Origin of the sequence: Streptomyces asoensis, from assembly GCF_016860545.1 — a bacterium.
Classification (GTDB): domain Bacteria; phylum Actinomycetota; class Actinomycetes; order Streptomycetales; family Streptomycetaceae; genus Streptomyces; species Streptomyces asoensis.
The window spans coordinates 2,994,045-3,051,715 of sequence record NZ_BNEB01000005.1 but is presented as its reverse complement, the minus strand read 5'-3'; the positions used below and the strand labels follow the sequence as shown (position 1 = coordinate 3,051,715).

At 71.1% G+C, this 57,671-nt stretch carries 46 protein-coding genes and 1 pseudogene (2 of these 47 cut by a window edge); 31 read left to right on the top strand and 16 right to left on the bottom strand.

Annotated elements, in window-relative coordinates; translation table 11 throughout:
• Positions 1–214, top strand: the final stretch of a protein-coding gene (gene ppgK, locus Saso_RS35980; protein WP_189920155.1) for a polyphosphate--glucose phosphotransferase. It extends 533 nt beyond the left edge of the window; only the last 214 of its 747 coding nucleotides appear in the window; its start codon lies beyond the left edge, outside the window; it ends in the stop codon at positions 212–214.
• 210 nt (positions 215–424) lie between these two features.
• Here ppgK and Saso_RS35975 read toward each other — a convergent pair whose 3' ends face one another.
• Positions 425–1,066 carry a DUF6542 domain-containing protein gene (locus Saso_RS35975; protein WP_189920153.1) on the bottom strand — a complete coding sequence of 214 codons (642 nt, stop codon included), beginning with the start codon at positions 1,064–1,066 and terminating at the stop codon, positions 425–427.
• 197 nt (positions 1,067–1,263) lie between these two features.
• Between Saso_RS35975 and ychF the strand changes: the two genes are divergently transcribed.
• From ychF to Saso_RS35940, 7 genes and pseudogenes are all read left to right on the top strand, one after another.
• Positions 1,264–2,352 carry a redox-regulated ATPase YchF gene (gene ychF, locus Saso_RS35970; protein ID WP_189920151.1) on the top strand — a complete coding sequence of 363 codons (1,089 nt, stop codon included), beginning with the start codon at positions 1,264–1,266 and terminating at the stop codon, positions 2,350–2,352.
• A 305-nt stretch (positions 2,353–2,657) separates the two neighbouring features.
• On the top strand, positions 2,658–3,935 hold the full coding sequence (locus Saso_RS35965) for a DUF4190 domain-containing protein (RefSeq protein ID WP_189920149.1): 1,278 nt from the start codon (positions 2,658–2,660) through the stop codon (positions 3,933–3,935).
• Between the two features lie 147 nt (positions 3,936–4,082).
• Entirely contained in the window at positions 4,083–4,835 is a 753-nt protein-coding gene (locus Saso_RS35960; RefSeq protein WP_189920147.1) for a GntR family transcriptional regulator, read from the top strand.
• 426 nt (positions 4,836–5,261) lie between these two features.
• A pseudogene (locus Saso_RS39205) lies at positions 5,262–5,429 on the top strand (SPOR domain-containing protein); the annotation flags it as partial.
• A 138-nt stretch (positions 5,430–5,567) separates the two neighbouring features.
• Positions 5,568–5,978 (top strand): (deoxy)nucleoside triphosphate pyrophosphohydrolase, encoded by a 411-nt coding sequence (locus Saso_RS35950; protein WP_189920143.1) that lies wholly within the window; start codon positions 5,568–5,570, stop codon positions 5,976–5,978.
• Between the two features lie 108 nt (positions 5,979–6,086).
• Positions 6,087–6,515, top strand: a complete 429-nt coding sequence (locus Saso_RS35945) for an ATP-binding protein (RefSeq protein ID WP_189920141.1) — start codon at positions 6,087–6,089, stop codon at positions 6,513–6,515.
• A 270-nt stretch (positions 6,516–6,785) separates the two neighbouring features.
• Positions 6,786–9,434, top strand: coding sequence for a SpoIIE family protein phosphatase (locus Saso_RS35940; RefSeq protein ID WP_189920139.1), 2,649 nt, complete (start codon positions 6,786–6,788; stop codon positions 9,432–9,434).
• A 36-nt stretch (positions 9,435–9,470) separates the two neighbouring features.
• Here Saso_RS35940 and Saso_RS35935 read toward each other — a convergent pair whose 3' ends face one another.
• Entirely contained in the window at positions 9,471–11,138 is a 1,668-nt protein-coding gene (locus tag Saso_RS35935; protein ID WP_229901176.1) for a hypothetical protein, read from the bottom strand.
• 95 nt (positions 11,139–11,233) lie between these two features.
• Between Saso_RS35935 and Saso_RS35930 the strand changes: the two genes are divergently transcribed.
• The gene (locus Saso_RS35930) at positions 11,234–12,490 is read left to right on the top strand and encodes a glycoside hydrolase family 18 protein (RefSeq protein WP_189920137.1); all 1,257 of its coding nucleotides are present in this window, start codon (positions 11,234–11,236) and stop codon (positions 12,488–12,490) included.
• Positions 12,491–12,544: 54 nt separating this feature from the next.
• Positions 12,545–12,877, top strand: a complete 333-nt coding sequence (locus Saso_RS35925; protein ID WP_189920135.1) for a hypothetical protein — start codon at positions 12,545–12,547, stop codon at positions 12,875–12,877.
• Here the strand turns inward: Saso_RS35925 and Saso_RS35920 are convergent.
• The 4 genes from Saso_RS35920 to Saso_RS35905 are packed head-to-tail and all read right to left on the bottom strand — an operon-like array spanning position 12,858 to position 16,776.
• Complete coding sequence (locus Saso_RS35920) at positions 12,858–13,628, bottom strand: succinate dehydrogenase/fumarate reductase iron-sulfur subunit (protein WP_189920134.1); 771 nt, start codon at positions 13,626–13,628, stop codon at positions 12,858–12,860. The two genes, Saso_RS35925 and Saso_RS35920, sit on opposite strands and share 20 nt — an antisense overlap.
• Positions 13,625–15,601 (bottom strand): fumarate reductase/succinate dehydrogenase flavoprotein subunit, encoded by a 1,977-nt coding sequence (locus tag Saso_RS35915; protein ID WP_189920132.1) that lies wholly within the window; start codon positions 15,599–15,601, stop codon positions 13,625–13,627. Before Saso_RS35915 ends, Saso_RS35920 begins: the two co-directional genes overlap by 4 nt.
• A gap of 32 nt (positions 15,602–15,633) precedes the next feature.
• The gene (locus tag Saso_RS35910; protein ID WP_189920130.1) at positions 15,634–16,467 is read right to left on the bottom strand and encodes a hypothetical protein; all 834 of its coding nucleotides are present in this window, start codon (positions 16,465–16,467) and stop codon (positions 15,634–15,636) included.
• A gap of 18 nt (positions 16,468–16,485) precedes the next feature.
• The gene (locus tag Saso_RS35905; protein WP_189920128.1) at positions 16,486–16,776 is read right to left on the bottom strand and encodes a hypothetical protein; all 291 of its coding nucleotides are present in this window, start codon (positions 16,774–16,776) and stop codon (positions 16,486–16,488) included.
• Positions 16,777–17,096: 320 nt separating this feature from the next.
• Between Saso_RS35905 and Saso_RS35900 the strand changes: the two genes are divergently transcribed.
• The 7 genes from Saso_RS35900 (at position 17,097) to Saso_RS35870 (ending at position 28,475) form a co-directional block, all read left to right on the top strand.
• Positions 17,097–19,376 carry an ABC transporter family substrate-binding protein gene (locus tag Saso_RS35900; RefSeq protein WP_189920126.1) on the top strand — a complete coding sequence of 760 codons (2,280 nt, stop codon included), beginning with the start codon at positions 17,097–17,099 and terminating at the stop codon, positions 19,374–19,376.
• A 162-nt stretch (positions 19,377–19,538) separates the two neighbouring features.
• Positions 19,539–21,446, top strand: a complete 1,908-nt coding sequence (gene typA, locus Saso_RS35895) for a translational GTPase TypA (RefSeq protein WP_189920124.1) — start codon at positions 19,539–19,541, stop codon at positions 21,444–21,446.
• Positions 21,447–22,133: 687 nt separating this feature from the next.
• Positions 22,134–23,168, top strand: coding sequence for an ABC transporter permease (locus tag Saso_RS35890; protein ID WP_189920122.1), 1,035 nt, complete (start codon positions 22,134–22,136; stop codon positions 23,166–23,168).
• Positions 23,169–23,271: 103 nt separating this feature from the next.
• On the top strand, positions 23,272–25,077 hold the full coding sequence (locus Saso_RS35885) for an ABC transporter substrate-binding protein (RefSeq protein ID WP_189920120.1): 1,806 nt from the start codon (positions 23,272–23,274) through the stop codon (positions 25,075–25,077).
• Positions 25,078–25,200: 123 nt separating this feature from the next.
• Positions 25,201–26,181: an ABC transporter permease gene (locus Saso_RS35880; protein ID WP_189920118.1), complete on the top strand. Its 981-nt coding sequence runs from the start codon at positions 25,201–25,203 to the stop codon at positions 26,179–26,181.
• Positions 26,182–26,216: 35 nt separating this feature from the next.
• Positions 26,217–27,278 carry an ABC transporter ATP-binding protein gene (locus Saso_RS35875; protein WP_189920115.1) on the top strand — a complete coding sequence of 354 codons (1,062 nt, stop codon included), beginning with the start codon at positions 26,217–26,219 and terminating at the stop codon, positions 27,276–27,278.
• 69 nt (positions 27,279–27,347) lie between these two features.
• Complete coding sequence (locus Saso_RS35870; RefSeq protein ID WP_189920113.1) at positions 27,348–28,475, top strand: ABC transporter ATP-binding protein; 1,128 nt, start codon at positions 27,348–27,350, stop codon at positions 28,473–28,475.
• Between the two features lie 149 nt (positions 28,476–28,624).
• Here Saso_RS35870 and Saso_RS35865 read toward each other — a convergent pair whose 3' ends face one another.
• Entirely contained in the window at positions 28,625–29,365 is a 741-nt protein-coding gene (locus Saso_RS35865; protein ID WP_189920111.1) for a class I SAM-dependent methyltransferase, read from the bottom strand.
• Between the two features lie 98 nt (positions 29,366–29,463).
• On the opposite strand from Saso_RS35865, the gene Saso_RS35860 reads away from it, so the two are divergent.
• On the top strand, positions 29,464–29,970 hold the full coding sequence (locus tag Saso_RS35860; RefSeq protein ID WP_189920109.1) for a DinB family protein: 507 nt from the start codon (positions 29,464–29,466) through the stop codon (positions 29,968–29,970).
• A 295-nt stretch (positions 29,971–30,265) separates the two neighbouring features.
• Positions 30,266–33,619, top strand: coding sequence for an AfsR/SARP family transcriptional regulator (locus Saso_RS35855; protein ID WP_189920107.1), 3,354 nt, complete (start codon positions 30,266–30,268; stop codon positions 33,617–33,619).
• A 27-nt stretch (positions 33,620–33,646) separates the two neighbouring features.
• Here Saso_RS35855 and Saso_RS35850 read toward each other — a convergent pair whose 3' ends face one another.
• From Saso_RS35850 to Saso_RS35825, 6 genes are all read right to left on the bottom strand, one after another.
• A complete protein-coding gene (locus tag Saso_RS35850; RefSeq protein ID WP_189920105.1) occupies positions 33,647–34,450 on the bottom strand; it encodes an AfsR/SARP family transcriptional regulator in 804 nt (267 codons plus the stop codon).
• 276 nt (positions 34,451–34,726) lie between these two features.
• Positions 34,727–35,788, bottom strand: coding sequence for an ABC transporter ATP-binding protein (locus tag Saso_RS35845; protein ID WP_189920103.1), 1,062 nt, complete (start codon positions 35,786–35,788; stop codon positions 34,727–34,729).
• 26 nt (positions 35,789–35,814) lie between these two features.
• Complete coding sequence (locus tag Saso_RS35840) at positions 35,815–36,852, bottom strand: ABC transporter ATP-binding protein (protein WP_189920101.1); 1,038 nt, start codon at positions 36,850–36,852, stop codon at positions 35,815–35,817.
• Between the two features lie 48 nt (positions 36,853–36,900).
• The gene (locus Saso_RS35835) at positions 36,901–37,881 is read right to left on the bottom strand and encodes an ABC transporter permease (RefSeq protein ID WP_189920099.1); all 981 of its coding nucleotides are present in this window, start codon (positions 37,879–37,881) and stop codon (positions 36,901–36,903) included.
• Positions 37,882–37,982: 101 nt separating this feature from the next.
• Positions 37,983–39,785, bottom strand: a complete 1,803-nt coding sequence (locus tag Saso_RS35830) for an ABC transporter substrate-binding protein (RefSeq protein WP_455712494.1) — start codon at positions 39,783–39,785, stop codon at positions 37,983–37,985.
• Positions 39,786–39,822: 37 nt separating this feature from the next.
• Positions 39,823–40,812, bottom strand: a complete 990-nt coding sequence (locus Saso_RS35825) for an ABC transporter permease (protein ID WP_189920097.1) — start codon at positions 40,810–40,812, stop codon at positions 39,823–39,825.
• Between the two features lie 592 nt (positions 40,813–41,404).
• Between Saso_RS35825 and Saso_RS35820 the strand changes: the two genes are divergently transcribed.
• The 5 genes from Saso_RS35820 to Saso_RS35800 are packed head-to-tail and all read left to right on the top strand — an operon-like array spanning position 41,405 to position 47,062.
• Positions 41,405–43,039, top strand: a complete 1,635-nt coding sequence (locus tag Saso_RS35820) for a peptide ABC transporter substrate-binding protein (RefSeq protein ID WP_189920095.1) — start codon at positions 41,405–41,407, stop codon at positions 43,037–43,039.
• A 6-nt stretch (positions 43,040–43,045) separates the two neighbouring features.
• Positions 43,046–43,969 carry an ABC transporter permease gene (locus Saso_RS35815; RefSeq protein ID WP_189920094.1) on the top strand — a complete coding sequence of 308 codons (924 nt, stop codon included), beginning with the start codon at positions 43,046–43,048 and terminating at the stop codon, positions 43,967–43,969.
• Positions 43,962–44,972: an ABC transporter permease gene (locus Saso_RS35810; protein WP_189920092.1), complete on the top strand. Its 1,011-nt coding sequence runs from the start codon at positions 43,962–43,964 to the stop codon at positions 44,970–44,972. The genes Saso_RS35815 and Saso_RS35810 overlap by 8 nt, the downstream gene beginning before the upstream one ends.
• Positions 44,973–44,979: 7 nt before the next feature.
• Positions 44,980–45,972, top strand: coding sequence for an ABC transporter ATP-binding protein (locus Saso_RS35805; RefSeq protein ID WP_189920090.1), 993 nt, complete (start codon positions 44,980–44,982; stop codon positions 45,970–45,972).
• A complete protein-coding gene (locus tag Saso_RS35800; protein WP_189920088.1) occupies positions 45,965–47,062 on the top strand; it encodes an ABC transporter ATP-binding protein in 1,098 nt (365 codons plus the stop codon). The genes Saso_RS35805 and Saso_RS35800 overlap by 8 nt, the downstream gene beginning before the upstream one ends.
• A 155-nt stretch (positions 47,063–47,217) precedes the next feature.
• On the opposite strand, the gene Saso_RS35795 is transcribed toward Saso_RS35800, so the two are convergent.
• Positions 47,218–49,338, bottom strand: coding sequence for a S9 family peptidase (locus tag Saso_RS35795; RefSeq protein WP_189920087.1), 2,121 nt, complete (start codon positions 49,336–49,338; stop codon positions 47,218–47,220).
• 181 nt (positions 49,339–49,519) lie between these two features.
• Between Saso_RS35795 and Saso_RS35790 the strand changes: the two genes are divergently transcribed.
• The gene (locus Saso_RS35790; RefSeq protein ID WP_062641281.1) at positions 49,520–49,714 is read left to right on the top strand and encodes a hypothetical protein; all 195 of its coding nucleotides are present in this window, start codon (positions 49,520–49,522) and stop codon (positions 49,712–49,714) included.
• 238 nt (positions 49,715–49,952) lie between these two features.
• Here Saso_RS35790 and Saso_RS35785 read toward each other — a convergent pair whose 3' ends face one another.
• Both Saso_RS35785 and Saso_RS35780 read right to left on the bottom strand, forming a co-directional pair.
• Positions 49,953–50,162, bottom strand: a complete 210-nt coding sequence (locus tag Saso_RS35785; protein WP_189920085.1) for a DUF397 domain-containing protein — start codon at positions 50,160–50,162, stop codon at positions 49,953–49,955.
• Positions 50,159–51,037 carry a helix-turn-helix domain-containing protein gene (locus tag Saso_RS35780; RefSeq protein ID WP_189920084.1) on the bottom strand — a complete coding sequence of 293 codons (879 nt, stop codon included), beginning with the start codon at positions 51,035–51,037 and terminating at the stop codon, positions 50,159–50,161. The genes Saso_RS35785 and Saso_RS35780 overlap by 4 nt, the downstream gene beginning before the upstream one ends.
• A gap of 121 nt (positions 51,038–51,158) precedes the next feature.
• On the opposite strand from Saso_RS35780, the gene Saso_RS35775 reads away from it, so the two are divergent.
• The 6 genes from Saso_RS35775 to Saso_RS35750 form a co-directional block, all read left to right on the top strand.
• Positions 51,159–51,620 carry an ATP-binding protein gene (locus Saso_RS35775; RefSeq protein WP_189920082.1) on the top strand — a complete coding sequence of 154 codons (462 nt, stop codon included), beginning with the start codon at positions 51,159–51,161 and terminating at the stop codon, positions 51,618–51,620.
• Between the two features lie 336 nt (positions 51,621–51,956).
• The gene (locus Saso_RS35770) at positions 51,957–52,826 is read left to right on the top strand and encodes a helix-turn-helix domain-containing protein (RefSeq protein ID WP_189920080.1); all 870 of its coding nucleotides are present in this window, start codon (positions 51,957–51,959) and stop codon (positions 52,824–52,826) included.
• 515 nt (positions 52,827–53,341) lie between these two features.
• Complete coding sequence (gene mshB / locus Saso_RS35765) at positions 53,342–54,256, top strand: N-acetyl-1-D-myo-inositol-2-amino-2-deoxy-alpha-D-glucopyranoside deacetylase (protein WP_189920078.1); 915 nt, start codon at positions 53,342–53,344, stop codon at positions 54,254–54,256.
• Positions 54,256–54,666: a DUF6113 family protein gene (locus tag Saso_RS35760; RefSeq protein WP_189920076.1), complete on the top strand. Its 411-nt coding sequence runs from the start codon at positions 54,256–54,258 to the stop codon at positions 54,664–54,666. Before mshB ends, Saso_RS35760 begins: the two co-directional genes overlap by 1 nt.
• A gap of 153 nt (positions 54,667–54,819) precedes the next feature.
• A complete protein-coding gene (locus tag Saso_RS35755) occupies positions 54,820–57,291 on the top strand; it encodes a hypothetical protein (RefSeq protein WP_189920074.1) in 2,472 nt (823 codons plus the stop codon).
• Between the two features lie 90 nt (positions 57,292–57,381).
• On the top strand, positions 57,382–57,671 hold the start of the coding sequence (locus Saso_RS35750) for an ABC transporter ATP-binding protein (RefSeq protein ID WP_189920072.1). The gene runs 646 nt beyond the window's last position; only the first 290 of its 936 coding nucleotides appear in the window; its start codon is at positions 57,382–57,384; its stop codon lies beyond the right edge, outside the window.

The following is a 57,671-nucleotide window of genomic DNA, read 5'->3' as shown; positions in this document are numbered from 1 at the left end:
CTGGGAGCACTGGGCCCGCCGGGTCAGCAAGTACCTCGCCCACGTCGAGATGCTCTTCTCGCCGGAGCTGTTCATCGTCGGCGGTGGCGTCAGCCGCAAGTCCGAGAAGTTCCTGCACCTCATCGAGGGCATCCGGGCGGAGATCGTCCCGGCCCAGCTCCAGAACAACGCGGGCATCGTGGGAGCAGCGATGCGGGCGGCCAAGCCGGAGTAGGCACGGCCCGGGGGCCGGCGCACTCGCGGGCACGGCCGGAGCAGTACGGCTGGAGCGGGTGCGGCCGGAGCGGCACGGCCGGATCGGGCGCGGTCGGAGCAACCACGGGCACGGCGCTGTCCGTCGCCCCCCGGGTGCCCCGGATGCCCGCCGGTCGGTGCCCGGAGTCCGGTGCCCGGAACCCGTCGTCCGTGGGTGCCGCCCGCTGCCTCAGGGGCGGCTCGCGGCGCGGCGGCGGGCCACCGCGCGGCGCACTCCGCGGCCCAGGACGACCACCCCCGCCGCGAGTGTCCCGGCGTACAGCCACCCGACCTGGGTGGCCAGCGCCGTCACCAGCCCCATCATCCGCGCGCCGAATCCGTGCCCGCCGTCCGCCACGGGCAGGAGCCCCACGGCGAACGCGATCGGCACCACCACGGGCGCGGACAGCAGGTCGCTCGCGCGCACCCACAGGGCGGTCAGCAGGCACACCGGCAGGAACAGCACGCCGTACACCGTCAGCGAGCCGCCGAACAGCAGCAGGTCCAGGCCGCCGAGGGCGAGCATCAGCACCCCGCTGAAGAGCCCGCCGCCCAGTCCGGTGAGCCGGGGGTTCGGCATCCGGCGCGCGCTGCGGACCGCTCCCGCGGCGGCCGGCGCGGGCCTGCGCCCTGCGGGGACGGGCCGGCCCGTGCCGGGCCGCGGGGCGGCGGGCCGGCCGGCCTGCGGGCGCACGGCGGCCCGGACCGCTCTGTCCCCGGGGCGCGGTGGCCTGCGGTGCGGGTCCCGGCCGGCCTGCGGGGGCAGCGGCGGCGGGGGCGGGGCGTCCCGGCGGGCGCCTCGGGTCCGGGGTCGCGTCCTGTGTTGCTCCACCGCACCAACTTAGGTCGTTTTATGTGCCGAATCGGGTGTCGGACACGCCGTGCGGTGGAGCCTGGCCAAGCGTTCGAGAGGTCCGCCGGGCCGGTGCCCGGCACGCCGTAAACTGGTGGACCGGTCAGCTCTCTGGCCCCTGGCCCTCTCACTCCGGGAACGGGCCCCTCGGCCCTCTCACCACGGGAAGTCGCAACGTGTCGCTCACGATCGGAATCGTCGGTCTGCCGAATGTCGGCAAGTCGACCCTGTTCAACGCCCTGACCAAGAACGACGTGCTGGCCGCCAACTACCCGTTCGCCACGATCGAGCCGAACGTCGGCGTGGTCGGCGTCCCGGACGCCCGTCTGACGAAGCTGGCCGACATCTTCTCCTCGCAGCGGATCCTCCCCGCGACGGTGGACTTCGTCGACATCGCCGGCATCGTGAAGGGCGCCTCCGAGGGCGAGGGCCTCGGCAACAAGTTCCTGGCGAACATCCGCGAGTCCGACGCGATCTGCCAGGTCATCCGCGCCTTCAAGGACGAGAACGTCGTCCACGTCGACGGCAAGGTCTCGCCCAAGGACGACATCGAGACGATCAACACCGAGCTGATCCTCGCGGACCTCCAGACGATCGAGAAGGTCCTGCCCCGCCTCCAGAAGGAGTCGCGGATCAAGAAGGACGTGGTGGCCAAGGTCTCGGCGGTCGAGGCGGCCAAGGAGATCCTGGAGAAGGGCGACACGCTGTTCTCCGCGGGCATCGTCCAGGGCTCCGGCAACGAGGAGCTCCTGCACGACCTGCACCTGCTCACCACCAAGCCCTTCCTCTACGTCTTCAACGTCGACGAGGACGAACTGGTCGACGAGGACTTCAAGGCCGAGCAGCGCGCGCTGGTCGCCCCGGCCGAGGCGATCTTCCTCAACGCCAAGCTGGAGCAGGACCTCGCCGAGCTGGACGACGAGGACGCGATGGAACTGCTGGAGTCGGTCGGCGCCGAGGAGCCCGGCCTCGCCACGCTCGCCCGCGTCGGCTTCGACACCCTCGGCCTCCAGACGTACCTGACGGCGGGCCCCAAGGAGTCCCGCGCCTGGACGATCAAGAAGGGCGCCACCGCCCCCGAGGCCGCCGGCGTCATCCACACGGACTTCCAGAAGGGCTTCATCAAGGCGGAGGTCATCTCCTTCGCCGACCTGGTGGAGACCGGCTCGGTCGCCGAGGCCCGCGCCAAGGGCAAGGCCCGCATGGAGGGCAAGGACTACGTCATGCAGGACGGCGACGTGGTGGAGTTCCGCTTCAACGTGTAGCCGACGGCGTCTTCACGCCGCCGGTCCGGCGAAGGCCAGGTCGCGCAGGGCCCGACTCCTGGGAGTCGGGCCCTTTGTCAGTACCTGGCGGATCGAAGGCTTCCGGCAGGGACCGGCGCGCCCCCGTCGTACGAGCGGGCGCGGCTGGGAGCTGTCCGCGAAGCGTCCGCAGGACACCGGTGAGCGCCTGTCTCGCGGGAAGATCGCCGAGGACGCATTCTCCGTTCCGTCACCGCTGGTGAGGCGCTTACGATGCGCGCAGTCGTACAACTGCCTGAATCGTCCGAACCAGGAGCACGGTACCCGTGTCCATACCCCCGCCCTCCGGGCCGCACCGGCCCCAGGACCCGTACCAGCCTCCGCAGCCGCAGGGCCCGTATCCGCAGGACCCGTACGCCTCGCCCGCGCAGGACCCCTATGCGCAGGGGCCGTACGGTCCGGGGCCGGTGGGCCCCTATCCGCAGGCTCCCTACGGGGCCGCGGCCTACCCGGTCTGGGGCCAGGGATACACGCCCTACGGCCGGCCCTCGCCGGTCAACGGCGTGGCCATCGCGTCGCTGGTGCTCGGCGCGCTCTGCTTCCTGCCGGCCGTCGGCCTGGTCCTCGGGATCGTCGCGCTGGTGCAGATCCGCAAGCGGGGCGAGCGGGGCAAGGGCATGGCGATCGCCGGCTCTGTCCTGTCCGGCGTAGGACTCGCGCTGTGGATCCTGATGCTGGCCACGGGCGGCAGCTCGGACTTCTGGGACGGCTTCAAGGAGGGCGCGCGCGGCAGCTCGAGCTTCGCGCTCGCCAAGGGCGACTGCTTCGACGTCCCGGGCGACACCTTCGAGGAGGACGTCTACGACGTCGACGAGGTCGACTGCTCCGGTGAGCACGACGCCGAGGTGTTCGGCACGGTCCCGCTCACCGGCAGTGACTTCCCGGGCGACGGCCGGGTCACGGACGTGGCCGAGGACAAGTGCTACAAGCTCCAGAACGCCTACGCGATGGACCCCTGGGCGCTGACCGACGAGGTGGACGTCTACTACCTCACCCCCACCGCCGACAGCTGGAGCTGGGGCGACCGTGAGATCACCTGCGTCTTCGCCAACGTGGACGAGTCGGGGACCCTCACCGGCTCGCTGCGCGCGGACGTGACCACGCTCGACGCCGACCAGTTCGCCTTCCTCGCGGCGATGGCCGCCGTGGACGAGGCGCTCTTCGCCGAGCCGGAGGAGTACGCCGACGAGGATCTCGCGGGCAACCGCGCCTGGGCCCGTGAGACGAGCGAGGTGACCGGTGATCAGGCGGACCGGCTGGACGGCCATCTCTGGGAGACGCCGGTCCGCGAGCAGGGTGTGGCGGTCCTGGTGAAGGACATGCGGGACGCGGCCAAGGAGTGGGCGGCGGCGGCGAAGGCCACCGACGCCGACGGCTTCGACGAGCACTACAGCGCGGCCTACGAGTACGTCGACGGGGCCACGACCGTCACCGCCCGCAAGGCTCTGGGTCTGACCACCACCGTGCCCGACCATGACGAGGGCTCCGGCAGCGGTGGCGAGGGTACGGGCGACAGCGGCGGCGACCGGGACCTGGATGTGTGATCGCGCCCCGAGCGGGGAGAAAGTGCCTGGGTAAGGCGTTTCGCGGGCAGACGTCATCACATCGAGTGATTCCCTGGCCTTTGCTTGCACGGTACAACCCACGGTTGCCAGGCTGTAGCTGTCTGTACAACCTGATGGGAGTGGCCAGTGACATTCGGTGACCAGCCGGCGTACCTGCGCGTCGCGGGTGATCTCCGCAAGAAGATCACCGACGGGTCGCTGCCACCGCACACCCGGCTCCCCTCCCAGGCGAGGATCCGCGAGGAGTACGGGGTCTCCGACACCGTCGCCCTGGAGGCGCGCAAGGTGCTGATGGCCGAGGGGCTGGTCGAGGGCCGCTCCGGTTCGGGCACGTACGTGCGCGAGCGGCCGGTGCCGCGCCGGATCGCGCGCTCGGGCTACCGCCCCCTCAGCGGGGCCACGCCGTTCCGGCAGGAGCAGGCCGAGGCGCACGTCCGGGGCACGTGGGAGTCGAGCAGCGAGCAGACCGAGGCGGGGGTCTCCGTCGCCGAGCGGCTCGGCATCGCGTCCGGCGACCGGGTGATGTGCACCAGGTACGTCTTCCGGGAGGCCGGGGAGGCGATGATGCTCTCCACCTCCTGGGAGCCGCTGGCCGTCACCGGCCGCACCCCCGTGATGCTGCCCGAGGAGGGGCCGCTCGGCGGCATGGGCGTCGTGGAGCGGATGCGCGCCATCGACGTCATCGTCGACAACATGACGGAGGAGGTCGGCGCGCGGCCCGGGCTCGCCGAGGAACTCCTTGCCCTGGGCGGGGTCCCGGGGCACGTGGTGCTCGTCGTGCAGCGCACCTACTACGCCTCGGGCCGCCCGGTGGAGACCGCCGACGTGGTGATCCCGGCCGACCGCTACCGGGTCGCCTACCACCTGCCGGTGAAGTAGCCGGCCGCGCGGCCGGCGGGCGGGGGCCGCCGGTGGCCGGGAGGCGGAAGTACCGCCCGGGGCGGTAGCGCACTTGCCGGGGCGGCGCACACCCTTCCGGCAGTTGCCCCCGGTATCCGCCCGCCGGGAGCCCCGCCGGACGCCGTCGGAATCCGGTCGTTTCCGGATGTTCCCGCAGGTCGCCCGCCGGACGCCCCGCACCCCGCCGACCGGAGGCATCGCGGCGCGCGGACGGCGCGTTCGGTCCCGCGCGCCCCCTGCGTCTTGGCTGGTTGCGTACCTCTTTGTGCAAAGTCGTGTTCGCTGCGTAAAGGTAAGGCGTACGCTCGGGCATATGCGGATTGCGGTTTCCTTGGCAGGCGGGGCGTCAGGCGCGCCGCGGACGGGATCCGGGCGGGCAGGGGCGAGAAGGGGGCGTGGGACGCGATGAACGACAGCACCATCTCTCTGCCCTGGCACGTCATAAGGCAGGACGACAACGGCAACCGCTACCGGGTGGGCCGGTACGCGAGCCGGGCCGAGGCCCAGAAGATCGCGGACAGCCTCGACAGCCGAGGCCACAAACAGCTCTACTGGGTCGAGCGCATCGGCCAGGGCCAGCCGCACGAGCAGGCCCAGACGCAGACCCCGGCCCAGGCCCATTCCCAGGCCCACCCTCAGGCGCGGGCGCAGGGGCCGAACGGGGACGGCACCCGGAACTGACGCGCCGCCCGGTCCCGTAGGCTCCGGCCCATGACGGAACGGACCGTGGTGGTGGGAGCAGCCCTGCTCGACGCCGGCCGCCTGCTCGCCGCGCGCCGCAGCGCACCCCCGGCCCTCGCCGGACGCTGGGAACTGCCCGGCGGCAAGGTCGAGGAGGGGGAAGCGCCCGAGGCGGCCCTCGTGCGCGAACTGCGGGAGGAGCTCGGCGTCGACACCGAGACCGTCGAAAGGGTCCCGGGGGAGTGGCCGCTGCGGCCGCCTTACGTCCTCCAGGTGTGGACCGCCCGCCTGTGCCCCGGCTCCGCCGCCCCCGCGCCCCTCCAGGACCACGACGCGCTGCGCTGGCTCGCCCCGGACGAGATCTGGGACGTCGACTGGCTCGACCAGGACGTCCCCGCGGTCCGCGAGGCCCTCACCAGGCTCGCCGCCGAAGCCCCCTGAGCCGGACGCACCCCGCAGCCCCCGTTCGTGTCACCGTGCGTCCCGTCTCGCGGTACTGTCCGCGCAATACCGGGTATGGGCCCATTAACCCCACGAAAACGGACATGGGTGTACTCGCTGGCCCGGGAAGTGATCGGCGTGATCGACACCGACGGTGAGTTCGCCGAGTGGACGTTCCCCGCCGACCCGGGCGCGGTGCGCACCGCCCGCCGTGCCGTCCGCGGCCGCCTGCACGGCTGGGGCCTCGACAGCGTCAGCGACATCGCGGCCCTGCTGGTCAGCGAACTCGTCACCAACGCCCTGCGGCACGCCACGGGCCCCATCGGGGTCCGTCTGGTCCGGCCCGCGGGAGTGAACGGCGTCCTGCTGGTCGAGGTCTCCGACCCGCTGCCCGACCCGCCCCGCGAGCGGGTCGCCCGGCCGGAGGACGAGAGCGGGCGCGGACTGCAACTCGTGGCCTCGTCCGCGCGCCGCTGGGGTACCCGTCCCGGAGGAGCCGGGAAGACGGTCTGGTTCGAACTCGCGGTGCCGGGTTGACAGGCCGTCCGGCGGGGACGATCCGGTGTACAGCGGGGCCGGCGGTGTCGCCCGTTCGGTTCCGGTCGCCGACCGGTCGCGGAAGAGGTGGTTCGATGACGTGTCCGCTGGTTAGAAGACTGGAAGTGTTGTCGCGGCACGGTCCGAAAAACGCCTGGACCGTGCTGTGATCGTGAACACCGTGTCGTGCGGACCCGTAGTGCTGGATACTGCGGGCAGCCGCCGCCGGTGACCGGTGCCGGACGCGGTGAGCTGGAGGGGACGGTTCGCGTGAGCGAGATACCAGCGAAGGCCACGGAGTCCGAGGACCCGTCGGGCGGCGCGAGGGCGAAGGCCGCGAGTGCGCTCGCAGCCGATGCCGCGCACGGGCTCGCCGACGGCCCGGGCGAGTCGGCGACGCACGGTGACGCCATGTGGCAGAGCAGTCCGCCCGGTTCGATCTACGACTACATCCGGGTCGCCTCGTTCTCCATCGGCCCCGACGGTCTCGTCGACCAGTGGAGCCTGCGCGCCGAGCAGATCTTCGGGATCCCCGCCGACCGGGCCGTCGGCATGGACCCCATCGACGCGTTCGTCGACCCCGACCTGCGCGAACGCGGTCAGCGCAAGATGGCCGAGATCCTCGACGGACGGGAGTGGACCGGTGTGGTCCCCTTCCGGATGCCGGACCCGGTACCGGGCGGCGGACGCGGCGAGCAGGGCCTCGCCGAGGTGTACGTCATGCCCACGCGCAGCCTGGACGGCGAGAAGGCCGCGGTGTGCATCGTGGTCGACGTCCGCACGCTCCGTAGCATCGAGACCGACCTCGCGGCCTCGCAGGCAATTTTCGGCCAATCCCCGTTCGGCTTCCTGCTGATCGACCCCGACCTGCGGGTCCGCCGCGCCAACCAGCGGTTCGCGTCCATCTTCGGCGGCAGCCCCGACGACCACCGCGGCAAGGGCGTCCACGACTACCTCCCCCGGTCCGAGGCGGACCGGGTCAGCGCGACCCTGCGCCGGGTCCTCCAGACCGGCGACTCCATCACGGACATGCACGTCACCGGCTTCGTCCCCGGCAGCGACGAACGCCGGCACTGGTCGATCAACCTCTACCGGGTGCACAGCGGAACCGGCCGCCCCATCGGCATCGCCTGGCTGGGTACCGACATCACCGCCCGCCGCGCCGCCGCCCGCGAGGCCGCCGCGGCACGGCGCAATCTCGCCCTGCTGAACGACGCGGGCGCCCGCATAGGGAACTCCCTCGACCTGGAGACGACGGCTCGCGAGCTCCTCGACGTCGTCGTGCCCGGCTTCTGCGATCTGGCCACCGTGGACCTCTACCAGGGCCTGCTGGCCGGCGACGAGACCCCGCCCGGGCTCGCCGACGGCAGCGCCGAACTGCGCAGGGTCGCGTTCTCCTCCGCCGTCTCCGACGCCCCCTTCGCCGGGGCCGGCGCGCCCGTCGCGGTCGGCGCCGTCCACCACTTCCCGTTCAACTCGCCCTGCGCCGACGCCCTGCGCACCGCCCGCCCGCAGACCATCCCCGGCGAGGAGGGCGGCCTCGTGCAGTCCACCCTCGCCGTCCCGATGGTCGCCCACGACACGGTCGTCGGCCTCGCGCAGTTCTCGCGGACGAAGGGCAGCGAGCCGTTCGGCGACCGGGACCGGGACCTGGCCGTGGAGCTGGCGGCGCGCGCCGCCGTCTGTATCGACAACGCGCGCCTGTACCGGCGGGAGCACGAACGGGCCCTGATACTGCAACGGTCGCTGCTGCCGCCCGGCGACCCGGTGGCGTCGGGACTGGACATCGCCTGCCGCTACCTCCCCGGCAACGCCTCCACCGGACGCCCCAGCGAGGTCGGCGGCGACTGGTTCGACGTCATCGAACTCCCCGGCCACCGCACGGCACTGGTGGTGGGCGACGTGATGGGACGCGGCCTGCGGGCGGCGGTCGCCATGGGTGAACTGCGCACCGCGGTCAGGACCCTGGCGCTGCTCGACCTGGAACCGGCCGAGGTCCTCTCCGCCCTGGACGAGATCGCCCGCGGACTCGGCACACCGGGAGGCGTCCAGCAGGCCACCCGGGCCGCCCGCCGCCCCCGCGAGGCCGACCTGTCCGAGGTGTACCTCGCGACGTGCGTCTACGCGGTCTACGACTCGGTGACCCGGCGCTGCACGTTCGCCAACGCCGGGCACCTTCCCCCGGTGCTCGTCGAACCGGGCGAACCGGCGCTGATGCTCGACGTGCCGCCGGGCATGCCGCTCGGCGTCGGCGGCGAGCCCTTCGAAGAGGTGGAGGTCGACCTCCCCGAGGGTGCCCTGCTGGCGCTCTACACGGACGGACTGGTCGAATCGCGCGACCACCCGCTGGACGAGGGCCTCAACGCGTTCGTAGGAGCGCTCACCGACCCCTCGGCCCCCCTGGAGGACGTCTGCGACCACGTCCTCAACACGCTCGACTCGCACCACGGCGAGGACGACATCGCGCTGCTGATGGCGCGGGTGCAGGGCCTGCCCGCCGACTCGGTCGGCGACTGGACCCTGCCGCGCGAGCCGCGCAGCGTGGGCCGGGCGAGGGAGTACGCCCGCGGCCAGTTGCTCTCCTGGGACCTCGAACCCCTCGTCGACACCACGGAGTTGCTGGTCAGCGAGCTGGTCACCAACGCGCTGCGGTACGGCGAGGGCGAGATCAGGCTCCGGCTGCTCCTCGACCGCACGCTGGTGTGCGAGGTCTGGGACGCGGGGCTCGTCCAGCCGCGCCGCCGCCGTGCCCGGGACACCGACGAGGGCGGCCGGGGCCTCCAGCTCGTGGGCCTGCTGTCGGCCGCCTGGGGCTCGCGCCGCACCCCGCGCGGGAAGACGGTCTGGTTCGAACTGCCCCTGCCGGACGGCGACACCGCCCTGGCGGACCCGGCGGAGGCCCTGCTGAGCCTGTTCTGAGCGGACGGCGGGGCCGCCGCCAGGGGCCGAGGGCGCTCAGGCGCCAGGGGCTGTCGGGGCCGCGGCGGGGCGGGCCGTGCCCGCGAAGCCAGCGGGTGTGCCGTTGCCGGGGTCGTCGGCCGGGACGATGCCGCCGAGCACGGCCCCGCCGGTACCGGCCGTGCCCTGCGCGCCGTCCGCCGCCGGGTACGGGTTCCCGTGGGCCCGTGCGTCGCGCTCGGCCAGCTCCCGGGCCTCCAGGGCGAGTACCTCGGCGGGCTCCCGGTCCGCCGGGTCGCCCGTCGCGAGGAGGCGCTGCGCCTCCGCCAGCCGGGTGCGCGCGGTGGCGCCGACCACGCCCCGGTGCGTGGCGGTGAAGTCCTCCGCGGCGCCGACGGCGGAGCGGGCGGTGATCAGGGCGGCGGCCGGCAGCACCCCGGACCGGCCCGGGGCGACCGCAGAGGTCGCCCGCACGATCCGGCGCAGCACGTCGACCGGGTCCCAGGGCCGCCCGCCGGTCAGCTCCTGGCGCACCGACCCGAGCACGGCGTCGGCGTGCGCCAGTGCCGCCGTGCGGTCGGGCGGCGCCCCGGGGCGCGTCGTCTCCGGCGGTGCGCCGGGACGCGGGGACGCCTGCCCTCTGACACGGGCCAGTTCCGCCTCGGCGCCGGTGAGCGCCGCCGGCACGGTCCGCTCGGCCGACCGCAGCTCCGCGGCCAGCCGGTCGACGCCCTCGACGAACACGGCCGCCTGGGCGACGGCCCCCTCGGCCGCGCGCAGATGCCGGGCCGCCCGTTCCGGCCGCCCCGCATCGGCCGACTGACGGGCCTGGTTGAGCCGCATCGTGGCGAACAGCAGCCGGTCCTTGGCCTGTTCGACGCTGCCGACGACGCAGGCGGTGGCGGTCGGCGCGTACCGCCGCGCGAGCCCGGCGAGGACGGCGTCGGCGGCGCCCGTACGCCCGGTCAGTTCCCGGAACCGGCTCTCGGCGGCCGCCAACGCGTCGTCCGCTCCCCGGTCCAGTCCGCGCAGCCGCCCGAACTCACCGGCCACCGCGTCCAGTCGTCGTACGGCCTCCTCGCAGCGCCCCACGATGCCGGCGAGCGCGTGTCCCCGGGCCTCCTCCCCGGCCGGGACCCCCTCGTCGTAGCGCTGCCGCATGCGGAACGCGGCGGCGAGTTCGGCCGCCGCCTCGTCGACCGTCCGGCGGAAGGGTTCCAGCGCCTCCGCCGTGCACAGCGGCCCGGCGAAGGCGAGTTCGGTGCGGGCCGCCCGGACCCGGTCGTCCGCCTCCACCAGGACCGCACCCGCCTGCTCGTCGGGGCCGCCGGGAGCCGCCGGCGGGGAGGAGGACGGCGACGGTGACGACGGACGTGACGGTGACGACGTCGGCGCGGGTGTGCCGCCGGTCCCGCCGGGGGTCGTCCGGGTGCGGGCCCGCCGGACGCGTCGTACGTACCCGTACCCGGCGGCCGCGCCCGCCGCGCCGACCGCCACGAGCGGCAGCACCAGATCGACGGTGGACCTCCCGTCGTCCGCGGTCGCGGCGGCGCTCGCGCCGGGCGTCGGGTTCTTGATCGCAACCGGATCGTCGTCACCGGACGTCATCCCGGGCAACACCAGCCACACGACCCCGATCGCCCCGCCCAGTACGGCATGCGCCACCCGCACGGATATGTGCGACGCCGCACGCCGCGGCCGGCCCCGGAGCATGGAAGAGGTCACATTTGGGAGCGTATGGCCGCGATCACGGGGACGCGACCGGGATGCACCCCAGCCGGGGACGGTGGGACGCGACGACACGCCAGGGGGAAACCGCGATGAACGACTCACAGCACGGCCCGGACCCGCACGAGCCGCGACTTCGGCCGCAGCCGAGGCCGACGGAGCCGACGGAGCCGACGACGACGGCCCCGGCCTCGGTAACCGCCCCGGCCTCCGTACCCGCCCCGGCGTCCGTACCCGCCCCGGCGTCCGAACCCGCGCCCGGTTTTGCAGCCGGAGGCTCCGCGGACGAGGGGTCCGAGGCCGGGGAGGGCGGCGCGGGCGCGGGCGGGCGGGGCTCGCGTCGGCGGTGGGGGCGGGTGGTGCGGCGGGGGGTGCTCGTGGTCGTGCTGCTCGTGCTCGTACCGGTGCTCGCCGTTCAGGCCGCCCTGCGGGTGAACTACCTCGGCGATCCGGCCGACGGCACGTACACCCGCGGCAAGGACGCCATCTGGCTGGGCCACGCCTGGGTCGACGGCCGCAAGACCGACGCCGACGTCCGGGACCTGGCCGGGCGTCTGGAGGACACCGGCATCCGGGACCTGTACGTCCACGCCGGTCCCCTGGAGCACGACGGCACGCTCCCCCCGTCCGCCTACTCCGGCGCGCGGGAGTTCATAGCCGCCGTCCACCGGGAGGCGCCGGAGCTGCGCGTCCAGGCCTGGCTCGGCGACGTCCTCGCGACCGAGAGCCCGGACGGCATGCGGCTGGAGCGGGCCGGGACCCGTGCCGCGGTCGTGCGGTCCACCCGCGAGATCCTCGACGCCGGTTTCCAGGGCGCCCACTTCGACCTCGAACCCCTGCACTCGGGCGACGGCGACTACCTCACCCTCCTGGACTCCCTGCGGGCCGTCACCCGTGCGCGCGGCGCCCAGCTCTCGGTCGCGGCCCATCAGATCGACCCGCTGCCCGGCTTCCACTCCTTCTGGGGCACGACCGCCGGCCACCCCAAGTGGTGGTCGCAGAGGTTCTTCGGCCAGGTCGCCCGCCGCGTCGACCAGATCGCCGTGATGTCGTACGACACGATGCAGCCGTTGGAGAGCACCTACGGCGGCTACGTCGCGCAGCAGACCTCGCTCGCCCTGGAGGTCACCCCGGACTCCACCGACCTGCTGATGGGCCTGCCCTTCTACCACGAGAACAGGTTCGGGCACTGGAATCACGCGGAGACCGTCGAGGCGGCCGTCCGGGGCGTCCGGCTGGGCCTGTCGCGCACCGACGCCGACCGGCGCAACTTCGGCGTCGCCGCGTACGTGGACTTCGCGGCCACCGAGCAGGACTGGACGTCGTACGAGCGCGGCTGGGTCCGGTAGGACCGGTGGGTCACGACCCCTTGCGGGGCGGGGAGTTGCTGGGATCATGAGCGCATGTACTGGCTACTCGTGGGCACGGGCGCCGTCTGTGTGACGGTCATGGGAGCGCTGGGCCTCGCGGGCGTCACCCGCGGGTGGGTGCCGTCGCTCGGCCGCGGCACGGTGCTGCGGCCGAGACTGTGGGGCGCCGGCGCCCTGATGAGCGCAGCGGGCCTCGGCTCGTTCATGTTCCTGGGCCCGCTGGCCTCCGGCGGCCTCGACGTGAACTTCTACGTCCCGCTCGTCGGAATGGCCGTGAACTTCGCCGGGCTGGGCCTCCAGACGCTCGCCCGGCGGCCCGGCCGGACGCCCGGACCGCCGCCGGCGTCTACGACGACCGTCGCCTGATCTTCGATCCCAGCCACACCAGGGGGTCGTACTTGCGGTCGACCGCCCGCTCCTTCAGCGGGATCAGGGCGTTGTCCGTGATCTTGATGCCTTCGGGGCAGACCTCCGTGCAGCACTTGGTGATGTTGCAGTAGCCGAGGCCGTGTTCGTCCTGGGCCGTGCGCGAGCGGTCCAGGCCGCTCTCCCCGGCGGCGTCGAGGGGGTGCATGTCCAGTTCGGCGATGCGCATGAGGAAGCGGGGGCCCGCGAACGCCGTCTTGTTCTCCTCGTGGTCACGGACGACATGGCAGGTGTCCTGGCACAGGAAGCACTCGATGCACTTGCGGAACTCCTGCGACCGGTCCACGTCCTCCTGGAACATCCGGTACTCACCGGGCCCGACGCCCTCGGGCGGCACGAACGCCGGAACCTCGCGCGCCTTGCGGTAGTTGAAGCCGACGTCCGTGACGAGATCGCGGATCACCGGGAAGGCGCGCAGGGGCGTGACGGTGATCGTCTCCTCGCGGCCGAACACCGACATCCGGGTCATGCACATCAGCCGCGGCCGCCCGTTGATCTCGGCGGAGCACGAACCGCACTTGCCCGCCTTGCAGTTCCAGCGCACGGCGAGGTCGGGCGCCTGGGTGGCCTGGAGCCGGTGGATGATGTCCAGCACCACCTCGCCGTCGTTGACCTCGACCTCGAAGTCCTTCAGGCCGCCGCCCTCGACGTCGCCCCGCCAGACCCGGAAGCGGGCCTCGTAGCTGCTCACTCGTACAGCTCCTCTTCGGTGAGGTACTTGACCAGCTCCTCCTTCTCGAAGAGGGCGAGCAGGTCGGGGCGGATGGGTTCGGTGGTCTCGCGGGTGAGGGAGATCCGGCCGGGGACGGGGTCCGTGGTCGCCGGGTCGCCGACGGGGCCGGCCGGTGCGCACAGCAGGTTGATGTTGCGCCAGGCCCGGTCCATCGTCGGGTGGTCCTCACGGGTGTGGCCGCCGCGTGACTCGGTGCGCTCCAGGGCGGCGCGGGCCACGCACTCGCTGACCAGCAGCATGTTCCGCAGGTCGAGCGCGAGGTGCCAGCCGGGGTTGAACTGCCGGTGCCCCTCGACCCCGGCCCGCCAGGCCCGTACGCGCAGTTCGGCCAGCTTCTCCAGGGCGTGTTCCATCTCGCCCTGGCGGCGGATGATGCCGACCAGGTCGTTCATGGTCTGCTGGAGTTCCTGGTGGAGGGTGTACGGGTTCTCGGGCGGCCGGCCGTCCGGGGCGTCGGCGCCCTCCGCGGAGAACGGCCGCAGGGCCTCGGCGGCCGCCGCGTCGATCTGCTCGTCGTCCACCACGGGCCGCCGGCCGGCCAGGTCCGCCGTGTGGCGTGCCGCGTGCAGTCCGGCCCGGCGGCCGAACACCAGCAGGTCGGAGAGGGAGTTGCCGCCCAGCCGGTTGGAGCCGTGCATGCCGCCGGCCACCTCGCCGGCCGCGAAGAGCCCGGGCACCCCGCGGGCGGCGGCGGTGTCGGAGTCGACCGCGATGCCGCCCATCACGTAGTGGCAGGTCGGTCCGACCTCCATGGCCTCCGCGGTGATGTCGACGTCGGCCAGCTCCTTGAACTGGTGGTACATGGACGGCAGCCGGCGCTTGATGACCTCGGCGGGCATCCGCGTCGACACGTCGAGGAAGACCCCGCCGTGCGGGGACCCGCGGCCCGCCTTGACCTCCGAGTTGATCGCGCGGGCCACCTCGTCGCGCGGGAGCAGTTCCGGGGGGCGCCGGTTGTGGTCCGGGTCCTCGTACCAGCGGTCGCCCTCCTCCTCCGACTCGGCGTACTTCTCCTTGAAGACGTCGGGGACGTAGTCGAACATGAAGCGCCTGCCGTCGGAGTTCCTCAGCACCCCGCCGTCGCCCCGGACGGACTCGGTGACGAGGATGCCCTTCACGGAGGGCGGCCAGACCATGCCGGTCGGGTGGAACTGCACGAACTCCATGTTGAGCAGCGGGGCCCCGGCCAGCAGGGCCAGCGCGTGGCCGTCCCCCGTGTACTCCCAGGAGTTCGACGTCACCTTGAAGGACTTGCCGATGCCGCCCGTCGCGATGACCACGGAGGGCGCCTCCAGGACGAAGAAGCGGCCGGTCTCGCGCTCGTAGGCGAAGACACCGCTCACCCTCCCCGGGCCTTCGGCCGGGGGGACCCCCCTCCCGCCCCGCTCGCCGTCCTTGAGGACCCGGGTGACCGTGCACTCCTGGAAGACCTTCAGCCGGGACTCGTGGTCGCCGGTCTCGCGGTGGTCCTCCTGCTGGAGCGAGACGATCTTCTGCTGGAGCGTGCGGATCAGCTCCAGGCCGGTGCGGTCGCCGACGTGCGCGAGCCGCGGGTACTCGTGGCCGCCGAAGTTGCGCTGGGAGATCCGGCCGTCCGCGGTGCGGTCGAAGAGGGCGCCCCAGGTCTCCAGCTCCCACACCCGGTCGGGGGCCTCCCTGGCGTGCAGTTCGGCCATCCGCCACTGGTTGAGGAACTTGCCGCCGCGCAGGGTGTCGCGGAAGTGGACCTGCCAGCTGTCGTGCTCGTTGGCGTTGGCCATGGCCGCAGCGATGCCGCCCTCGGCCATCACCGTGTGCGCCTTGCCGAACAGCGACTTGCAGATGACGGCGGTGCGGGCGCCGCGTTCGCGGGCCTCGATGGCGGCACGCAGCCCGGCGCCTCCCGCGCCCACCACGACGACGTCCCACTCCTGGCGGTCGACCACGGACATCAGCAGGCCTCACTCATCGGGGTCGGCGGCATCTAGAAGAACCTCGGGTCGTCGAAGACACCGGACGCGACCAGGTAGACGTAGAAGTCGGCGAGCGCGACGCTCACCAGCGACGCCCACGCCAGCAGCATGTGGTGGGCGTTCAGCCTCCCCACGAACCGCCAGGCCCGGTAGCGCACGGGGTGCCTGGAGAAGTGCTTCAGCTGGCCGCCGACGATGTGCCGGCAGGAGTGGCAGGAGATCGTGTAGGCCCAGATCAGAACGACGTTGAGCAGGAAGACCAGGGTGCCCAGACCCATGTGGCCCCACGCGTAGTGCTCGTCGCGGAAGGTGAGCACGGCGTCGTACGTCAGGACCCCGGCGACGAGGATCGCCGCGTAGAAGAAGTACCGGTGGATGTTCTGGAGGATCAGCGGGAAGCGGGTCTCCCCGCTGTACCGGCGGTGCGGCTCGGCCACCGCGCAGGCGGGCGGGGACGCCCAGAAGCCGCGGTAGTACGCCTTGCGGTAGTAGTAGCAGGTCAGCCGGAAGCCCAGCGGGAAGACCAGGATGAGGACCGCGGGGGAGAGCCCCCACCAGCCGCCGAACACCTCCCAGTTGGGGCCCGCCCGCATGGTCCGGCAGTTCTCCGCCAGACACGGGGAGTAGAACGGGGAGACGTACGGCGCCGCGTAGTAGTGCGCGTTCGCGAAGGCCCGCCAGGTCGAGTAGACGACGAACAGCAGCAGGCCCGCGGTGGTGGCGGCGGGCGCCAGCCACCAGCGGTCGGTGCGCAGATGAGGAGCGGCGATCGCGGCGCGCTCGGGGCCGCGCACGCCGCTCGGAGGACGGTGGTCGGTGGGTGAGGGTTCCGTACCAGTGGCCAACTCAGGACTCCGGTCGGGTCAGGGGGCGTGCCGGCCCCGGGCGCCGAGTCCCTCGTCGTCCGTGTCGATCCACAGGGAGTCGTCGTACGGGGTGTCGGGGATCGTGACGAGTTCGGGCCCGCGGGAGGAGCCGGGGTGGGAGACGGCCGCGCGCAGCAGGGCGAGGCTCTCCCTCAGGTGCTCGGCGTCGGTGCGGACCCGGCGCATCTCCAGGCCCGAGCTGCCGAGCTGCTGCTCCAGGCGGCCGACGGACCGGGCGAGGTCGTCGAGGCAGCGCTGGGCGGTGGTCAGGTCGTCGTGCACGGACATGAGAAGACCTCGCTTCCGTGTGGGCCGGGCCCTGGACGGCAACGTTCATGCGCCTGCGAGTGTTGCGCGCCACACCGGCTGATGTGAAGGCGTGTGCAGCGATTCGGCGGGTGCGTTGCTCCGCACGAGTGGCCTTGGCGGGCCCCGCCGCCGTGTCGTCCGCGGCAGGCGAACCCTTTCCTCTTCAGTGAGCAATAGATCTGATCAACTCCAAAATACCGCCAAACGTGATCAAAGCGTTCCTGGTTCGGCGCATGCGCGTCCGGGTTTCCGGGGTGTTCGGGGTCATCGGCGGCAGCGGCTCACCGGAGGTACCAGAGATGTCCCACGACGGCGTCGGCCCGCGCGCGGTCATGCGCTCGGTCGCCTTCCTCACCGCGGGCGCGCTCGCGGTACCCCTGCTGTCCGGCTGCGGCTCGGCCGACGAGGCCGGCAAGCCCCTGGCCCGCCAGGACATCGCGCCGGCCGGCCGCGCCCGGGTCGCCGAGGGCGGCACGCTGCGCTGGGCCGTGGACACGGTGCCGGAGACCTTCAACACCTTCCAGGCGGACGCCGACGCCACCACCACCCGGGTCGCCCAGGCCGTCCTGCCCGCCATGTACCGGCTCGACGCGGCCGGGCGGCCGCAGCGCGACGCCGACTACCTGGAGTCCGCGAAGGTCGTCGACACCGAGCCCAGGCAGGTCGTGCTGTACAAGCTGAACCAGCAGGCCGTCTGGAGCGACGGGCGGGAGATCGGCGCCGCGGACTTCGCCGCCCAGTGGCGCGCCCTCGCCGGCAAAGACAGCGCCTACTGGACCGCCCGCAACGCCGGCTACGACCGCATCGAGAAGATCGAGCGCGGGTCGAACGACCTGGAGGTCCGGGTCACCTTCAAGCGGACCTACGCCGACTGGCGGTCGCTGTTCTCCCCGCTGTACCCGAAGGACGTCATGGGCACGCCCGACGCGTTCAACGACGGTGCGCGCCGCAAGCTGAAGGTCACGGCCGGCCCGTTCGCGCTGAAGAAGGTGGACCGCAAGCAGGACGAGGTCCGGCTGACCCGCAACGCGCGCTGGTGGGGCCACCCGGCCAAGCTCTCCGAGATCGTGCTGACGGCCGTCCCGCGGGACGAGCGGGCCTCCGCGCTGGCCGAGGGGAAGATCGACCTGGCCGAGATCGACCCGGCGGCCGCCCAGCGCGTCGACGGCGCCGCGCACGGCACGGCCGGGCCGCTCGCCGGTCCCGGTTCGGGGCGGACGGCCGCCAAGACGCTGCGCGCGTGGGCCCTCGCCCACGGCGCCCAGGAGGACACGGACGACGAGAGCGACGACGAGGCCGGGTCCGGCGCCGGTCTGCGCAAGGCGATGGCCAAGTGGGAGACGCAGCAGAAGGCGCTGCGCTCCTTCGAGGTGCGCAGGTCGCTGGAGCCCGCCTACACCCAGCTGGCGCTGAACGGCGCGGACGGGGCGCTGGCGGACGAGCGGGTGCGGCGGGCCGTCGCCCGGGCGCTGGACCGCAGGGAACTGGCCAAGGTGGTGCTGAAGCCGCTGGGGCTGCCCGCGGAGCCGGTCGGCAGCCACCTGGCCCTGGCCGGACAGGACGCGTACGCCGACAGCAGCGGGGCGCTGGGCGGCCAGGACACCGCCGAGGCGCAGGCCCTGCTCGCCGACGCGGGATGGGTGCCCGGGGGCCCGGTCACGAAGCAGGAGAAGGGCGAGAAGGCCGCCGGGTCGAAGGGCAAGAAGGCCGGCAAGGACGACGACTCCGCGGACGGCGACGGCACCTACGTCGTCGGCGAGGACGACAAGGCGCGGGCCGGGACGGAGCGCGGGGCCGGGCGGGCCGCCGAGGGCGAGAGCGCGCGCAGGAGCGGCGAGGGCGGCAAGCAGCTCGCCCAGGAGGGACAGCAGTACAAGCAGGTCCACCAGGGCGGCGCGCCCGGGGCCTACGCCCCGAAGGGCACCGCCGCGCCGAAGGGCACCCCCTCCCCGCAGGGCACGCCAGGCCCGGAGGGCACCGCGGCACCGGCCGGTGTGGCCCCGGCCAAGGCGCTGGCCAAGGACGGCAAGGCGCTCAGCCTGCGGTTCGTGCTGCCGTCCGGTCCGGGGTCGGAGCCCCTGGCGGCGGTCGCCGGGCGGATCACCAGGATGCTGGCGAAGGTCGGCATCGGCACGGAGATCACCAAGGTCTCGGACGAGAGCTACTTCAAGGACCACATCGCCTCCGGCCAGTACGACCTCGCGCTCTACTCCTGGCCCGCGTCCGCCTTCCCCGCCACCGACGCCCGGCCGATCTACGCCAAGCCGGTGCCGGCCGCCGACGGTTCGCTGAGCGTCGAACAGAACTACACGAGGGTCGGCACCGACCAGGTCGATCACCTGTTCGAGCAAGCGGTCTCCACCCTGGATCAGGAGGAGCAGCGGTCCCTGATCCGCAAGGCGGACTCCCGGATCTGGGCGGCTGCCGGATCGATTCCTCTCTATCAGCGCCCGCAGCTCACGGCGGTGCGCAAGACCGTGGTCAACGCCGGTGCCTTCGGTTTCCAGACGCCGGTGTACGAGGACATGGGCTTCCTGAAGAAGGGCGCGAAGGCCTCCGCGAGCCCCTCCGGGAAGTAGGCGCGGGGTGTGCGGAAAGTGAGCGTGGTGGCCCTGCGGAGGCCGTCCCCCGCCGGGCCACGTACCATGGGGTGAGGCCGTGGCGTGTCAAGCCCGGCAGGGCCCGCGTAACACAGACGTACGCAGCAGGGTCGCCCTCACACTCCGGGAGAACGCCGCTTTATGGCCACGCGCCACGACATCCGCAACGTAGCCATCGTCGCCCACGTCGACCACGGCAAGACGACTCTGGTCGACGCCATGCTCAAGCAGGCCGGCGCCTTCGCCGCGCACGCCGCCGAGTCGCTCGACGACCGCATGATGGACTCGAACGACCTGGAGCGTGAGAAGGGCATCACGATCCTCGCCAAGAACACGGCGGTGAAGTACCACCCCAAGGACGGGGGGGACGTCGTCACGATCAACATCATCGACACCCCCGGCCACGCCGACTTCGGCGGTGAGGTCGAGCGCGGCCTGTCGATGGTGGACGCCGTCGTGCTGCTGGTGGACGCCTCCGAGGGTCCGCTGCCGCAGACCCGCTTCGTGCTGCGCAAGGCGTTGCAGGCCCGCCTGCCCGTCATCCTGTGCATCAACAAGACGGACCGCCCCGACTCGCGCATCGACGAGGTCGTCAACGAGGCCTACGACCTCTTCCTCGACCTCGACGCCGACGAGGACCAGATCGAGTTCCCGATCGTCTACGCCTGCGCGCGTGACGGCGTCGCCTCGCTGACCAAGCCGGAGGACGGCACGGTCCCGAAGGACAGCGACAACCTGGAGCCGTTCTTCTCCACGATCCTGTCGCACGTCCCGGCCCCCGAGTACGACGAGGAGGCCCCGCTCCAGGCGCACGTCACCAACCTGGACGCCGACAACTTCCTCGGCCGTATCGCGCTGCTCCGCGTCGAACAGGGCGAGCTGCGCAAGGGCCAGACCGTCACGTGGATCAAGCGCGACGGCACCCTGTCCAACGTGCGCATCACCGAGCTGCTGATGACCGAGGCGCTCACCCGCAAGCCCGCCGAGAAGGCCGGCCCGGGCGACATCTGCGCGGTCGCCGGCATCCCGGAGATCATGATCGGCGAGACCCTCGCCGACCCCGAGAACCCGATCGCGCTGCCGCTCATCACGGTGGACGAGCCGGCCATCTCGATGACCATCGGTACGAACACCTCGCCGCTGGTCGGCCGTGGCGGCACCGGCAAGGGCGCCGACAACAAGGCCGCGGTCAAGGACCGCAAGGTCACCGCCCGCCAGGTCAAGGACCGCCTCGACCGCGAGCTGGTCGGTAACGTCTCGCTGCGCGTGCTGGACACCGAGCGTCCCGACGCCTGGGAGGTGCAGGGCCGCGGTGAGCTGGCGCTGGCCATCCTGGTCGAGCAGATGCGCCGTGAGGGCTTCGAGCTGACCATCGGCAAGCCGCAGGTCGTCACGAAGGACGTCGACGGCAAGGTCTACGAGCCCGTCGAGCGCATGACCATCGACGTGCCCGAGGAGCACATGGGCGCCGTCACGCAGCTCATGGGTGTCCGCAAGGGCCGCATGGACAACATGTCCAACCACGGTTCCGGCTGGGTCCGCATGGAGTTCGTCGTTCCCTCCCGCGGCCTCATCGGCTTCCGTACCGAGTTCCTGACCGGTACGCGCGGCACCGGTATCGCCCACTCCATCCACGAGGGCCACGAGCCGTGGTTCGGCACGCTGACGACCCGTAACAACGGCTCGCTGGTCGCCGACCGCTCCGGTGCCGTCACCGCGTTCGCGATGACGAACCTCCAGGAGCGCGGTGTGCTGTTCACCGACCCCGGCACCGAGGTGTACGAGGGCATGATCGTCGGCGAGAACTCGCGCTCCGACGACATGGACGTGAACATCACCAAGGAGAAGAAGCTCACGAACATGCGGTCGTCCTCGGCCGACTCGTTCGAGGCGATCGTGCCGCCGCGCAAGCTGTCACTCGAGCAGTCGCTGGAGTTCTGCCGCGACGACGAGTGCGTCGAGGTGACCCCGGAGGCGGTTCGCATCCGCAAGGTCGTGCTCGACCAGCGCGACCGCGCCCGCACCGCGAGCCGCGCCAAGCACGGCTGACAGCGCGTCAGTACCCGCTGAGCGGCGGGTGATCCGCCGCCGCAGCACACTCCGGAGCCCGGGTGTCCCCGTCATGGGGGCGCCCGGGCTTTTCGCAACCCGTTTTCCGGGGCGCCGCCGGTGAAGAGTGTCCGTAATGCGGAGATCCTCGCCCGATAGCCATGTAACAAGTCCGTTTCGCGCCCTTCTCGAGCCAGAGGCTTTGTCCGGATTTTGGAAGATCTACGCGTCAGCTGTGACTGAATTGAGATTTAAAGACGGTGGTCGGCACTTGGCGCATGCCAGATAGTTAGCCGCGTAACGCTCGGGTCAATGGGTCTCGCGCTGTGGGGACAGCGCCGACTCGCGAGCACCAGGGGGTGCCTGATCCTCCGTCAGGGGTGGCGGAGGCCGGGCGAGCGCCCTCTCCTGTTGGTGAACACGTGGAGTCACAAGGAGGATCCCCATGCCACTGAAGCGGCCCAAGCGGTCCCTCGCCGGTCTGCCCGCTCCCGCCCGCGGCGACTGTCACTGACCATCCGGGCCGCCGACCGCGGCCGTCCGGCTACGCGCGTCCGGCTGCGCCTCTTTCGCGCTCCGCGTCCGGCGCGTTCCGGCATCCCTTCATGAACCGACCGGCGACCGCGCCCACTTCGCGCCCGCCGCCGGCTCGGCACACCCACATCCGTGAAGCGAGATGGGCGATCTGTGACAAGTCCTACCGACATCGAGGGCGGCGGTACGTCGGTCGTGGTCGACGGCGACCAGGAGCCGGCGGCGGTACCCGAGGCCAGGACTCCCGTGGGCCGTTCCCCCGGTCGGCTCATGTGGCTCCGCTTCAAGCGGGACCGCACGGGCGTGATCTCGGCCTACGTGGTGCTGTTCTTCTTCCTGATCGGCGTTCTCGCCCCCCTGATCGCGAAGCTCTACGGCAAGAACCCGTACACCGTGTTCGCGGACGAACGGCCGGAGCTGTTCGACAGCGCCGGGGTTCCGGTGCAGCCCAACGGCGGGATCAGCGGCGAGTTCTGGTTCGGCCTCGAACCCGGCAACGGCTACGACGTCTTCACCAAACTGCTCTACGGCATCCGCAACTCGCTCGGCATCTCGCTGGCGGTCACCTTCGCCACCGTGCTGACCGGCATCGTCCTCGGGGTCGCGGCGGGCTACCTCGGCGGCCGTACGGACTTCCTGATCAGCCGGGTGATCGACTTCCTGCTCGCCATCCCGGCCCAGCTGTTCTTCATCGCGAGCATGCCGGTCGTGGTCTCCCTGTTCGTCAGCCCGCGCGACGAGACACCCGTCTACGTCCGGGTCGTCGCGCTGATCTCGGTGCAGTGGTTCCTCGGCTGGATGAGCCTCGGCCGCATCCTGCGCGGCACCAGTCTCGCCCTGCGGGAGCGGGAGTTCATCGAGGCGGCCAAGGTGAGCGGGGCACCGCCGGGCCGCATCATCCGCCGGGAGATCCTGCCCAACGTGGTCACGCCGATCCTGGTGCAGGCCACCTACATGCTGCCCAACTTCGTGACCGCCGAGGCCGGTCTGTCCTTCCTGGGCGTGGGGCTCGTCGAACCGACGCCGGACTGGGGCCAGATGTTCTCCAAGGCGGCGACGGAACTCGTGATGCAGAACGACATCACCTACATGTTCTTCCCCGGCGTCTCGATGATCATCTTCATCGTGGCCTTCAACCTGCTCGGGGACTCGGTCAGGGACGCCTTCGACCCCAAGACGGCGCGCTGACCCGCACATCACCTCTTTCGGATCTTTCGGACACACGGCTTTTCGTACTCACGGTTCGTGAACGCACACGGTGCTGGACTCACAGATGGGTGGGAAACGAGTGATGGGTAAGGGTGGACGCCGCGCGTACGCCGCTCTCTCGCTGGTCGCCGCGGGAGCGCTCGTGCTCTCCGGTTGCAGCGAGGGCGGCAGCAAGGAAGGCGACAGCAAGGACGACAAGGAGAACGCCCAACGGCAGCAGTCCTCCATCGACTTCGGGGACGTGAAGGCGTCGACCGGCCCGGCCGCCGAGGTCCCCGGAGCCAAACCCGGAGGCGCGGTCACGGTTCTCCAGAGAGACAGCTACGCGCACCTCGACCCCGCACAGATCTACGTCTCCGACGAGATGGCCCTGTCGCAGCTCATCCACCGGGGACTGACCGGCTACAAGCCGACCAGTGAGGACGGCAAGAAGCACGAGATCGTCGGCGACCTGGCGACCGACAGCGGGACCACCACCGACGGCGGCAAGACCTGGAAGTACACGCTGAAGGACGGGGTCAAGTGGGCCGACGGCTCCACGATCACGGCCACCGACGTGCGCCACACCTTCGAGCGGCTGTTCGCGCCGTTCGTCGCCAACGGCCCGACCTACATCCAGCAGTGGCTCGCCGACACGCCGGGCACCGAGTACCGCAGCCTGCTCAAGGGCGGCCCCTACGGCGGGCAGCATCTGCCGGACAGCGTCCTGGAGACGCCGGACGCGAAAACGGTCGTCTTCAAGTTCAAGAAGCCGAGGCCCGACCTGCCGTACGCGCTGGCCATGGCCGGCTACTCGCTCGTCTCGCAGAAGAAGGACACCAAGGAGAAGTACGACAAGGCCCCGATGACCGCGGGCCCGTACAAGATCCAGGACTTCAAGTCCGGCAAGACGATGGTCCTGGTGAAGAACACCGCGTGGGACCCGAAGACCGACCCGATCCGGCACCAGTACGTCGACCGGTTCTCCATCGCCTTCAACAAGCAGTACGAGGACTCCACCAAGGCCATCCTCGACGACTCCGGGGCCAACGCCACCGCGGTGAGCTTCAACAACGAGGTCGACGCGGGCAACCTGTCCAAGATCCTCGCCGACTCGGCGCTGAAGTCCCGTACCGTCTCGGGCTACCAGCCGTACGTGGGGCAGATCGACATCAACCTGTCGCAGAAGGAGATGCAGGACAAGACGGTCCGCGAGGCCATCGCCTACGCCCTGCCGATCACCCCGTTCGTGCGCGCCTACGGCGGCACCGCGGCCCGCGAGGTCGCCGGCGGTCTGATCAGCCCGACCGTCTCCGGCTACAACCCGGCCTTCGACCCGTTCGGCAAGAAGAAGAAGCCCGCCGGTGACCCGGCCAAGGCCAAGGAACTCCTGGAGAAGGCCGGCAAGACGGGCCTGAAGCTCACCTTCGGCTACATCAACACCCCCGAGGGCCAGCAGTACTCCACCGCCATGGCGGCCGGTCTGGAGAAGGCCGGCTTCGACGTGCAGCGCCAGGAGATCCCGGCCGAGACCTACTACGACCAGGTCGGCAAGGTCAGCAACAACTTCGACATCTACCACACCGCGTGGGGCGCCGACTGGCCGAGCGCCTCGACCGTCGTCCCGCCGCTGTACGACGGACGCCAGATCCAGGACGGCGCCGCGAACTACTCGCACATCAACGACCCGAAGGTCAACGCCGACATCGACAAGGCCGGCACCATCACCGACCCGATCAAGGCCGCGGAGGCCTGGAACAAGATCAACGAGTACATCGTGAAGGACGTCGTCTCCAACATCCCGACGGCGTACTACAAGCAGACCCAGATCGCCGGTTCGAAGATCGGCGGCCTCGTGTACGACGACGTCATCGGCGGCGTCGACCCGCGCAGGCTGTTCGTGAAGTAGCCCCTTCCCGAGCACGGCGCCCGGTGCGTCCCGTCCCGCTCGCGCGACGGGACGCACCGGCCCGCACGGCCCTTCGAGCCGGTCCGACGGGCCGGCCCCACGAGCCCGAAAGCTGCCATTGAGATGCTGCGCTTCCTCCTCCGCCGGACCCTCGGCTCGCTGGTCATCCTGGTGCTGCTGACCGTCGTCGCCTTCCTGCTCTTCTTCGGCATGCCCCGGGACCCGGCGCTGCTGATGTGCGGCAAGACGTGCACACCCGACGCGCTGGCGAACATCCACCGCACCCTCGGCATCGACAAGTCGGTCCCCGAACAGTTCTGGATCTTCCTGCACGGGCTGGTCGCGGGCCGGGACGACTTCGCCCAGGGACCCTGCCCGGCCCCCTGTTTCGGCTACTCGTACCACACCAACGAGCAGGTGTGGTCGACCCTGATGGACCGGCTGCCGCTCACCGTCTCCCTCGCGCTCGGCGCCACCGTCGTCTTCCTCTTCGTCGGACTCGGCACCGGCATGCTGGCCGCGTGGCGGCGCGGCACCCTCGTCGACAAGTCCTTCACCGCGGGCTCCATGGTGCTCAGCTCGATGCAGATCTACTTCCTCGGACCGCTCGCCCTCGCCGTGCTGGTGTACCAGACCCACCTCTTCGACGAGCCCCGCTACACCGAACTCACCGCCGACCCCGTCGCCTGGTTCTCCGGGCTGATGATCCCCTGGGTCGTGCTGTCGACGATCTTCGCCGCGCAGTACACCCGTATGGCGCGCTCGTCGATGATCGAACAGCTCCAGGAGGAACACATCCGCACCGCGCGCGCCAAGGGGATGAGCCGGCGCTACGTCTTCTTCCGCTACGCCTGGCGCGGCTCCCTGATCCCGATCGTCACCATCCTGGGCATCGACCTCTCCTCGCTGCTCGGCGGCGCGATCATCACCGAGTACACCTTCGGACTGCCCGGACTCGGGCATCTCGCCGTGGAGTCCGTGCAGTTCAGCGATCTGCCGCTGCTGCTGGGCGTGATGCTCTTCGCGGCCGCGGTGATCCTGCTGTGCAACATCGTCGTCGACGCCTGCTACGCCTTCATCGACCCGCGCGTACGGCTGTCCTAGGCCGTGACCCGGACCTGTCCCCAGGAGCTTTTGTCGTGACCACTGTGACCAAGGAGGCCGGGGCGCCCGTCCCGGCCGGCGCGGGCGCGTTCCTCTCGGTGCGGGACCTGCACGTCAGCTTCAGCACGGAGGACGGCGTCGTCCGGGCCGTCGACGGGCTCTCCTTCGACCTCGAACGCGGCCGCACCCTCGGCATCGTCGGCGAGTCGGGGTCCGGGAAGTCCGTCACCAACCTCACCGTCCTCGGCCTGCACAACCCGATGTTCACCACCGTCGAGGGCGAGATCCTGCTGGAGGGCCAGGAACTGACCACGGCCCGGGAAGCGGAACTGGAGAAGCTGCGCGGCAACAAGGTCGCGATGATCTTCCAGGACCCGCTGACCGCGCTCTCCCCGTACTACACCGTCGGCCGGCAGATCGCCGAGCCGTACATGAAGCACCGCGGCGCCTCGCGGAAGGCCGCCTGGGAGCGCACGGTGGAGATGCTCGGCAAGGTCGGCATCCCCAACCCCCGGGAACGGGCCAAGGACTACCCCCACCAGTTCTCCGGCGGCATGCGCCAGCGGGCGATGATCGCGATGGCGCTGGTCTGCGACCCCGACCTGCTGATCGCCGACGAGCCGACCACCGCGCTGGACGTGACCGTCCAGGCACAGATCCTCGACCTGCTCAAGGACCTCCAGCGGGAGTTCGGCACCGGGATCATCTTCATCACGCACGACCTCGGGGTCATCGCCGACATGGCCGACGACATCATGGTGATGTACGCGGGCGGCGCGGTCGAGCGCGGGACGACGGAGCAGGTGCTGCGCTCACCGAGCCATCCGTACACCTGGGGCCTGCTGAACTCGATGCCCCGGCTCGACTCCGACCTGGGCACCCCGCTCGCCCCCATCCCCGGAACCCCGCCCTCGCTGCTGAGCCCGCCGTCCGGCTGCCGGTTCCACCCCCGGTGCGCCTTCCGGGAGCGGGTCGCCGGCGACCGCTGCGTCACCGAACGCCCCCGGACGGCCCCGGACCGCGCCTCCGCCTGCCATCTCACGGCGGAGCAGAAGCGGACCGTCTTCCTGGAGGAGATCAGGCCCCGGCTGGGGTAGGGGCGGGCCAGGAGGAGAAACCGACGTGACGAAGGCCAGGAGGAGCACGTGGCAGGCCAGGAGGAGCACGTGAAGAACGAAGAATCCGTCCTTCCCGCACCGCGCGGGGCGGGGGCCGACGCCGAGGGGGATCCGCTCCTCGTGGTGGCGGGGCTCACCAAGCACTTCCCCGTCAAGGGCGGCTTCCCGATCCGGCGTACGGTCGGCCAGGTCCAGGCCGTGGACGGCATCGACCTGAGCGTGCGGGCCGGCGAGAGCTTCGGTCTGGTGGGGGAGTCGGGGTGCGGCAAGTCCACCACCGGCCGGCTCATCACCCGGCTGCTGGAACCCACCGCCGGGACGATCACCTACCGGGGGCAGGACATCTCGCACGCCTCGCGCAGGCAGCTGGCGCCGATCCGCTCCGAGATCCAGATGATCTTCCAGGACCCGTACTCCTCCCTGAATCCCCGGCAGACCGTCGGCCGGATCATCTCCGGTCCGATGGAGGTCAACGGCATCGAGCCCGAGGGCGGCCGGGAGAAGCGGGTGCGCGAGCTGCTGGAGATCGTGGGTCTCAACCCGGAGCACTACAACCGCTTCCCGCACGAGTTCTCCGGCGGCCAGCGGCAACGGATCGGTGTGGCGCGGGCGCTGGCGCTGGAGCCCAAGCTGATCGTGGCCGACGAGCCGGTGTCCGCGCTGGACGTGTCGATCCAGGCGCAGGTGGTCAACCTGCTCCAGCAGGTGCGGCAGGAACTCGGCATCGCCTTCCTGTTCATCGCCCACGACCTGGCCGTCGTCCGGCACTTCTCGCAGCGGGTCGCGGTCATGTACCTCGGGAAGATCATCGAGGTGGGCGACCGTGACTCCATCTACACCCGGCCCCGGCACCCGTACACCCACGCGCTGCTCTCCGCGGTGCCCGAGGTGAACGTGGGCGACGGGGAGACGGCCGCCCGGGAGCGGATCCGGCTCGCCGGTGACGTCCCGTCGCCGATCGCCCCGCCGTCCGGCTGCCGGTTCCGGACCCGGTGCTGGAAGGCGCAGGACAGGTGCGCGGCCGAGGAGCCGCCGTTGGTGCGGATCTCCGGGAATCACGCGGGCCATCTGACGGCCTGCCATTTTCCGGAGGAGCCGACGATCGAGGCGCGTGAGGAGGACATCGTGCTGGATCCTGCGTTGGCGGCGCTGGAGGAGGGGGGCTCCGCCGGTTAGGGGGGTGTGCGGGTTTGTGTTGAGGTTCGGTGCGCGGTTCCTCGCGCCCCTGGGTGGGGTGGGCACGCCCGGGTTCGGGGGTGCGGGTGGGTGGGGGCTGATCGCGCAGTTCCCCGCGCCCCTGAAGGGGGGCACGGTCTCTTGCGCCCCTAGAAGGCGGGGGTGGCCACTGTGATGATTTCCGGGCTGGTGGGGGCCAGGGGGGTGCGGTCCCAGTTTCCGTACTGGCGGTCGACGCGGAGTCCCGCCTCCGTCAGGAAGGCCGTCAGGTGGGCCGGAGTCAGGAAGCGGAGGGTGGCGCGGCTGGTGTGACGATGGGGCCAGTCGGCGCAGTCGAAGGTCTCGGTGAACGTGACCCGGTCGCCGCGGGGGCGGTCCTCGACCTCGTGCCAGATCCGTACGGCCCGGCCCTCGGCGTCGTCGACCTCGCGGACCCGGTCCGGAGTCCACTCCTGCCAGGGCCGCGCGGCCGGGTTGCGGGTCTCGAACACGAACCGTCCGCCGTCGCCCAGCGCCGACCGCACGGCCCGCAGCGCGGCGCGCAGTTCGTCGTCGCCCAGCAGCACCTGGAAGGCGTGTCCCGTCATCACGACGAGATCGAACTCGCCCTGCCACAGCCGGGCGTGCAGATCTCCCAGCAGCCACTCCACGCCGGGCGCCCGGTGCCGGGCCTGGACGAGCATCGCGGCCGCCGGGTCGAGACCGGTGAGCCGCCCCGGATGGCCGTCCGCACGGGCCCGGGCGAGGAGGCGGCCGGTGCCGCAGCCGACGTCGAGGACGGAGCCGGCGGATGCCACCAGGTCCAGGTAGAAGTCGTCGTCCGGCCCCCACGGATTGATGCTGTCGTACAGCGCGGCGAGTGTCAGATCCGCGAACGAATGATCGACCACCGCGGCAGTCTGACACACCCCGCAGCGGCACAGGACAAGATCCACAACATCCGTAATCCCCTCGACAGGCGTCCGGCGGCCGGACATCCTCGTCCGCGATGACGAGAATCGACGACATGCCCTCCGCCTGGGACGAACGCACCCAGCTCACCACCTTCCTCGACTACGCCCGGGACACCGCCCGCGCCAAGTGCGAGGACCTCTCCGACGAGGACGCCCGCAAGGCGCCCCTGCCCGCTTCGCCGCTGATGACCATGAGCGGCCTGGTGAACCACCTGCGCTGGGTCGAGTACTACTGGTTCCGGGTCGTGTTCCTCGGCGAGGAGGACGAGGGGCCGTGGACCGACGAGGACCCCGACCGCGAAATGCGCATCGCCGTCGACCTCCCGCTCGCGCAGGTGCTCGACGAGTACGCCGCGGAGGCGGTGCGCCACCGTGAACTGGTCGCCGGCCACGACCTCGGCGCCCGGGCGCAGCGGGCGGCGGGCGACGGCCGTCATGTCGACCTGCGCTGGATCCTTCTGCACCTGATCGAGGAGACGGCCCGGCACAACGGCCACCTCGACATCCTGCGCGAACTGATCGACGGCCGCACCGGCGTCTGACGGCGCCGCCGCGCGGTGAAAGACCGGTGAAAGAATCCGGAAAGACGGCCCGGAGAGACTGCGGGTGCGGGGCGGGCCGACGACGGGGGACACGCGGCGCCCGCCCCGCTCCGCACCCGCGAGGCGGGCCGCGGTGCCCGGCCCGGAGCCGGTGCCGGGCAGGGCCGGGGGCGCCGGCGCCGGCGCTCGCGCGCGGTCGCGGAGTTGGCCGGATCACGACGTCCGGGCGCCGGGGCGTTCGCCTTCGCGCAGCTCCGCGTTGCCCGGCCGTTCGCCCCTGGACTACGTTCTGTGAATGCTCACCCCACGGCCCCGGTTCCGCCTGCTCGGACCCCTGGACGTCGAGGTCGACGGACAGGCGGTCGTCCTCACCGGCCGGCAACGGGCGCTGTGCGCCGTACTGCTGCTCCACGCCAACCACGTCGTCTCCGTCGACCGGCTGATCCAGTGCCTGTGGGACGACCGGCCGCCCGGCGCCGGCGCGGCACGGGTGCGCGCCCTCGTCGCCGAGGTGCGGCGGGCGCTCGGCCCGGCGGGGACGGAGCTGCTGACCACCCGGCGGCCCGGCTACGTCATGCACGCGGGCCCGGACGAACTCGACCTGCTGGCGTTCGAGAACCTCATCCGGGAGGCCTCGCGGGCCGCGGGCCGCGGTGACTGGCGGACCGCCCGGCGCTGCGGCGGGCAGGCCCTCGCGCTGTGGCGGGACGAGCCGCTGTCCGACCTGCCGGAGGCCGCGGTGCGCGAGGCCGAGCGGCAACGCCTCGGCGAACTGCACCTGGTGGCCCGGGAGGGCGTTGCCGAGGCGGGGATCGAGACCGGCCGCCACCGGGAGGCCATCGCCGAACTCCTGCGGCTGACCGCCGCCCATCCGCTGCGCGAGCGCCCGCACGGCCTGCTGATGCGCGCCCTGCACCGCGACGGCCGCAGCGCCGAGGCCCTGGAGCTGTACACCGCGCTGCGCCGGCGCATGGTGGACGAACTCGCCATGGAGCCCTCCTCCGACCTCAGGGACCTGCACCAGCGGCTGCTGCGGGGCGGCGGCTCGGGGGCCGCCCCTCCCGCGCGCCCCGCGCCCCCGTCCGCGCCCGGGCGTCCCGTGCCGCGTCAGCTCCCGCACACCCCACGCCGTTTCGTGGGACGCGAGCGGGAACTCGTCCGCCTCGACTCCTGTCTGCGCACCGCCGAACCACTCGCCCTGATCGTCGGACCGGCGGGCGTCGGCAAGAGCGCCCTGGCACTGAACTGGGCCCACCGGGTCGCCGACCGCTTCCCCGACGGCCAGCTCTTCCTCGACATGCGCGGCTTCGACAACGCCGAGCCGATGACCCCCGAGGAGGCGCTGCCGCTGCTCCTCCAGGGACTGGGCTGCGCCCCGCGCGACATCCCGCTGGGCGCCGGGGCACAGACCGCGCTGTACCGGACGCTGCTCGCGGACCGCAGGGTGCTGGTCGTCCTCGACGACGTGGCCGACGCCTCGTACGTACGGCGGTTGCTGCCCGCCTCAGCGGGCTCGCTGACATTGGTGACGAGCCGCGACAGACTCAGCGGCCTGGTCACCCTGGACGGCGCCTACCGGGTGTCCTGCGACGTCCTCGACGGCGCCGCGGCACTGGAGCTGATCAGCGGGGCGGTCGGCGCGGAGGCGGTGGCCGCCGACCCGGAGGCCGCGGCCCGGCTGGTCGAGCTCTGCGACCGCCTGCCGCTCGCGCTGTGCGTCGCGGGGTCCTGGATCGGCGACCGGCCAGGCAGTATCCGCGCGTACGTCCGGGACCTCGCGGACCGCGGCCGGCTGGCCCGGCTGCACGTCGAGGGCGAGGAGTCCGTCGCGGTGCGGGCCGCGCTCGACCTGTCGTACGGGGCGCTGCCCGACGACGCCCGGCACGCGTTCCGTTCGCTGGGCGTCCTGCCGGGCACCGGCAGGTCGGTCCCCGCGGCCGCCGCCGCGGCCGGCACCGACGAACACCGCCTGGCCGACCTGCTGCGGCTGGCCCAGCGGGTCCACCTGCTGCGTGACGTCGAGCACGGCCGTCCGGCCTGGCACGACCTCGTGCACGAGTACGCCCGGGACCGCACGGCCGCCGAGGACACGCCCGAGGAGCGGGCCCGCGCCGTCACCCGGGTCCTCGACCACTACCTCCAGAGCGTGGTCGACGCGGCGGCCACGGCCGGCCTGTACGTCATGCGCAACCGGCCGCCCGCCGTCGAGGGCTCCCTGCCGCGGAAGTTCGCCGACGCCGAGGAGGCCTACGCCTGGCTCGACGACGAGTGGGACGACCTCGCGGCCGCGATCGGGCACGCCGCCGAACACGGCCCGGCGCGCTATGTGTGGTGGCTGGTGGACGCGCTCCAGGACCTCTTCCACCACCGGCGTCCCCTCTCCGACTGGATGCGGCTCGCCGGTCTCGCCCGGGAGGTCGCCGCGCGCGACGGCGACCAGGTCGGCCAGGCGTCCATGTGCCTGTCCCTGGGCAGCGCCCGCTGGCGCAACGGGGACCTGCGGGGAGCCCTGGCCGAGTACGAGGAGGCGGAGGAACTGGCGCGCAGCGCGGGCTGGGCGTACGGCGAGGCCGGCAGCCTCCAGGGCAAGGGCGTCACCCTCAAGCTGCTGGGCGAACTGCGCCGGGCGCTGCCCTGCTACGACCGCGCCCTCGCGCTCTACCGCACCCTGGACAACGTCAAGAACGTCGAGATCATGCTGATCAACACGGCGTCCCTGAACCTCGCCCTGGGACGCCTGGACGAGGCCGAGAAGGCCGCCCTCGCGGCGCTCGACCTGATCGGGGACACGGTCCACCACAACCGCGCGATGGCCCTCGTCAACCTCGCCCTGGTCCGCCAGCGGCAGGCCCGGTACGAGGAGGCGACGGCCGCGCTGCGCACCTGCTTCCTGGTCTCCCGTGACTCCGGGTCCGCCTACACGGAGGCCGTCGCCCTGGAGGCGCTGGGCCGGGTGCACGCCGACGCGGGCCGCGACGAGCGCGCGCTCCTCGCCTACGAGGACGCCCTGGCCGTCTCCCGCAGGGTGGAGAACCGCAACTGCCAGGTCGACAGCCTGGTGGGGCTCGCGGCGGTGAAGCTGCGCGCGGACCGCGCCGAGGAGACGGCGGGGCACCTGGACGACGCCTTCGAGATCGCCGAGCGCACCGGCCACCGCGCGGGCCTCGTCGAGGTCCTGCTCACCCGCGCCGACCTGGCCCGCGCCCAGGGCCGCCCGGCCGAGGCCCTCGACCACCTGGAGCGCGCCGAGCGCCTCGCGGCCGACGGCACCCCCCTCGCGCTGCCCCGCATCCACCTCACCACGGCGCTGACCCTCATGGACCCCGGCTCCGGGCCCCGCGGCGCCGGTGACGACCCGCTCGCCCGGGCCCGCGCCGCGGCGGGCCGGGCCGCCGAACTGGCCGGGGAATCCGGGCAGCGGCTGCTGCACGCCCGTGCCGCACAGGCCCTGGCCCAGCTCCACGAGGCCGGCGGCGACAGCGCGGCCGCGCACGAGGCCGGCGCGGCGGCGGCCGCCCTGTACGCGGCGCTGGACCCGCGTCCGTCGTCCGACGGGCACCGCCCGCCGCCCCGCCATCGTCATCGTGAGCTCCCTCCGGACGCGGAATCCCGCCTGACCCTGTATCTGACCGAGCACTTCGACGCCTGAAGCGGCCGCCCCCCCCGGCGGCGCCGCTCAGGCGGACGCGGCCGACGCTGCGTACGCGCCGGCGGGCCGCGGCCGCAGCCTCGGGTCGCGGGCGAGGATCCGCTCGTGCAGGGACCGCAGCTCCGGGCCCGGTTCGCAGCCCAGCAGGTCGACCATCCGCAGCCGCAGCACCTGGTAGCAGTGCAGCGCGTCGGCCTGCCGTCCCCCGCGGTGCAGGGCGAGCATCAGCAGGCCCGTGACCTTCTCGTCGAAGGGGTGCATCTCCGCCAGCCAGTGCAGCTGCGGCAGGCACTCCTCGTGGCGTCCCGCCCGCAGGTACAGCTCGGTGCTGGCGATCAGCGCCTCCCGGTGCTCGCGCCGCAGCGTCACCCGGGTCGACTCCGCCCACGGCGTGCGCACGTCGGACAGGGGTTCGCCCCGCCACAGCTCCAGGGCCTGTGCGTAGAGGCCGACGGCCGCGTCGCTCTCACCGGCGCGGGCCTCCTGCTGCGCCCGCCGGACGAGGGCCCGGAACCGCGCGGTGTCGACGCCGTGCTCGTCGATCGCCAGGACGTACCCGCCCCGCTTGCGGATCAGCTCGAACCCCTCGGCGCACTGACCGTCGGCCCGCAGCGCCTTGCGCAGCCGGGTGGCCTGGATGTACAGGGCCTCCCGCGGATGCTGCGGCCGGCGTTCCTGCCAGACCCGCTCGATCAGCGTCTCGTCGGCCACGAACGCGCCGGGGGTCCAGGCCAGCGCCGCCAGCAGCAGTTTGGTGCCGTGCGGAAGCGGCAGCTTGTCGCCGCCGGAGCGGGCGCGTGCCTCGACGCATCCCAGCAGCTGAATCTCCATGTGCCCCCCGTTGCGTCCGTTCGGTCGAGGACCACTGTGCAGGCGCGGTGTTCGGCTCGTGCATGGATGCTGCACGGGGTGGCTGCCGCCGGCTGCGTGAACGGTGCGGTGGCGCGGGCGTGCGGGCGCGGAGAGAGGGGGGAGGGGGCGGGAGCGAGTGAAGGCCCGCGCTGGGTGAGCGCGGGCCTTCTTCCCCTGGACCGGACGTTCATGGGCTCGGGTCAATGGGCCGGGAAAGTCCGCTCCGAAAGGGGGCGGCTGACGAAAAGGGGTGTGTCAGGCCGCCGCCTCGGGGTCCTTGGCGAGACGCTGCGCCGGCACGTCGGCCACGACGTCCGCGGTCTCGGGGTAGTGGCACGCCGTCAGGTGACCGGGCTTGTTGCCCTCGACCTGCACCAGCGGGGGCGCCTCCGAGGCGCACTTCTCCGTCGCCTTCCAGCAGCGGGTGCGGAAGCGGCAGCCGGACGGCGGGTTGATGGGCGAGGGCACGTCACCGACGAGGCGGATGCGCTCACGGACCTCGGCGTCGTCGTCCTGCACGGTGGCCTCGGGCACGGCGGACAGCAGCGCCCGGGTGTACGGGTGGCGCGGGTTGCCGTAGAGGTCGTCGCGGTCGGCGATCTCGACGATGCGGCCGAGGTACATGACCGCGACCCGCTGCGAGAAGTGCCGGACGACGGCCAGGTCGTGGGCGATGAAGACGAACGCGATGCCGAGGTCCCGCTGGACCTTCTGGAGCAGGTTGACGACCTGCGCCTGGATCGACACGTCGAGCGCGGAGACCGGCTCGTCGGCCACGATCAGCTTGGGCTCGAGGGCCAGCGCCCGGGCGACACCGATGCGCTGGCGCTGGCCGCCGGAGAACTCGTGCGGGAAGCGGTTGTAGTGCTCCGGGTTGAGACCCACGGTCTCCAGGAGCTCGCGCACCCGCTTCTCCCGGCCGCCGGCCGGGTGGATGTCGTTGATCTCCATCGGACCGGAGATGATCCGGCCGACCGTCTGGCGCGGGTTCAGCGAGGCGTACGGGTCCTGGAAGATCATCTGGATCTCGGACCGGATCGGCGCCAGCTGCCTGCGGCCCGCGTGCGTGATGTCCTCGCCGCGGTAGGCGATCCGGCCGCCCGTCGGCTCCAGCAGCCGGGTGATCAGCCGGCCGGTCGTCGACTTGCCGCAGCCGGACTCGCCGACCAGGCCCAGGCTCTCGCCCTCGGCGACCTGGAAGTCCAGCCCGTCGACAGCCTGCACGGCGCCGACCGTACGCCGGATCGGGAAGCCGCCCTTGATCGGGAAGTGCTTGGTCAGACCGCTGACGTCCAGGAGGGGGGTGGTGCTGCTCATGGTGATGAAGTCCCGTCTTTTGTACGTCAGTTCGTCGCGCTGCCGGCGAGCTCGGCGAAGTACTCGGCGCGCTGGTCGGAGGTCAGGTGGCAGGCGGAACCCCGCCCGTTCGTGATCTCCAGCAGCGGCTGCTCCCTGGAGCACAGTCCCCCCTCGACCTTCTCGGCGAAGGTGCACCGGGGGTGGAAGCGGCAGCCCGTCGGCGGGTTCAGCAGCGAGGGCGGCGAGCCGGGGATCGGGTTGAGCGGAACATCGACGGGGTGGTCGAGGCTCGGCATCGAGCTCAGCAGACCGAGGGTGTAGGGGTGCTGCGGACTGCGCAGCACCTCCTTCTTCGTCCCCCGCTCCACACACCGGCCGCCGTACATGACCAGCACGTCGTCGGCGATGTCGGCGATGACGCCCAGGTCGTGCGTGATGAAGATGATCGCGGTGCCGAACTCCTGCTGGAGGTCCTTGAGCAGGTCCATGATCTGGGCCTGCACGGTCACGTCCAGGGCCGTGGTCGGCTCGTCGGCGATGAGCAGTTCGGGGTCGCAGACCAGCGCCATGGCGATCATCGCGCGCTGGCGCATACCGCCGGAGAACTGGTGCGGGTAGTCGTCCACCCGCATCTCCGGCTGCGGGATCCCGACCCGCTTGAGCATCTCGATGGCCCGGGCGCGGGCCTGGGACTTGGAGGCGCCGGTGTGCTTGCGGTACGTCTCACCGATCTGCTTGCCGATCGTGTGGTACGGCGACAGCGACGCCAGCGCGTCCTGGAAGATCATCGACATCTTGTTGCCGCGCAGCCGCTCGAGCTCCCTCTCGGTGGCGGTCAGCAACTCCTTGTCGTCCAGCAGGATCTCGCCCTCGATCGCCGTGCGGGCGCGGTCGTGCAGACCCAGGATGGCCAGGTTGGTGACCGACTTGCCGGAGCCCGACTCGCCCACGATGCCGAGCGTCTTGCCCTTCAGCAGGTCGAAGGAGAGCCCGTCGACGGCCTTGACGATGCCGTCCTCGGTGGAGAAATGGACTTTCAGGTCCCTGACGGAGAGGAAGGGCTGCTGATCGGTGCTCGTCACGGGGACGCTCCTGGGGGGTGATGCGAGAGGTAGGGGGCTTGGCGGAGGTCAGGCGAGCCGGATCCGCGGGTCGATGAGAGCGTAGACGGCATCGACGATGATGTTGAAGAACACGATCGCGCCCGCGGCCAGGATGGTCACACCCAGCAGCATGGGCAGGTCGCTCTGGTCCACGGACTTCACCGCGAGCCGGCCGATGCCGGGGAGGCTGAACGTCTGCTCGGTGATGATGGCACCGCCGATCAGCGTGCCGAGGTCGATGCCGAACACCGTGACGATGGGACCCATCGCACCCCGCCAGGCGAACCGGAAGAACACGTTCGACTGGGACAGACCCTTGGCGCGGGCGGTGCGGACGTAGTCCTCGCTCAGCTGCTCCACGAGCTGCGAGCGGGTCATACGGGTGTAGTTGGCGGTGAAGATGATCGCCAGGACCAGCCAGGGCAGCAGGAGCCCGGAGAACCAGGCGACCGGGTCGTCGCTCAGCGGGGTCCAGGACGGCTGGTCGAGCCAGCCCAGCTGGGCGACGAAGTAGTACATCGCGATGTAGCCGACGAAGTAGATCTGGAGCGAGGAGCCGAGCAGCGACGCCGAGCTGGCGGCCTTGTCCAGGAGCTTGCCCTGCTTGAGGGCGGCGAGCATGCCCGCGCCGACACCGAGGACCAGGAAGACGGCGGCCGCGCCGAAGGCGAGCGAGAGGGTCGTCGGCAGACGGTCCATGATCGTGTCGAAGACCGGCACGTTGTTGGCGAAGGAGTAGCCGAAGCAGGGCGCGTCGCAGTACCCGTAACCGGCGTAGTCGCGACCGGCGAAGACGCCCTTCAGCCAGTACCAGTACTGCACCGGGATGGAGTGGTCGATGCCCAGGTTCTTCCGGATCTGCGCCAGGTTCTCCGGCGTGCAGTTCTTGCCGCAGGACATCATGGCGGGGTCACGCGGGACGGCGTAGAAGAGCCAGAAGGTGATGGCGCTGATGATCAGGAGGATGACCAGCGCGCCGGTGACCCGGCGGACGAGGAAGCGGAACATGAGGCGTGACTTTCCGGACGGGGCGCCGTCGCCGCGGTAAGGAGAGGGGGGTGGACCGCAGGGGGTGGCCGTGGTGACGGCCACCCCCGGGGGGCGTGCGCTTACTTCTTGGCGTAGAGCTTGCAGAGTGCGACGCAGGTGTTGGCGTTGTCCCACAGGACGTTGCCGACCTTGGAGCCGTACAGGTAGTTACGGATCTTGTGGTAGTCCGGAACGACCGCGGCCAGCTCCATGATCATCTTGTCGATGTTGCCCCAGGCCTTGTTGGCCTCGGCCACGTCCGAGATCTGGGACGCCGCGTCGATGGCCTTGTTGACGCTCGGGTCGTTCAGCTGGGCGTAGTTGCTGCGGCCGTCGCCGATGTTCTTGCCGCTCCAGCAGGGGTAGAACTGCGAGTAGCCGTTCGGCCAGTCCGGGCTCCAGCCGGCCGCGAACAGGTCGAAGTCGTTGTCGATCTTGCCGATCTGGGTGTAGAAGGTCGACTTGTCGACCTGCTTGTTGACGACCGTGAAGCCGGCCGCCTCCAGCGCGTTCTTGATGGCGACGGCGGTCTTCACCGCGGTGTCCGACTGCTGGTAGGCGATGACCAGCTTCTGGCCGACCTTGCCGGCCTCCTTCAGCAGGGCCTTGGCCTTCTCGGGGTCGCCACCCGGCTTCTTGTCGACGCCGTACAGGTCGAACTTGGTGTAGCCGGGGGTCACCGGGGCGAAGATCGTGGTGGCGATCTCCTGGCTGTAGGCGCCGCCGCCGATGGTCTGGAGCTGCTGGTGCGGCCAGGCGTAGTTGATGGCCTGGCGGACCTTGAGGTCCTTGATCCGGGTCATGTTGATCGGCCAGTAGTAGGTGACCGTGTCGACCGCGGTGAGGACGCGCTTCTTGAGGTCGGCGTTGGTGAGGACCTGGGCGATGCGCTCGGGCGCGACCTCGTTGAAGATCGGCACCGCGTACTGGTCGGTGCCCTTGTCCGCGATCCAGCGGTCGGTGGAGGCGACCAGCTCGTAGCCCATCTGGAACAGGTACTTGTCCGGGTAGGCGTTGCGGATCGGGTCCGTCTTCGGGTCCCAGTGCTCGTTGCGCACGAAGGTCATCGACTTGCCGATGTTGCGGCTCTCGACCTTGTAGGGGCCGCAGGAGATCGGCTGCTTGTCGTACTTCTCCTTGGTGTCGTGCTTCTTGGGCACCAGGGAGTACGCGCGCATCGCGAGCGTGAAGTTGAAGTCGGCGCGGGCTTCCTTGAGGCGGAAGGTGATGGTCTTGCCGTCGACCTCGATGGAGTCGAGCTTCTTGCCCTCGTAGGGACCCTTGTACTTGTCGCCGCCGACCAGGAAGTCCTGGACGTAGCGCGGGCCCTCGGTGACGAAGGTGGCGAAGAGGCGCTCGAAGGTGTGGCGGAGGTCGTCGGCGGAGACCTCGGCGCCGTCCTCCCACTTCAGACCGTCCTTCAGCGTGAAGGACCAGGTCTTGCCGCCGTCCTTCATGGTGCCGGCGTCGGTCGCGGCGTCGCCGACCAGGGTGGCGTTGCCCTTGGCGTCCAGCTTGTAGCCGGTCAGACCACGCATGATCGGGACGGTGATGGCGGCCTCGGTCGAGACGTAGATCTGCGCCGGGTCCATGTGGTCCATGTCGAACTGCTGGAGCGAGTAGATCGTCCCGCCCTTGACCGCGCCGGGGACCTCGGCGGCCGGGCCGGTGGAGTCGGCCTTGGTGCCGACCGGGATCTCGACGGTCTTCGACCCGGCGACCTTGGGGGCCTTGTCCTGCGAGGAGCCCCCCTCGCTGCCGCTGCTGCAGGCGCTCAGCACCGACGTCGACGCCGCGGCGACGCCGGTGGCGATGAGGAAGTTTCTGCGCGAGAAGGACATGCTGCCTGCCTTGAAGTGGGAGTGATGAGAGAGATCCGGCACCCCGGCGTCCTTGCCGTGGTCCTCGAAAGGGCCGGAGCTAGCGCTTGGACTTGGGGTCGAGTGCGTCACGCACCGAGTCGCCGAGCAGGTTGAAGGCGAGGACGAAGATCACCATGGACAGGCCCGGGAAGAGCATGAAGGTGAGGTCCTCGGTGTAGAAGCTTGCACCCCGCGCGATCATGACGCCCCAGTCCGGGGTCGGGTCGATCATGCCGACCCCGAGGAAGGCGAGACCGGCCTCGGCGGTGACGTACGCCGGGAGCATCAGCGTGCTCTGGATGATGATCGGCGTCCACAGGTTGGGCAGCAGCTCCTTGAAGACGATACGCCCCGGTGACGCACCCGTGACCTTCGCCGCTTCGACGAACTCCCGTTCCCGCAGGCCCAGTACCTGGCCGCGCAGCAGTCGGGCGATGGACGCCCAGCCGAAGGCGGAGAGGACGATGATCAGAGCCGTGGCCCGCAGCCAGGTCGGGATCTCCTCGTCGGGAGCGACGAAGAGGCCGAAGACGACCGGCATGAAGGCGATGAAGAAGAGCGTGGAGGGGAACGACAGCAGGATGTCGATGACCCGGCCCACGAGATAGTCCGTCTTGCCGCCGAGGTAGCCCGCGGTGGTGCCGATGACCACGCCGAGGACCACGGTGAGGATGGTGGCGGCGAGCGCGATGCCCAGGGAGTTGCGGATCGCGTAGAGCAGGAAGGTGAAGACGTCACGGCCGAGCTGGGGCTCGATGCCGAACCAGAACTCGGAGCTCATGCCGCCGTTGGGCCCGGCCGGGTAGGCGAAGGGGTTGAGCAGTTCCGGACGCTGGCTCGCGTACGTGGTGTAGGGGTCCTTGCCGTACAGCTTGGCTATCAGCGGAGCAGCGAGCGCGGTCACGAAGAAGAAGATCACGACATACGCGGATATTACGCCGGTGCGGTCGCGCTTGAAGCGCTTCCAGGCCAGTCTGCCGGGCGACCGGCCCTGGCTGGCCTTCGCGACGTCCGAAGTGGCCGGCTTCAGGACGCTGTCGTCGGTCACCTCAAGCGGGGCAGCCGCTGATGGAGTTGGGGGGGTCATGGCGATGCTCCTGGCCCAAGGGAGGGTCTGATGACTCCGCAGGGCTCTCCCTACGGGCTACGCCGGACTTTTTCAACGTAATTCATTCAAGGTCAATAAATTCTGGTCCGCCTTGGTCTTCTCTTTACCTTCTTTGCCTCCGCTTGATCGAACCGTAGCTACGCGTGTAGCGCGCCGTAATCGTTCCGTGTCCGAATTCGGGCCAAATGCGCGAAACGGGCAAGGAGTTCGATATTCGGACGCCAGGGTGTCGGAATGCGTACATCTCGGGGTCTTGATCCAACGGTTCGGCAACGGATGCCGGTGATTCGTTGCACACCGGCCGGAAGATCCATTGTGACCTGCGCAGAAGATCCTTTTCGACCCCTCCACAGGAAGCTGCTGCCGGCGGCGGGCGCACTTGTGCCGTCCCCCGAATAGCCCTCCGAAGGCCTCCGGTTGGGCGCGGCCCGTGTGCGTCATGCACCTTTTAAGTTGATATTTACCAGTACTGGTCTCAGCTCTTCGGTGCTGACCGGGGCTCAGGTAAAGCGAAGTCAATGAGGAGGCATCCATGCGTGGAGCCACGCACGCCAAGTGGGCCGCATGCGCGGCGGCGGCAGCACTCGCGGCGACGGCGTGCGGGGGCGGGGGGAGCGGCGGCGGCAGCGGTGACGGCGGCGCGGTGCTCAGCTCCTCCTGGGGAGACCCGCAGAACCCGCTGGAGCCCGCCAACACCAACGAGGTGCAGGGCGGCAAGGTCCTCGACATGATCTTCCGGAGCCTGAAGAAGTACAACCCGGAGACGGGTGCGGCCGAGGACATGCTGGCCGAGAAGATCGAGACCACGGACTCGCAGAACTTCACGATCACCGTCAAGGACGGCTGGACGTTCAGCAATGGCGAGAAAGTGACGGCGAAGTCCTTCGTCGACGCCTGGAACTACGGCGCCAACCTGAAGAACAACCAGAAGAACGCGTACTTCTTCGAGTACATCGACGGCTACCCCGCGGTCCACCCCGCCGACGGGTCGAGCCCGAGCGCCGGCGCCCTGGCCGGGCTCAAGGTCGTCAACGACAAGACCTTCACCGTCAAGCTCCGGCAGAAGTTCTCCACCTTCCCCGACACCCTGGGCTACCCCGCCTACGCCCCGCTGCCCCAGGCCTTCTTCTCCGACCACGCGGGCTGGCTGAAGAAACCGATCGGAAACGGGCCGTACACGATCGACTCCTACACCAAGGGCTCCCAGATGGCCCTGAAGAAGTGGGACGGCTACCCCGGCGACGACAAGGCGCAGAACGGCGGCGTGACCCTCAAGGTCTACACCGACAACAACACCGCCTACACCGACCTGCTGGCCGGCAACCTCGACCTCGTCGACGACGTGCCCGCGGCCCAGCTCAAGAACGTCAAGAACGACCTCGGCGACCGCTACCTGAACACGCCCGCCGGCATCATCCAGACCCTGGCCTTCCCCTTCTACGACAAGAAGTGGAACACCACCGGATCCGACAAGGTCCGAACCGGCCTCTCGCGGGCGATCGACCGCAAGCAGATCACCGAGACGATCTTCCAGAAGACCCGCACCCCCGCCACCGACTGGACCTCCCCGGTGCTCGGCGAGGAGGGCGGCTTCAAGGAAGGCCTGTGCGGGGACGCCTGCGACTACGACCCCGCCGCCGCGAAGCAGCTCATCAAGGAGGGCGGCGGCCTGCCCGGCGGCCAGGTCAAGATCACATACAACGCGGACACCGGATCGCACAAACAGTGGGTCGACGCGGTCTGCAATTCGATCAACAACGCGCTCGGCAACGACAAGGCCTGCGTCGGCAACCCGGTCGGCACGTTCGCGGACTTCCGCACCCAGATCGGCGACCGGAAGATGAGCGGCCCCTTCCGGGCGGGGTGGCAGATGGACTACCCCCTCATCCAGAACTTCCTCCAGCCGCTGTACTACACCAACGCCTCCTCCAACGACGGCAAGTGGTCGAACAAGCAGTTCGACTCGCTCGTCGACCAGGCCAACGCCGAGACCGACACCACCAAGGCCGTGCAGCTCTTCCAGCAGGCCGAGGAGGTCGTGCGCGACAACATGGCCGCCATCCCGCTCTGGTACCAGAACGGCAGCGCCGGCTACTCGGAGCGGCTCTCGAACGTCAAGCTCAACCCGTTCTCCGTGCCGGTCTACAACGAGATCAAGGTCAGCTGACCCGCCATGGGCCGGTACGTGATCCGGCGTCTGCTCCAGATGATCCCGGTGTTCATCGGCGCCACGCTGCTGATCTTCCTGATGGTGAACGTGATGGGCGACCCCATCGCGGGTCTGTGCGGCGACCGGCAGTGCGACCCGGCCACCGCGGCCCAGCTGAAGAAGGAGTTCGGCCTCGACAAGCCGGTGTGGCAGCAGTACCTGACCTACATGGGGAACGTCTTCACCGGTGACTTCGGTACGGCGTTCAACGGCCAGCCGGTCACCGAGCTGATGGCGTCGTCGTTCCCGGTCACCATCCGGCTGACGATCGTGGCGATCTTCTTCGAGATCGTCATCGGCATCACCCTCGGGGTCGTGACGGGACTGCGCCGGGGCCGGCCCGTCGACACCGGGGTCCTGCTGCTCACCCTGGTGGTCATCTCCGTCCCCACCTTCGTCACCGGCCTGCTGCTCCAGCTGCTGCTCGGCGTCGAATGGGGCTGGATCAAACCGTCGGTCTCCACGGACGCCACCTTCGGGGAGCTGATCGTGCCGGGCCTGGTGCTGGCCTCCGTCTCGCTGGCGTACGTCACCCGGTTGACCCGCACCTCCATCGCGGAGAACCGGCGCTCCGACTACGTCCGCACGGCCGTCGCCAAGGGGCTGCCCCACCGCCGGGTCGTCACCCGGCACCTGCTGCGCAACTCGCTGATCCCCGTGGTCACGTTCATCGGCACGGACATCGGCGCGCTGATGGGCGGCGCGATCGTCACCGAACGCATCTTCAACATCCACGGCGTCGGCTTCCAGCTCTACCAGGGGATCCTGCGGCAGAACACCCAGACCGTCGTCGGTTTCGTGACCGTCCTCGTGCTGGTCTTCCTGGTGGCCAACCTGCTCGTCGACCTCCTGTACGCCGTACTCGACCCGAGGATCCGCTATGCCTGAGCCGACGCCGCCGGAGCACCACCTGCCGGGCGCCGGCCGCACCCCGGAGGACGGAGCCATCGCCGACACCGGCATGGGCGGCACCATGGACCTGGCCACGGCGGAGGGCGAGACCCTGGAGAAGGGCCCCGGCGGCCCGGACGCCGGGCCGTCCGAGAAGGCCCGCTCCCTGTGGTCCGACGCCTGGCGCGACCTGCGCCGCAACCCGGTCTTCATCCTCTCCGGCCTGGTCATCCTCTTCCTGGTCTTCATCTCCCTGTGGCCCGGCTCCATCACCTGGCTGAGCCCCCTCAAGTGCGACCTCGCCAAGGCCCAGGAGGGTTCCCAGCCCGGCCACCCGTTCGGCTTCGACGGCCAGGGCTGCGACGTCTACACCCGCGTCGTCTACGGCGCCCGCACGTCCGTCACGGTGGGCGTCCTGGCCACGCTCGGGGTCGCCCTGCTCGGCAGCGTGCTGGGCGGTCTCGCAGGGTTCTTCGGCGGGGCGGGGGACTCGGTCCTGTCCCGGATCACCGACATCTTCTTCGCCATCCCGGTCGTCCTCGGCGGCCTGGTCCTCCTCTCCGTCGTGACCAGCAATACGGTCTGGCCGGTCATCGGGTTCATGGTGCTGCTCGGCTGGCCCCAGATCTCCCGGATCGCCCGCGGTTCGGTGATCACCGCCAAGCAGAACGACTACGTCCAGGCGGCCCGGGCGCTCGGGGCCGGGAACTCCCGGCTGCTGATGCGGCACATCGCGCCCAACGCGGTCGCCCCGGTGATCGTCGTGGCGACCATCGCGCTCGGCACGTTCATCGCGCTGGAGGCGACCCTGTCCTACCTCGGCGTCGGACTGAAACCGCCGACCGTCTCGTGGGGCATCGACATCTCCGCCGCCTCGCCCTACATCCGCAACGCCCCGCACGCCCTGCTGTGGCCCTCCGGCGCCCTGGCCCTCACCGTCCTGGCGTTCATCATGCTCGGCGACGCGGTGCGCGACGCCCTCGACCCGAAGCTGAGGTGACGGCCGGATGCTGCTCGAAGTACGCGACCTGCACGTGGAGTTCCGCACCCGGGACGGCATCGCCCGGGCCGTCAACGGCGTCAGCTACGGCCTGGACGCCGGCGAGACCCTCGCCGTGCTCGGTGAGTCCGGCTCCGGCAAGTCCGTGACGGCGCAGGCGATCATGGGCATCCTGGACATCCCGCCCGGCCGGATCACCGGAGGTGAGATCCTCTTCCAGGGCCGTGACCTGCTGCGGCTCAAGGAGGACGAACGCCGCAAGGTCCGCGGCGCCGAGATGGCGATGATCTTCCAGGACGCCCTGTCCTCCCTGAACCCCGTGCTGTCGGTCGGCGACCAGCTCGGCGAGATGTTCGTCGTGCACCGCGGAATGTCGCGCAAGGACGCGCGGGCCAGGGCCGTCGAGCTGATGGACCGGGTCCGCATCCCCGGCGCCCGGTCACGGGTCGGGGACTACCCGCACCAGTTCTCCGGGGGTATGCGCCAGCGCATCATGATCGCGATGGCGATGGCCCTGGAACCGGCGCTCATCATCGCCGACGAGCCCACCACCGCCCTGGACGTCACCGTCCAGGCCCAGGTCATGGACCTGCTCGCGGAGCTCCAGCGCGAGTACCACATGGGGCTGATCCTCATCACCCACGACCTGGGCGTGGTCGCGGACGTGGCCGACCGGATCGCCGTCATGTACGCGGGCCGGATCGTCGAGGCGGCCCCGGTCCACGACATCTACAAGGCCCCGGCCCACCCCTACACCCGCGGCCTCCTCGACTCCATCCCGCGCCTGGACCACAAGGGCCGGGAGCTCTACGCCATCAAGGGCCTCCCGCCCAACCTGATGAACATCCCGCCCGGCTGCGCCTTCAACCCGCGCTGTCCGATGGCCCAGGACGTGTGCCGTACGGACGTACCCCCGCTCTACGAGGTGGAGGGACCCGAGGGGACCGCCGCCGGCCGTACGAGCGCCTGCCACTTCTGGAGGGAGTGCCTGCATGGCTAGTTCCGCGACGGTCTCGTCCGCCGAGCCGATCCTGGAGGTCAGCGGGCTGGTCAAGCACTACCCGCTGACCCGGGGCATCCTCTTCAGGAAGCAGATCGGCGCCGTGAAGGCCGTCGACGGCGTCGACTTCACGCTCCACCGCGGCGAGACGCTGGGCATCGTGGGGGAGTCCGGCTGCGGCAAGTCCACGGTCGCCAAGATGCTCGTCAACCTGGAGAAGCCGACGGCGGGTGAGATCCGCTACAAGGGCGAGGACATCACCGCGCTGTCGGGCAAGGCCATGCGGGCGGTCCGGCGCAACATCCAGATGGTCTTCCAGGACCCGTACACCTCGCTCAACCCGCGGATGACGGTCGGCGACATCATCGGGGAACCGTACGAGATCCATCCGGAGGTCGCGCCGAAGGGGGACCGGCGCAGGAAGGTCCAGGACCTGCTGGACGTCGTCGGGCTCAACCCCGAGTACATCAACCGCTACCCGCACCAGTTCTCCGGCGGCCAGCGGCAGCGCATCGGCATCGCGCGGGGCCTCGCCCTGCGCCCGGAGGTGATCGTCGCCGACGAGCCCGTCTCCGCGCTGGACGTCTCGGTGCAGGCGCAGGTGATCAACCTGCTGGACCGGTTGCAGAGCGAGTTCGAGCTCTCCTACCTCTTCATCGCCCACGACCTGTCGATCGTCCGCCACATCTCGGACCGGGTGGGGGTGATGTACCTCGGCCGGATCGTGGAGATCGGCCGCGACGCCGAGATCTACGACCATCCGACGCACCCCTACACCCAGGCGCTGCTGTCCGCGGTCCCCGTGCCCGACCCGGAGGCGCGCGAGCGCCGGGAGCGGATCATCCTCGCGGGCGACGTCCCCTCCCCGACCGCCATCCCCTCCGGCTGCCGCTTCCGCACCCGCTGCTGGAAGGCGCGGGAACGGTGCGCGCAGGAGGTGCCGGCGCTCGCGGTCCCGGCGGAGTTCCGGCACGCGAGCGGCCCGGCGGCGCACGACTCGGCCTGCCACTTCGCGGAGGAGAAGCGGGTGGTGCCACCGGAGGAACCGCCGCAGGAACCGCCCGGTGAGCGGCCCGGCGAGGGGGCATAGTGCCGCATATGCGCAGCAACCGCGTTAACACGCAGGCAACTTGACCGACCCGGTTCCGATATACGGACGCGTCAGGGTGAACAGCGTACGGCCGTGCGGGTGCCGTAAGCGGGCCGGGAGCGCCATGTCTCCCGGCCCGTTTTTCCGCACGCGGGCTAGGCGAGTCCGAGCGAACGCTTCAGGAAGTCCAGCTGGAGCAGGAGCAGGTTCTCCGCCACCTGTTCCTGCGGGGTCATGTGGGTCACGCCCGACAGGGGCAGCACCTCGTGCGGCCGGCCGGCGGCGAGCAGCGCCGAGGACAGCCGCAGCGAGTGGGCGACCACCACGTTGTCGTCGGCCAGCCCGTGGACGATCAGCATCGGACGGGCCGGCTCGGCCGGGTCCACCAGACCCTCGTCGTCGATCAGCGAGTTGCGCCGGTAGACCTCGGGGTGTTCCCCCGGGTGGCCGAGGTAGCGCTCCTGGTAGTGGGTGTCGTACAGCCGCAGGTCGGTGACCGGGGCGCCGACCACCGCCGCGTGGAAGACGTCGGGGCGGCGCAGCGCGGCCAGGCCCGCCAGATAGCCGCCGAAGGACCAGCCGCGGACGGCCACCCGGGTCAGGTCGAGCGGGAAGCGCTCGGCGAGCGCGTGCAGGGCGTCCACCTGGTCCTCCAGGGTCACCGCCGCCACCTCGTCCCTGATCGCCTTCTCCCAGGCGGGGGAGCGGCCCGGGGTGCCCCGGCCGTCGGCGACGATCACCGCGAAGCCCTGGTCGGCGAACCACTGGGAGGTGAGGTGGGCGTTGTGCGCGGCCAGCACCCGCTGCCCGTGCGGACCGCCGTACGGATCCATGAGGACGGGCAGGGGGGTGTCACCGACGTAGTCCGTAGGCATAAGCACGGCGCACGGGATACGGCGTGCGCCCCCCTCGGTGAGCTGTACGCGGGGTGACAGACCGGGATCATCCGCCAGGGAACGGACGGTGGCCACGTGCTTTCCGTCCCGCAGCACCCGCGCCTCGCTCCCCGGCCGGTCCGGCACCGCCGACACCAGGACGGTCACCTCGCCCGCCCGTACCGCCGAGTGCACCCCGGGCTCCTGCGAGAGGCGCTCGACGCCGAGCTCGTTCACCCGGTAGACGTGCACCTCGCCGGTTTCGGGCGCGGCCGCGTCCGCCCCGGCCGAGGCCGCGACCAGCACGTCGTGCGCCGTGACGTCCAGCACCGCCCGTACGTGCAACTGGGCTCCGGTCAAAGGGCGTTCGCCCACCGCCAGGACCCGGGCGCCGCCTTCGTCGGCGATCCTGACCAGCTGTCCCGACGGGCTCCAGCACGGCGCGCCAGGGAAAAGATCCAGCCAAATCCGATCTTCGTCGGCGTGCACCATCCTGGTCGCCCCGGAGTCGGTGTCCACCGCCAGATACAGCTGACTGCGCTGGTCGCGCGCCTGTACGAGCAGCAGCGGCGCTCCCGCTCCTGACCAGTGCACTCGCGCCAGATACGGATAGCGCGCCCGGTCCCACGCGACCTCGGTGCGCACCCCGTCGAGTCCGAACACGAAGAGCCGCACCTCGGCGTTGGCCGTCCCGGCAGCCGGGTAGGGCACGTGTTGTGGGTCACGTTTCGGCTGGGCGGGATCCGAGATCCACCACCGCTCCACCGGCGTGTCGTCCACGCGTGTGACCAGCAGCCGGTCCGATTCCGGGGACCACCAGAAGCCGCGCGAACGCCCCATCTCCTCGGCCGCGATGAACTCGGCCAATCCATAGGAAACCGTGTCCGATTCCGGCTCCGCGACCGCCCGGTCGTCCCCGCCCTCGGCTCCCACGACCCGCAGGGCGCCCCCGGCGACGTAGGCGACGAGCCGCCCGTCGGGGGACGGCCGGGGGTCGATCACCGGCCCCGGGACCGTGAGTTCGCTCGCCGTCCCGGCTTGCAGCTCCGCCGTGAAAAGCCGCCCTGACAAGGCGAAAGACGCCAGCTCGACCGCCCCGTCGGTGGCGTAGCCGACGATCCCCGCACCGCCCTCACGGCTGCGCTCGCGCCGGGCGCGCTCCTGCGGCGAGAGGTCCTCCGCGGCACTGCCGAGCAGGGTCCGCGGGTCGGCGGCCGGACGTTCCGTGCCGTCCGCGGGATCGAGGACCCACAGCGCGCCCGTGCGGTCCGTGCCGGAGCCGGAACGCAGGAACACGACCCGGGAGCCGTCGGGCGCCACCGTGAACGAACGCGGCGCGCCGAGGGTGAAACGCTGGGTGCGTGCGTGCCTGCGGGGGAAGGAGTCGGAGTCGGTCGTCATCCCCCGACCATATTGGCCATGCGACCCCCTTGTGCGGCTGTGCGCCGCGAGATGCGCGCCCACACATAGTTATGATCACTAGCGCTGTGTGGGTATGAACCTGCTGGCTGATGTATGGATTTACAAGTTCCCTTGTTCTGCTTTTGCCCCCACGTTCCCGGGTTCTTGGAGGTGAACCGCCGTGGCACTCTCGATTTCGGCGGTGGTGCTGCTGGCGATCGTCGTCTTCTTGCTGGTCAAGAAGTCGGGACTGAAGGGCGGTCACGCGGTTGTCTGCATCTTGCTCGGCTTCTACCTCGCATCCTCGACGATCGCGCCGACGATCAGCGACCTGACGACGAGCGTGGCGAGCATGATCGGCAGCATCAAGTTCTGACGCGTGCCGACCCGGGGCTCCGGCGGGCGACCGACCGGAGCTTGCCGCAGGCTGCCTCGTTCCGCACCTGCCCCGCGTCCTGATCCGTAAGCTTGGCGGACCGGGAAGTGTGGCAGCGCTGGGGGCGGGGCGCGTGGACGGACACAACGCTGACGATCGGCTGCGGGAGCCGGCCGAGGCGTCGCCCGTTCCCTGGGCGGCGAGGCCGGCGTACCGGAGGCCGACGTCGAGTGGACCGTCAGCCCTCGGACGCGTACGGCACGAAGTCGGCCCAGGCTTCCGGCGAGAGCCGGAGTCGGGGGCCGGCGGTGTGCTTGGAGTCGCGGACGTGGATGGTGCCGGGGGTGGTGGCGATCTCGACGCAGGACTCACCGTCGGGCCCGCTGCTGTAGCTGCTCTTGAACCACGCCGGTTCGGATGGGCCCCCGGCGGCGTGCTTGCGGATCATGTCTCTCCCAGCAGTTTCTCGATGAGGATCAGCGACTCCCCTGGGCGGAGAGCCTGCGCCCGGATGGTGCCGTACCGCAGCTCAAGGATGCGGAGCTGCCTCAGGTCGGTTGTCGGACGGCCACTGAAGGCCCCGTCGGAACGGCCTACTCCTGTGCCGTCCTCGAACTTCAGCAGCTCGATCCTGCCGCTGAGGCCAGGGTGTGCCCCGCTGTCCATCGGCATCACCTGAAGCGTCACGTTGTTCAACCGCCCTACCTGTAGCAGGCGTTCGAACTGCTGTCGCCTCACCATTGTGCCCCCAACGTTGCGGCGCAGCGTCGACTCTTCCAGGACGAAGCCCAGTGCGGGCGCAGGTGACCGCTCGAAGACGGATTGCCGTGCCATGCGAGCCGCAACCAGCCGCTCCACATCTTCCGGCGTGTAGGCGGGCTGCCAAGATTCCAGCAAGGCGCGTGCGTGCTCGGGAGTCTGCAACAGCCCATGAATGTTGTTGCACTCGTACACCCCGATCTCGACCGCCCTTGCTTCCATGGCCGCCAGATCCCGCACCTTCTTCGGATACCGGACCCTCTTCACGTCCTCCTTCATCGCCGAGAGCAGCCCGCCCGCCCCCAACACCCTGTCGGCCTTGTCCAGGTACTCGGGGCGGGGGATCCGCTTGCCGCTCTCGATCTTGTAGACCAGGTCCTCGCCGTACCCGACCGCCAACCCGAAGTCGGCCGCGCGCATCCCCACGGCCTCTCGCCGCAGTTTCAGCTGTCGTCCCACCGTCTCCACGACGGCGGTGCCCCACTCGTCGTCCGGGTCCACTTCCCAACCCGGTTCGTCCGTCTCCTCCTTGAGCTGGACCGGCTTGCCGTTCACCTGCGTCATTCCGCACCCCTCCGTCACCCGGACCGACAGTCCGGACACGACCGGACAACGCCCGGACAGTCACCGTACGCAACGGCTCCATCACTGTTCACGGTAAGCGGGAGCGGCCACTCTGAGTCACGTGATCCAGGAATCCGTCTCCGCCGGGACCCGGCCCGGCCAGCACTTCCGCAACTTCAGCGTGCGGTTGTCTCCCACTCCTCGCGGAGCACGCCTCGCGCGTCTGCTGACCGCCGAGCAACTGCGCTCCTGGGGCGTGCCGGTGGACCCGGCCGGCCAGATCGTCGCCGAACTCGCGGCGAACGCGGTGACCCATGGGCGCGTGGCGGGCCGGGACTTCAGGCTCACGCTCTACGTCATCGCGCACACGCTCCGCATCGAAGTGACCGACACGGCGGGGGATCGCCCGCCCCGGCCACGGCATCCGGGCCCGGACGCCGAATCAGAGTCCGGCCGCGGGCTGTTCCTGGTCGAGGCGCTCGCCGACCGGTGGGGCTGGGGCCCGGAACTGCGCCCGCGCAAGACGGTGTGGGCCGAGGTCGCACTTCCGCCGGATGACGTTCAGGGCCGCCACGGCTCCTGACCGCCAGAAGCCCCGGACGGGGCGACGCGCGTCCGTCACCGGAACCCGGATTCTCAGGCTTCGGGGCAAGTGGCGCTCATTCCAAAGGACCACGACGCCGGAGAAGGAACCCGACCAAGCCCCACCCCTCCCGCCCGTCGAGCAAACTCACTCCCGCGAGTGAATATGCCCAACTCGGCTGGATTCGTGACGGGTTGCCTGCCTTACGCTCAGCGCAACGCAGGGACCCCGATGCGGAACCCAACGCGACACCACGACCCCAGACATGCGACGGCCCCCGCCGGGACTGCAATCCCAGTGCGAGGGCCTGACCACCGAGGAAGAAGAGGCTTCCCGATGGACACCCAAGACCCTAGCGCGACCCCACGCCCCGAGTCCCGTAATGCGGGCAAAAACCACCCCCATGTGGGCGGACTCACCCACGACAACGCCCGTCACACCACCCGCTTCACGGTGATCGGCAACCACCTCGCCCAGCACCGGGAGCTGTCGCTCCTGGCGATCGGGCTGGGCGTGCACATCCAGTCGCTGCCGAAGGGCGCACGCGTCGACATCAAGTCCCTCACGGCCCGCTTCCCGGAGGGCGCCACCCGTATTGCCGCCGCCCTGCGCGAACTGGAGTCCCACGGCTACCTGCGCCGAGAACGCTCCCGAATCCCGGGCGGCCGGATCGTCACCCGCACGGTCTCCTGCAACCAGCCCGGTCGTCACCGCCGGACGGTCGCCGCCTCCGGCCATGGCCATGCCGCGGACTCCCCCGCCCAGCCGAAGAGGCGCACACCGCGCAAGTCCCTGCCTGCCGTACCCCGTCCGGCCTATCCCGCCCCTGCGCTTCTCCGGGCGGCCGAGGACGTCCTCGGCCGCCTGCGCCGTCACGACCCCCGCCTCCTCCTCTCCGCCTGCGACACGGCCCATCTCGCTCCCGGCGTCGCCGCCTGGCTGGAGCGGGACGTCTCCTCCGACGCCGTCCGCCAGGCCCTCACGGCCGACCTTCCGCCCGAAGGCCTCCGCCGTCCCGCCGCCCTTCTGGCCCACCGGCTCACAGCCCTGCTGCCACCACCGCCACCGCTGCGTGCGCCCGTGGCACCATCGTCGGTTGTCCCGCACCGGATGCGGAACTGCGACGGCTGTGACCGCGGCATCCGCTCACCCGAGCCGGGCACCCGCTGCCGCGACTGCCGGGAGCGGTCGGCGGCGGCTCTCTGAGACCCCACAAGCAAGGAAAACGCCGAGTGGGCCGCACAGCCCGTGCCCATCGGTCCGCAGTGGTGGGCCTCCCTCATCCTTCTACAAGTCGTACATCTCCGAAGAGATCCGTGACGAGGGTCGGGCCCAGGGGCGTGCTGAGGACATCGTGCTCGTACGTACCAGGCTCGGCTCGGGGATCGTGCTCGTCGAGATCGTGACGGAGAGTTCTGCGGGGTTACCCGCGGCTGTTGCGACTTGCTGCTGCAAAGGATTGAAGCCGTGTAGCGAAGTGAGGTCACTCTGCCGGGAGCCGTAGTGGAGCACCTGCGCGACAAGCTTGCGCCTCGGGCCCTCCGACATCCCGGGGCCAAGGGTTCACTTTGCTGAACGAGAAGAGCCTTCGCAGTCGCTATCTGGAGATCGTGCGGCGACGCAACGAGACTGCGCACGACGTCGACCTGATCGACGACCAGGGGTGACGGGCGGGCGGGTGGATGACCGGTGGAAGGACGTCGCCTCGTAGGGTTGGCACCATGACGGAACATCCGTCCCCCGACCTCCGGCCGGGGGGACCCCCACCTCGCTCCGCTCGGCGTCTGCTGCTGGTGCACGCCCACCCGGACGACGAGTCGATCAACAACGGCGCGACCATGGCCAGGTACGCGGCCGAGGGTGCCCGGGTGACGCTGGTCACCTGCACCCTCGGTGAACGCGGCGAGGTCATCCCGCCGCAGCTGCGTCACCTCACTGGCTCCGCCCTCGGGGAGCACCGGCGGCACGAACTGGCCGCCGCCATGGCCGAACTCGGCGTCGAGGACTTCCGCCTGCTCGGCGGCGCCGGCCGCTACGGCGACTCCGGGATGATGGGCCTCCCCGACAACGACGACCCCGGCTCCTTCTGGCAGGCCGACGTCGACGAGGCCGCGGCGTTGCTCGCCGAGGTCGTCCTGGAGGTGCGGCCCCAGGTCCTCGTCACCTACGACGAGGACGGCGGCTACGGCCACCCCGACCACATCCAGGCCCACCGGGTCGCGATGCGCGCGGTGGAGCTGGCCGAGGACGCCGGATGGCGCATCCCCAAGGTGTACGTCAACCGCGCCCCGCGCTCGGTCGTCGGAGCCGCCTTCGTACGGCTGCGCGAGGAGCTGCCCGGGCTGCCCTTCGACAAGAGCGCCGTCGTCACCGACGTGCCGGGCGTGGTGGACGACGGCCGGATCACCGCGGAGATCGACGGCGGCCCCCGCTGCGCCGCCGCCAAGGCCGCCGCGATGCGCGCGCACGCCACCCAGGTCGAAGTCGCTCCCGGCGAGCGCTACTTCGCCCTGTCCAACGAGCTCGCGCAGCCCCTGTTCCCGACCGAGTACTACGAACTCGTCCGTGGGGAGCCCGTCGGGAAGAGGGAGAACGACCTGTTCGCCGGCACCGACGACGCGACGGAGGTGGCGTGATGTCCGACCGCGGTTCCATGCTCGCCCAGCCCCTGCGGCTGCCCTCCGCCGGGCGGATCGCCGCCTGTGCGGGGCTGCTGCTGCTCGGGGCCGTCACCGGTGTCGCCGGGGCGCTCGTCCAGGCCGGCTGGTTCCCCGGCGGGCTGCTCCTCGCGCTCGCGGGCGCCGCCGGACTCTTCCTCGGCGGAGCCAGGGCCCTGGGCAGCCGCGCGGGGGCCGTCGCGCCCGCCGCCGGGTGGATGGTCGCCGTCATCGTGAGCACCGCCGCCCGTCCCGAGGGCGATTTCCTCTTCGGCGCGGGAGGCGGTTCCTATCTCTTCCTGCTCGGTGGCATGGCCCTTGCTGTGATCTGCGCCACCATTGGTTCGGGACGGCAACCGGTCGGCGACGACGTCCGACTTGGGAAGTGACGTACCACTTCACCCTGGGGTGCCGGTGGGAGTCCCGTGTGGGTTTCCCCGGCGGTCGTGGGATACGGGCCAGAAGTGGCCAGTATGGTGGTGCGCGCCGCCGAGCTGCCCGTGAGGCCGTGCGGGCGGCGGAGCCAACCTGGAGAACCTGCCTTGAGCCGTGAAACTGACAGTCCGTCCTCCGGGCCCAACGGGCGCGGCGGAGCCGCATACCCCTCGGGCACACCGCCGTACGGCACCCCCGTGGTGTCCGACGGCGGCGCGGACGCGGGCCGTTCGTCCGCACAGCCGGAGGAACGCAAGACCGAGACCACGCTGACGACCCGGATCCGCATCAACATCCCCGGTTCGCGGCCCATTCCGCCGGTCGTGGTGCGTAAACCCGTCGCCGAGACCGAGGCCTCCGGCGGCGGCGACACCTCCGACGGCGGTACCCGCACCGGTGCCGAGGACCGGCAGGCGCCTCCCGCGGTCGCCGCGGGACCCTCCTCGTCCGACACCGGCTCGTTCGAGCTGCCCGCCGAACCCGGCCCCGCCGCCGAGGAGAAGACGAGCGACTGGTTCGCGCCACGCAAGTCCGCTCCCGCCAAGGGCGCTCCGGGCGGCGGCGCCTCCAACGGCGCGGGACTCCCGGGCGGTTCGGCCGCCGGTACCGGCGCACCCGCGGGTCCGCCCGCCGGCGCGGCGGGGCCGGGTGCCCCGACCGGCGCGGGCCCGGGTGCCGGTGCGCCCGGCGGCCCGCGGCAGGCGGGCGGGCGTCCCGGCGGTGTGGTCGGCTCCATGAGCGTGCCCGGGGGCAGCCGCCCCGGCGGCACCAACGGCGCCGGGATCCCCGGTGGAGCCACGGGCGGTCCGGTGGCTCCCGGACACGGCGGCGGCACGGGCTCGTTCGACGTGACCGAGGCGCTCGCCGCGGGCCCGCTCGGCAACGGCCCGCGCCCCGGCCAGGGCCAGGGTCCGGCGCAGGGCCAGGGCACCGCGCAGGGCACCGGCGGTGCCGAGCCGCGCCGCGACGACCTGCCGTACTTCTCGGACGGGCAGAACGGCCACGGAGCCCCCGACGGCGGCCCCGGCCAGGGCGTGCGGGGCGGTCAGCCGGGCCTGCCGGCCGGCCCCGGCGGCTCCTACGACTTCAACGGTCCCGACGGCCCCGGCGGTCCGGGTGGTCCCGGCGGCCGCGGTGGCCCGCAGGGCGGTCCCGCGGGCCCGACCGGCGGTCCCGTCACGGGCGACGGCCCGATCGTGCCCCCGGTGAACGGCGGCCCGTACGGCGCGGCCGGCGCGCCCGGCGTGACGCGGCCCCCCGGTGCTCCGGGCGGTCCCGGCGCGACCCGGGCGCCCGGTGCTCCGAACGGTCCCGGCGGCCCCGGTGGTCCGAACGGTCCCGGCGGTCCGCGTGGCGCGGGGTCCGGTCCCGCCACCGGTCGGCTGCCCGGCGGCGGCCTGAGCGACGACACCGCGATCCTCACCCCGCAGAAGCCCGCCCCCGGACCGGGCGCGGGCGGCTACGGCGGCCGTCCCGTCGACAACGTCTCCGGACACACCGTCACCAGCGGCATCCCCGTCGTGCCCGGCGGCCCGCGCACCGACGGACCGCTGCCGAACACCCCGCCGAAGGGGCCGGAGCCGGCACCGCAGAGCAAGCCCGCTGGCGAGGCGCGCAACGCCAAGAAGGCGAAGAAGAAGGGCCGCAGCAAGCTGCCCCTGCTGGGCGGTCTGGTGGTCGTCGCGGGCGTCGGCCTTTACGGCGCGGGCCTGCTGATGAACCACTCCGACGTGCCCAAGGGCACCACCGTGCTCGGGGTCGAGGTCGGCGGCGGCACCAACGACGACGCCGTCAAGAAGCTCGAGGACGCCTTCGGCAAGCGGGTCACGCAGCCGCTGAAGCTGTCGGTCGACGGCGACACCGTCACCCTCAAGCCCGACCAGGCGGGCCTCCAGTTCGACATGCAGGCCACGGTCGACGCCGCCGCCGAGAGCGACTACAACCCGGTCTCCGTGATCGGCTCGCTGTTCGGGCAGCACCGCGAGGTCGAGCCCGCGATGCCGGTCGACGAGGAGAAGCTCCAGGCTGCCCTGGAGACCGCCGCGGGCGGCTCCGGTTCGGCCACCGACGGCACGATCAAGTTCGAGTCCGGCAAGGCCGTCGCCGTCTACGGCAAGGCGGGCAAGGGCATCGACGCGGCGAAGGCACAGAACGCCGTCGTCGACGCCTACCGCACCCAGGTGGAGACGGGCACGACCAGCGCGGTCACGGTCCCGACCACCGAGAAGCAGCCGACGATCTCGAAGGCGGAGGTCGACCGGATGATGAAGGAGTTCGCCGAACCGGCCATGTCCGGCAAGGTGACCGTCATGACCGACGCGGCGCACGCGGTCTCCTTCAGCCCGAAGAACTCCCTGTGGAAGTTCCTCCAGGTCAAGCCGGTCAACGGCAAGCTCGTCGAGAGCTACGACCAGGCCGCGCTGACGGAGCTGTACGGCGGCACCTTCAACGGGGTGCTGATCACCCGCGGCACCGGTCAGAAGACGGCCGTCACGGTCCAGGACGTCATCGGCGCCCTGCGCCCGGCCCTGACGAGCACGACCGAGCGGACCGGGGTCATCGACACCGACCCGAGCTGATCCGGCGGCGGTGCCGCATGACATCTGTCATGCGGCACCGAGGACGGCAGACACTGCCGTCCGCCCGTCCGCCCGGGCGAGGATCGCCGTATGACGACGACAGCACCGGTGGTCGGGTTCGACCAGGTGAGCAAGAGGTTCGGGGACGTACGGGCGGTGAACGGCCTGACGCTGTCCCTGCGCCCGGGGGAGACCGTGGCGCTGCTGGGGCCCAACGGGGCGGGCAAGTCGACCACCCTCGACCTGCTCCTCGGCCTGAAGCAGCCGGACAGCGGCACGGTCCGCGTCTTCGGCACCGGCCCGCGCGAGGCGATCGTCGCCGGCCGGGTCGGCGCGATGCTCCAGAGCGGCGGGCTGATGGACGAGGTCACGGTCGCCGA

Coding starts and splice junctions, on each gene's coding strand:
- Saso_RS35860 (WP_189920109.1), top strand. CDS start 29,464: ATGACGAGAATCGACGACATGCCCTCCGCCTGGGACGAACGCACCCAG.
- Saso_RS35820 (WP_189920095.1), top strand. CDS start 41,405: ATGCGTGGAGCCACGCACGCCAAGTGGGCCGCATGCGCGGCGGCGGCA.
- typA (WP_189920124.1), top strand. CDS start 19,539: ATGGCCACGCGCCACGACATCCGCAACGTAGCCATCGTCGCCCACGTC.
- Saso_RS35950 (WP_189920143.1), top strand. CDS start 5,568: ATGACGGAACGGACCGTGGTGGTGGGAGCAGCCCTGCTCGACGCCGGC.
- Saso_RS35795 (WP_189920087.1), bottom strand. CDS start 49,338: ATGACGACCGACTCCGACTCCTTCCCCCGCAGGCACGCACGCACCCAG.
- Saso_RS35780 (WP_189920084.1), bottom strand. CDS start 51,037: ATGACGCAGGTGAACGGCAAGCCGGTCCAGCTCAAGGAGGAGACGGAC.
- Saso_RS35925 (WP_189920135.1), top strand. CDS start 12,545: ATGTACTGGCTACTCGTGGGCACGGGCGCCGTCTGTGTGACGGTCATG.
- Saso_RS35930 (WP_189920137.1), top strand. CDS start 11,234: ATGAACGACTCACAGCACGGCCCGGACCCGCACGAGCCGCGACTTCGG.
- Saso_RS35885 (WP_189920120.1), top strand. CDS start 23,272: ATGGGTAAGGGTGGACGCCGCGCGTACGCCGCTCTCTCGCTGGTCGCC.
- Saso_RS35810 (WP_189920092.1), top strand. CDS start 43,962: ATGCCTGAGCCGACGCCGCCGGAGCACCACCTGCCGGGCGCCGGCCGC.
- Saso_RS35915 (WP_189920132.1), bottom strand. CDS start 15,601: ATGTCCGTGGTCGACCGCCAGGAGTGGGACGTCGTCGTGGTGGGCGCG.
- Saso_RS35815 (WP_189920094.1), top strand. CDS start 43,046: ATGGGCCGGTACGTGATCCGGCGTCTGCTCCAGATGATCCCGGTGTTC.
- Saso_RS35855 (WP_189920107.1), top strand. CDS start 30,266: ATGCTCACCCCACGGCCCCGGTTCCGCCTGCTCGGACCCCTGGACGTC.
- Saso_RS35770 (WP_189920080.1), top strand. CDS start 51,957: ATGGACACCCAAGACCCTAGCGCGACCCCACGCCCCGAGTCCCGTAAT.
- Saso_RS35760 (WP_189920076.1), top strand. CDS start 54,256: ATGTCCGACCGCGGTTCCATGCTCGCCCAGCCCCTGCGGCTGCCCTCC.
- Saso_RS35900 (WP_189920126.1), top strand. CDS start 17,097: ATGTCCCACGACGGCGTCGGCCCGCGCGCGGTCATGCGCTCGGTCGCC.
- Saso_RS35845 (WP_189920103.1), bottom strand. CDS start 35,788: ATGAGCAGCACCACCCCCCTCCTGGACGTCAGCGGTCTGACCAAGCAC.
- Saso_RS35835 (WP_189920099.1), bottom strand. CDS start 37,881: ATGTTCCGCTTCCTCGTCCGCCGGGTCACCGGCGCGCTGGTCATCCTC.
- Saso_RS35805 (WP_189920090.1), top strand. CDS start 44,980: ATGCTGCTCGAAGTACGCGACCTGCACGTGGAGTTCCGCACCCGGGAC.
- Saso_RS35880 (WP_189920118.1), top strand. CDS start 25,201: ATGCTGCGCTTCCTCCTCCGCCGGACCCTCGGCTCGCTGGTCATCCTG.
- Saso_RS35800 (WP_189920088.1), top strand. CDS start 45,965: ATGGCTAGTTCCGCGACGGTCTCGTCCGCCGAGCCGATCCTGGAGGTC.
- Saso_RS35785 (WP_189920085.1), bottom strand. CDS start 50,162: ATGATCCGCAAGCACGCCGCCGGGGGCCCATCCGAACCGGCGTGGTTC.
- Saso_RS35850 (WP_189920105.1), bottom strand. CDS start 34,450: ATGGAGATTCAGCTGCTGGGATGCGTCGAGGCACGCGCCCGCTCCGGC.
- Saso_RS35905 (WP_189920128.1), bottom strand. CDS start 16,776: ATGTCCGTGCACGACGACCTGACCACCGCCCAGCGCTGCCTCGACGAC.
- mshB (WP_189920078.1), top strand. CDS start 53,342: ATGACGGAACATCCGTCCCCCGACCTCCGGCCGGGGGGACCCCCACCT.